Below are 57243 nucleotides of genomic sequence, written 5' to 3' on the forward strand. Positions count from 1 at the left end.
TTTATTCTGCATACCTCCACGGGCGCTTGGAGGAATTTGATTCACTGACGAAAGTCAGCTTTGGGTCGAAATCTGCCGGTCATGAAGGGCAGCAGTCGGCCCAGAGTGTGTAAAAACGCTCAAGGCCTCATCGTCTTGGATCATTGACGTTCGTGGCTGAACGATCGCATGGCAAATGCTGCGTATTGCATCAGTCGCGACCTGGAACACTTCAACGCTGTTTTTACAGCCTCTGGGATGGGCCAAAATCAGCTTTTTATGCCGATAGCGCCTTCATCAAACCGTGAGCACCGATGATTTTCATGACTCGTTTCATGTTGTAGGCGAGCACATTTAAACTCATCTCCGCGCCCACCCCGGCCAGCTTTCGCGTCAGGAAGTGCGTCGCACCCATCCATTGTTTGAGCGTCCCGAAGGGATGCTCAACCGTCCGCTTTCGGACTCGCATCATCTCCGGTGCTTTGCTCAGCCGAAGCTGCATCTCCTCCAATACGGCTTCATGCTCCCAGCGTCGAACACCGCCGGTGTGTGCTCGGTGTGCACTGCGGCTTCATTGCGCAGCCCCGGCATTTCGAACTCCAGTAACGGTGCAACGTCAGGCCTTTTTCAACGTTGGTATAGCGCCAGATCAGCGCCTCTCCAGCCGGGCAAATGTATTCGTTTTTTGCCGCGTCATAGATGAAGGCATCGTTATTGAAACGCCCGTCTGCCTTGGCTCCAGAGGTCATCGGCTTGGGCACATAGGCGGTGATACCTGCATCGTGACAAGCCAGGATTTGTTCGCTTTTGAAGTAACCTCGGTCAGCCACTACCGACAACGTATCTGACGCCATCGCCTCGCGGGCCTGCTTGGCCATTGAGCTGAGTTGATCCCGGTCGGAACCGACGTTGGTCACCTCATGTGCAACGATCAAATGGTGCTGAGTATCGACCGCTGTCTGCACGTTGTAGCCGACGATTCCTGTGCCGCGCGTCATCATGGAACGGGCGTCTGGATCGGTCAGTGAGACCTGTTTATCCGGCGATTCATTGAGCTGGATTTCGATCGCTTGAAGCTCCTTCATTTGAGTTTTGAGCTTGGCGATTTCCTCTTCCAGCCGCCCGGCACTGGGCTCGGAAGCTATGGGTTCTTGCCGCTCGGCAGCATCGAGTGCCGCTAGGTAACGGTTGATACTCGATTCAATTTCTTCCATGCGCCGCTTCAGTTTGGCGTTGGTGAAATTGCGGTCGCGGTTGTTGGCTGCTTTGAATTTACTGCCATCAATGGCGACCAGATGTTCTCCGAACAGCCCCAATTGCTGACATAGCACAACGAACTGGCGACAGACGCCTCTGATGGCCTTGCTGTTGTCTTTTCGGAAGTTGGCGATGGTCTTGAAGTCCGGCATCAAACGCCCGGTCAACCACATCAGTTCGACGTTGCGCTGGGCTTCTCGCTCCAAACGTCGGCTCGACTGGATGCGGTTGAGATAGCCGTAGATGTAGATCTTCAGCAGGATCGCGGAGTGGTAAGCCGGCCGGCCAGTATCAGCTGGAATGGCACCTTCAAAACCCAGATTGACCAGGTCGAGTTCGTCGACGAAGACGTCGACTACCCGCACCGGATTGGTATCGCTGACGTAGTCGTCGAGGCTCTCGGGAAGTAAGGTGCCTTGGCCTCGATGTTCACCTTGGATAAAGCGCTTCATGGGCGATCCCTGCGATGAAATCCTCAGAAATCATAGCAAGAGTTCGCGAAGGCGTTTTTACACACTCTGGGCCGAGACTGTGTAAAAAGGCTTCCATCGTACTTAGATCTGCAGCGTTAAATCTTCCAACCTTAATCAGTCACAGGAGCGTTCGTGGCTGGGTTTATCCTAATTATCTTGTGAGGAAAGTAATGGAGGCTCTTCAACGTGCTCCCATTCCAAATACCACTCGTATGTTTCGTTGTCAGCCTTGAATTCATGTTTAACAGTCCTGCCAAGTCTCACTAGCTTTCGAGCCATGTGAGAGGAATGTGTCTTAGTCATTCTCGGCGCTTTCATAAATGTCATCGTGTGTATGATTGCTGGAGATTTTAACGCAGGAACTGCCTGATGAAATGCTTCATTCAAGGCGAATATCGCGTCAAAGCGGACAAGATCCTGAAATGTTGGTTGTTCGATAATGCGCGTTGGAAAGTCAGCTTACTGATCGTGCCATAGGCCAGTGGAGCGTAGTCGTCTACTCTCCCTGGCCACCATCGACGGGTGTTCTGGCAGTTGAATGGCGCAGGCGTCTTCAGAACTGGTACTTGAGCCCCACCATCACGTTGCGCGGATCACCGCTGTAGTAGCTGTTGTAGAGGCCGTAGCCTGTGTAGTACTCGCGATCAAAGATGTTATTGAAATTAAGCGAGGCACTCAGGTGCTTATCGATGTCATAACGTGCCAACAAACCGACCACGGCAAAACTACCCTCCTTGGCCTCCGATTCCAGTGACTCGTTGACGAAGTATGTCTTGCCCTGCCAGATAACGTTGCCGCCAACCGTCAGGTCCTTGAGCGCACCGTTGAGCTTGTAGGTGCTTGCCAGCTTGAACTGGCGCTCAGGGCGCTGGGAGTCGATACGGTTGTGCTGCTCATCACGCGGCTGGGAATAGGTGAACCCGGTCAGTACCTGCCAGCCCGGCAATACTTCGCCGGAGGCCTGCAACTCAAAGCCCTTGGTGGTATTGGTCACACCCTCGTAAGCATCACGACCGTCGTCGGTGCTGCCTACGTACTGCGCAAAGTTGTCCTGCTTGGTCTTGAACACCGCGATGCTGGTGTTCAATGCACCGCCGTAGAACTCGGACTTGAGGCCAGCCTCGTAGTTCTTGCCGGCCATGGGTTCCAAGACTTTGCCGCTGATATCGATGTTGCTTTGCGGTTCAAAAATGTCGGTATAGCTGACATAGACCGAATGCTGCTCAGTCAGGTCATAGACCACGCCAGCGTAGGGGATGACCTTGCCGGTTTTCTTGGCATCATCATGGTCAGGGTTGGCCGGGTCAGAGTTATAACCCAGCTCGCCTTCGCGCTTGTAGTTGACGACGCGGCTACCTAGGATAACGGACAGATCGTCCGTAGGTTTGAGGCGCACCGCGCCAAAAGCGCCGACTTCCTTGATGTGATAATCCTGGGAGCTCCAGGTTACGTAGGACGTAGGGCGAGGCGCATTATTGCCCCAGTTGTCAAAGTCCACGCTCAGGCGCGCAGAGGTTGCATCGGCATTTTGCGAGAAGTAATCCGAGCGGCGGTCGCTGACATTAAGCCCCAGGATCAAGTCGTGGGTGCGACCGAGCAAGGAGAACGGCCCGGTGGAATAAGCATCCACCGAATCGGTGTTGATGACATAGGTCTTGTGGCTACGGAACAACTGGGCTTGACGGGTCGTTTGGTCTGGGTAAGGGCCCCAACCGATCAGGTTGCCTTGCAGTTGCTCGGTGTCGCCTTTCCAGTGGCTGGCTTCGACACGCAGCATCCAGTCATTGTCGAAATGATGCTCGACACCGCCAAAGTACTTGGTGCTTTCACTGTCGGCATAGGCCCATCTGGCCGCCGGGTTTTTCGAGCGGGAAAAATCGGTACGCGTGCCATCGGCGTAAAACAACGGCAACTGGCCAAAGCTGGAACCGTTGGAGTTGATCTTTTGATAGTCGATACCGCCATACACCATGGTGTTGTCGCTGATGTCGGCTTCACCGATGGCGTAGAACACGTTTTTCTTCGACGAGTAGTAATCGATGAAGGAGTTGGAGTCGTCGTACGCCGCGACGACCCGACCCCGCACTGCGCCGTTTTGCGTGAGGGGCCCGGACAGGTCCATCTCAGTGCGATAGCGATCCCAGCTACCGCCACTGCCAGACACGTACCCCTGGAATTCCGTGGTAGGACGCTTGCGCACTAAGTTGACCACGCCCGCCGGGCTGCCGACGCCGCTCATCAATCCAGTGGCGCCGCGTACGACCTCCACCCGGTCATAGATGGCCATGTCCCGCACACCCAGGCCGTTGGTGTTAGTGGTGAAATCTGAAGTAGGCACGCCGTCGTACTGGAAGCTATTCAGCGCGAAACCACGGGAATAGAAGTTGAAGCGCTCGCTGTCGTCATGCATCACCGACACACCGGGGGTCTGCCCCAATACATCAGAGATTGTGCCCAAGCTCTGATCAGTCATTTGTTGGCGGGTGATCACCGTCACTGATTGTGGTGTTTGGCGCAGGGTAAGCGGCAACTTGGTTGCCGTACTCGTCGCGCCCGTAGTGTAGGACCCGGAGTTCTCCGTCGTCACACCCAGCGCGTGCCCCTGAATCGTGGTTGCGCCTAAGTTGAGCGCGTCATCGCTGGCGGATGGGGCGATCAAATAACTGCCGTCGTCGACCTTCTGCACCTGCAGGCCGCTTTGGCCGATCAGGCTTTGCAGGGCCTGCTCCACGGTCATCTGGCTGTGCAGCGCCGGGGCTTGCCGGCCCTCGGCGATATCCGTGGCGAACAGCACATGGCTGCCGGTTTGTTGCGCCAGCGCATTGAGGGACTTATCCAGCGCTTGCGCGGGAATATCCAAGCGGTAGGTGGCGGATTGCGCATTGGCGGCCCCCGCCAGTAACAGGCTGGAAGCCAGTAATGCCAGACGTTGCACTCGCGTGTTCTTACCCATTGTGATCCCCAGTGATGAAAGTGCTCTCTATGGGCAATGGCGTATGACGCTGTAGGAATCTTGATGTCGTGTTGAAAATAATTCTTGTCTGTTAGCGAGTCTTGTTAAGAATCACGCGGCCATCGGCGGTACGTATCAGGCTCACCGGTAGAATCCGCGGCAGCATTTCGATCAGTGTCTCGACGCTTTTGCTGTCGAACTCCCCCGACAGGCGCAGTTCACCGGTGGCTGTATTGGCCACTTTAATACGCTGCTCGCGGTACTGCTGAAGGTCGCGCACGACCTCACTCAGTGGCGTACCGTCGAAGCGCAACTTACCCTGCTGCCAGGCCGTCAGCGCCTCGCGGCTTGCCGGTGCCACCGTGCCGACCCCTTCAGCGGTGGCACGCACCTGCTCGCCCGCCTTCAGCAGGCGTGGCGCGGTGTGGTCATTGTTGACCTCGACACTGCCCTCGATCACACCCACATCCACCCCACGCTCATCGCTGCGTAGATTGAATATTGTGCCTATGTCCCGCACTCGTACGCCCTGGCTACGCACAATAAACGGCGAATCGCCATGTACCACGGTGAACATCGCTTCGCCGTTCAGCAATTCCAATTGACGGCTGCGCAGGCGTTTTTCGATACGCAGATGAGCGCCGGAATTGAGCATCGCCAAGCTACCATCCTGCAAACGAACTTCCTGACGTTGGCCGATGGCGACCTGCACATCCTCCGTCTGCCAGGCCGGATCCAACTGCCACAAGCCACCTGCCAGCGCCAGGACCAACAATCCGGCACCCAGGGATTTCTGTTTGCTGCGGCGGCTTTTGGTGAAGGCTTTACCTTCGGCCAGCAAGGTTTCCTTGGACGGCACGCGCTCACGCAAAGCGTCCGCGAACGGCTGCAGCAGATCGTTTTTGGGGTCACGGGAAGGCGAGGAATTCATGGGTTTTTCCGAAGGGCTCGGCGCGCCGGCTCCCAATGCTGACCGATGGTCTTCATGGCCCGCCCGAAATGCTGGGTCACCATGTTCACCGAAATTCCCAGCTCCTCTGCGATCTCCCGTTGCGACATGTCATGGATGCGATGCAGCAGGAATACCTGCCGCTGACGCACGGGCAACGCCTGGATGATGTCTAGCAACGCCGCCAGCTGCTGCTCGAAATCCAGCGCCTGGGCGCCGTCCCAATCGTCGACGCTCAGGTACTCGGGCACATGGCCATTTAAATGAGCCTGCCGCGTACGCTCGGCGCGAATACGGTCGATGGCGCGGTTGAACGCCGTTTTACGCAGGAACGCCAAAGGCGTGGCGATGGGGTCGCGGGGTGGTTTCTCCAGCATCTGCACGCACACTTCATGCATCAAGTCGCGTGCGAAGTCTCGGCCGTGGAAGCGACGCTTGATGTAGTCAACTAGGTCGTCGTAATGGAGAGCCAGGGCGGCCATCAGGGGGTGATGTGTGGGCATTCCGAGAACTGGCGTTTATGAGAATAGATCTCATCATAAAGGGTTGAGGGGGAGATAGCGAGGGGGAGTTCAAGGCTACTGCTGACGTGCCGATAAATTTCAGATTTAACGTAGAAGCGCACACTTCAATTTTGGCGAAGCGTTTTTACACACTCTGGGCCATTAGCGGTCGATCACGCCCAGCAGCTATTGGCCGATTTCTGCCTTTCGTGACAAGCAGCAATCGGCCAATAGCGGTGCCTCCGTCCAGAACCAGTTTCCACCCTTAGCAGTCACTCAAGCCGACCACTTTTTCTTATTCGCCTTATCTCTACCTTGTAAATTTGCTCGAGTCCGAAGCTCTTTAACCTCCCGAATCACCGTGCCAAGAATGCCGATCCCTTCATGAATCTGCTGCGTTGTCAGGCCGGCATAGCCCAAAATGAGTCCTGCCGATCGCTCGTATTCTACCGACGCTGGTTCGGCAAACAGCGGCGAAAGCGGATATACGCCAACCCCGCGTTCGAGCGCTATCGCCTGCAACGTCGGCTCATCCTGAGCGCGAAGCGCGGGTAGCGTTAATACGCCGTGTAAGCCCGCCGCCATGCCGGCCAGTTGCCCATATTCCGCCAGATGCTGTTCAAAAGCCTCCAGTAATGCCCTTCGCCGCAGTTCATTTTCCCGCCGCAGGCGGCGAACGTGACGCTCATAGGTTCCACTTTCGATCAATGAGGCGAGCACGTTTTGCTCCCAGCGCGGTGAGTGTCGATCGGTCAGCCGTTTGGCTTCACGGAAAACGTGAACCAACTCGCGTGGAAGAACCAGATAACCCAACCTGAGTTGCGGTGAGAGTGCCTTGGAGAACGTTCCGACATAAATGACGCGAGCATCTGCGTCCATGGATTGCAGTGCGTCGATGGGCCGCTGGCCATAGCGAAACTCGCCGCCGTAATCGTCCTCAATGATCCACGCGCGATGTCGCCTCGCCCAACTCAGCAGTTCGAGGCGACGTGCGACAGGAAGCACCGCCCCCATGGGAAACTGGTGCGACGGAGTGACAAAGGCCAGGCGCACGCGATCACCTTCCGGCAGAGCACTGGTATCCAGTCCAGAGGCATCGACGGGTATGGGCAACGCCGTCGCGCCCGTGGCCTCAAAGCAATATCTGGCCATGCGGTAGCCAGGCTCTTCGAAGACGAATGCATCTTGCGGGTTCAGCAAAAGCCGGGCGCACAGGTCAAGTCCTTGCTGCGAGCCATGCACGACGAGTATTTGATCCGCATCGCACGCCAGACCGCGTGCGCGTCGCAGATAACCTTGCAGCGCATTGCGCAAGCGCTCTTCCCCTTCGGGGTGGCCGTAAGCGAGGCTCGGTTGACGCTTGACTAGTTCGGAACGGTAGGCGCGCTGCCAACCCAGCGCCGGAAAATCCCTGGTAGCGACTGAGCCGTACCTGAAATCGATGCGGGCTTGGGGTGACGCCATGTTGTACGGCTTCATGATGGCCACTCGTTGCCCGTAAAGGGAAAGCACTGGCGGCAGTTCCTTTTGCTGCGCCGAGTCCCCTTGGGCATGCCCGGATTGAGTGCTGATTATGCTCGCTACCGTGGCGGCCTTGCCCACTGATGTCAGGACAAAGCCTTCGGCCGCCAGTTGCTCGTAAGCCGCCGTTACAGTGGTTCGCGACACGCCGAGTTCGGCCGCGATTGCCCGCGTCGACATGAGCCTCGTGCCGGCGGCAAGCGTGCCGTCTTCTATCTGCGCGCGCAGCCTGGCATAGATCCGACGTTGCGCGCCGCGGGAAAATGCATCCGGATTGGCTGAAAACTGGCCCATGGAAAAACCTCGAAACTGGCACTTTCGATGATGCAGATCGTGGTCGACATTATGGACTCCCAACAATCCGTAGTGAAATCCCATGTACATTCCCGAACACTTCGCAGAGCACCGCCCGGAACAGTTGCACCGAATTATCCGCGACAATCCGCTGGGCATCCTCGTGACTGAGGGTGAATCCGGCATGGATGCGGACCACATTCCCTTTGAACTCGATACCGGCCACGGAACATACGGGTTGCTGACCGCTCATGTGGCCCGCGCCAATCCTGTGTGGCAACGTTGCGCCGGCGGCACGCCTGTCATGGTGATCTTCAGGGGGGCAGAAGGCTACATTTCGCCCAACTGGTATGCGTCCAAACACGAAACGCATCGCCAGGTTCCCACATGGAACTACGAGGTGGTGCATGTGCATGGCGTCATGCGCGTGATGTCGGAAGAAAAGCTCCTGCGCCGCACCCTGGCCCAGCTGACTCGCCACCAGGAGTCCAAGGAGATCAAGCCCTGGAAGATGGGCGATGCGCCGCGTGAATATCTGGACGAGATGGTGTCGAGAGTTGTCGGTATCGAGATCGAAATGCAGTGCGTTGAATGCAAGCGCAAGCTCAATCAAAACAAGTCGCACGCTGATCGCTTGTCTGCGATCGCGCACTTGCGCGAGCGCGGGCACGTTGAGCTTTCTTCGATAATGCTGGCCAACCTTGAGCAGCCGGATCAGGGGGCAGCACCGTGGACCTTGAGTTGACCACCACCACGATTCTGGTGACCTTCGCCGGAGTTTTTTTGATCTGCTTTATGAAAGGTGCCTTCGGTGGAGGCTTCTCCATTGTCGGCATTCCGCTGCTGTCGCTGGTGATGGATCCGCTCACAGCCGGCGGACTGCTAGCGCCGTTGTTTATCGCGATGGACCTGTTCGGCCTGCGTTACTGGAAGCCATCCACTTGGTCTAAACCCGACTTGGTGCTGTTGTTACCAGGTCTGATTGTCGGCATCGGTGTCGGCTATCTACTCTTTCGCGTCATGGATCACCGCGCAGTCGCGTTAGTGATGGCGGCGGTTACCCTGATTTTTGTCGGCCTCTGGTTCAAAACCGGTGGGGAAATCAGGGGCAGCCAGCGCTCATCGCTCAAGGCGGTGTCCGCAGGCGTCACCTCTGGGATCACGACTATGGTCGCGCATTCTGGTGGGCCACCATTAGCGATGTACCTGTTGCCGCTCGGTCTAAGCAAGAAAACCTATGCCGGCACCACCAGCATGTTCTTTACCGTAGGCAATCTGCTCAAGGCAGTGCCTTGGCTGCTGTTAGCCAGGCCCACCGGTAACGTGCTAAGCCTGATGGTCATCTGCCTGTTAGCAGTTCCAAGTGGTGTCTGGCTGGGCTGGCGACTGCACACCAAGCTGGATCAACGCCAGATGTACCTTGCCTGCTACTGCCTGCTCGTAGTCACGGCGGTAAAACTTCTGTGGGACGGCATAAGTGGCTATATCGTCTGAAAATGCCTCACCACTATGAGGCCCAACGTTACGGCCATTATCCGACTGGCTGCCAACGGAATGTTAGCAGTCAGAGGCCGTTCAAATGGCCTGTGACACTAGGATGCTCTGCTCGGCTAGGCGTGCTTCATCGAGCTAAAATTAGCGCTTGAGGACTTCGTCAGGGTAGTAACCGAGCATCTGAACTGGACGCAGATACTCAGACGGCGCTCCGAACAATTTAATCGAGCTGCTTAGAGTGACGAAGTTGAGATTGAGCGGCGGCGTAATATCACCGGCATTGCGTGCCGTCGCTTGAGCCTCATCGAGTGCCTCGGAGATGCTGTTGATTGCAGCTCCGGAACACTCCGAGGAAGGCATCACACAGCATTTGTGTGAACTGGCTTGCCTGCATTTTGGCTGAGCCGAATTCGGACTAAGCGGCAGTAAAACCGGTCAGGGCTTGGACAAGCTCCTGAACCCAGCTTGGCCACCCACCTTAACAACCAACCAGGCCAGCAGCACCAATCCCAAGGTTGCCCAGGGGATCGATCCCACGCCTGTCGTCTCAAGCAGTACACCGCCCACTACGGCACTGCCCGCAAACGCGAGGTTCAGCACGGTCACCAGCATCGACTGAGCCACATCGGCACCGTCGGCAGCAGCATTCGCCAAAGCTGTCTGTAGCAGGGTCGGTGCACCGCTGTAACTCAGGCCCCAGGCAGCCATCGCCAGATAAACCGCTATGGCAGGCAAGCCACCCAACGCCAATGCCAGCGATACCAGCGCAAACCCGGCCAGGCTCAACAGCACCAACCGCCGCAGCCAGCGGTCAATCAATAGCCCGGTGAGCCAGATACCCACGAGAGCCGCAATGCCGAACGCAAGCAATGCCTGCTCGACCTGTCCATCCAACCCGACCGATGCCAGGAATGCCGCAATATAGGTGTAGAGCATGTAATGAGCCATGATCCACAGCATAACTACCGTCAGCACCGGTCGCACGCCTGGCCTGGACAAAACATGGCCCAGGGACAAGCGCTGACCAGCCCGTTGCCCGGCAAAGTCAGGGACATTCAGCCGAATCCAAACCATCAGCGCCAGGCTCAACGCCGCTAGCAGCCCGAACACATTGCGCCAACCGATCTGTTCACCCAGCCAGGCACTCAGTGGTACGCCCAGCGCCAAGGCGACGGGGATACCCAGCATAGCCACTGCCATCGCGCGGCCTTGCAAGGGCGCGGCGACCATGCGTCGCGCATAACCGGCCAACAGGCTCCACGCCACACCAGTGGCGACCCCGACGATCAGGCGCGCGACCAGGGTGAGGGCAAAATACGGCGACAAGGCAGTTACCGCGTTGCACAAACAGAACACCCCCACTGTCAGTAATAGCACAAGGCGCCGTGGCCAACCTTGCAAGGCCAAGGTCAAGGGAACGGCCGCCAGCCCGGAACCGAGGGCACACGCGGTGACCCATTGCCCCGCCCATGCCTGGGAAACCTCAAACGTGTCGGAGATGTGTGGCAACAGGCCGGCGGGTACGCTCTCGTTGGCAGTGGCGATAAAACTCGCGGTGGTCAGGGCCAGTAAGCCAGTGATAGGTAGTTCTGAGGACGGCGGGGGGGTGGGTTGAATCGATTCTTCGCGGTTCATGAGCTTGCTCGAAAAACAGGTGAGGCCTGATTGTGATGAAGTGTCTGTGATTTGATAATTGGTCTAGAATTTGATGCTTAATCAAATCTGGATTGAAGATGGCCACTGATCGATTGGGGGACATGCGCTTGTTCGTTGAGGCTGCCGACCTCGGCAGTCTTTCAGCCGCTGGACGCAAGTTGGGGTTGTCGCCGGCGGCGGCCAGCGCACGGTTGCTCAAGTTGGAGGCGGCGCTGCATACCCGCTTGTTTGATCGCACAACCCGTCAACTGCGGCTGACTGATGAAGGCCGGTTCTATCTGCAGCAATGCTGGGTCGCTTTGCGCGCCATTGATGAGGCGGAGGCGGGGTTGCAGGCGAGTCAGCAGGAAGTACGCGGTAAAGTCCGTCTGTCTGCCTCTACTGACTTTGGCCGTCACCTGCTTAATGACTGGCTCGAGACCTTTTGCGCGCAGCATCCGCAGTTGAAGGTGGCGCTGACCTTGTCGGACGCTATGTCTAACCTGGTACAGGACGATGTCGACCTGGCCATTCGTTTCGGCCCACTGCGTGATAGCTCGTTGATCGCCCGGCAACTGGCACCCAACTGGCGGGTGCTTTGTGCCTCGCCGGACTACCTGGCGAGCCACGGCGAGCCGCAGACGCCGGCCGAGCTCACCGGGCATAAATTTATTCTGCTGGTGACTCCGGCGGGTCCTTTAAACACCTTTCATTTCAGGGTGGACGGCCAGACATGGAACCACAGTGTGCCATTGGAAAGCGCCTGGGAAACCAACGATGGCGCCGTGGCACGTGCTTGGGCATTGGCCGGTCATGGCATTGCACGCAAGACCATTTGGGACGCAGCAGCGGATATCCGTGCCGGGCGGTTGAAGGTGCTGCTGCCTGACTATTGCGTAGCAGAAGCTGGGGTGTTTGCGGTGCTGCATGGCAATCGGTACCGAATTGCCAGAGTGCGGGTCCTGTTGGACTTTCTGGTGGAGCGTTTCAAATGTGCCACCGAGGAACTTCTGCGCGACGTCGATGTGCCGAGGTTTTAAATGAATATGAACAGCTCTGGCTGACTTACCATTTTCGCCATAGGCGCAGCAGCTTTTTACATCTACCGTTCGCACAAGCGGAAGGTAGATTACGAATCTGTTTCAACCATCTGCCAAGCGGTACAGCGCCTGAGCATGAGACGCCGCCAGCCCAATGCGCTGCAAATTACGGCGACTCTGTGAACTTGGAAGCGCAGTTGCAGCAATCACCAGGCTGCCGTGCTTCTTTGCTTGCTCTATCCGGTGAGATATCAGCGCTCCATGATAGCCCAAGCCTCGTGCATTTTTTCGAGTGGCAGCCGTGCCCAGGTAGGCAACGCCATTGCTGGCCAGGTACATCAACGCGCCTGCAACGACTTGCCCATCAGCTTTAAGGACGTAGATTTTCAGGCGTTCATTCGACATCAGTCCTGCAAAACAAGCCTGGCTCAACTGACGATGCTCTGGCTTGGTATGAAAGCCACTCGCATGAACTGCCGCGAACTCCGGGAGAGAGTCTGAAGTGGCCTCTTCGATGTTGAATAATTGGGGGGTCAACACCGCATCCTCGATGGGGCACGCAAGCTGCAGATGCGTCCACCCCCTCAAACGCTCGAATCGCTCCTCACCCACAAAAGCGAATTGCTCCAACGTCGAGGCTTTCCCGATAAGGGGCGTTACTGTTGAATACTCCGCTGACTCCTTGAGCAAGCTCAGCAGTGAAAGGGGGTTGCCGGTGCTGTCACCGTAGATACGATTGAACATCGGGCTAGGTGTTGCCTTCACCTGAAAGCACGGAAAGGCCCCATTGAAAAACACACGAGCACCAAAAGGATTTCCACTAACCCGCGACAAGCTCTCAACGCGGGAACACAAGTACTCGCTTTCTGCGGCTTCGATGGCATGCGCCCATTCAACATCCATGTGCATCGTCTCTTTGCAAGATTTCCAGGGAAGGTAGCGGTAAATCAACCCCTACGCACCTGCGAGGGCAGTGAAATAGATTGTCAGGCCAATGGGAGAAGTTTGGGCATCTGCCACAGAAGAGACATCGCTTGGCTTGTCGATAATCGACCCGGCTGCGTACATGCTCAAAGCCAATCCGATGTGCGATGACTTGATGGAAGAGGCAAGCCGCTATGCGTTATCCGGCCCACGCTCAAAATGAACACGCCACGTCCAAATAAAGGAGCAGAAAGGGCCCGATTCATTTGATTGAAACCCGATCTGCCCGTAGCGACGCTCACGCCTGGACTAACAATCCGCGTCAGAAGCAGGGCTTGAATCAAGCACCGGCCGATGCTCCCACTCACTGATGAAACCGGCGCCCCAGCGCATCCAGCCGCACCGCAATCGGCGGTAACCGCTCACTGCTCCTGGCCAGCGTCTCCACATCCTGCGCCGTATTCTGCGCGATGCTCTGCACCGACTGCAGCCGCCCGACAATCTCCACATTCGCCGTGGATTGCTCACGGGTGGTCGACACAATCCGCCCATTCAACTGGTCGATCTGCGAAATATCATTGCCCACCGCCCGCAGCATCTCCACCGCCAATTGGCTGTCCTCCACGCAGCGCTCCACGCCCTGGCGACTGTCGTGCATGGCCTCTACCGCTTGCCGGCTGCCGTGTTGCAACCCTTCAATAATCGTCTTGATCTCCTGGGTCGACACCGCCGTGCGTTGCGCCAGGCTGCGGACCTCATCGGCGACCACGGCAAACCCGCGCCCTTGCTCACCCGCGCGGGCGGCTTCGATGGCGGCGTTGAGGGCCAGCAGGTTGGTCTGGTTGGCGATGCTGTTGATCACCTCCAGCACCGAGCCGATTTGTTCGGCCTGCACGGCCAGCCCTTCGACCGTCTCGTTAGTGTCGTGGAGGCGGGTGGCGAGCTGAGTGATTTCCAGCTGGGCACGGCCGACGCTTTCCTGGCCACGGATGATCTGCTGGCTGGCTTGCCCCGCGTGCTCGACGGCATGCTCCACGTGCACGGCGATATGGCCCATGGCATCTTCCATGCGCTGCATGGAACCGGTCATCTGGGCGATTTCCGCCAGTTGGTGGCGCGCGCCTTTTTCCAGGGTGCCGCTGGCGTGAGCCAGCTCCTGGCCGAGTTGGCCGAGGCCGTGGGAGTCGCGGGCGACGCCGTCGATCAGGCCGGTGATCTGGGTCAGAAAGTGATCGAAACGGGTGGCAAGGGAGACATGCACTTTTTCCGGACTGCCCTTGACGGCCTCACCGCTGAACTGCGTGGTGACGGCGAGCATTTTTTCGAGCATTTCCTGGCTTTCTACCGCTTCGGTCTGGCTGTGCACCGCGAGGTAGAGCAGGGCGACCGTCTCCATCACCACGTAGAACGCGTGGACGAAAATCATGCTCCAGCCGCCGTGATGCTCCATCACAAACACCGGGAAACCCTGGTGCTGCAAGGCATGAAACACCACGTGGTGCACCGCGATGGTGACGGCGGCCACCAGGATAGGCAGCCAGTCGCGGTAGAAGGTCAACACCGCCAGCAGCGCGAAGATACCGAAGTGCGATTCGATGACACCCTGGGCCTGGTTGATGTGCAACGCCGCCATCACCATCAGCCCAACGCCAAGGGCGCAACGCATCAGGCGGGTGCCGCCGATGACGCGATAGGCCAGGGTCAGCACCACGCTGGTGCCGCCGCCTATGAAGAGCGCTTGAAGCAGCGTGTCGTGCCAGAACGCCAGGCCCAGGGAGAAGAGGGTCATCAGCCAGATCAGGGCGAGCATGATGCGGTCGGCTTTGCGGTAGTGCTCGATGAAACGGGCTTGGGCAGGCATTCACTCGTACTCCATGTGGACGGGCCGGGGTGAGGCAAGCATGCGACGTGCCATACGGGCATGCGGGGAGCGAATCGGGTGTGGGGGAGCGGGGGGTGGTTGGTGGTAGGAGGTTATCGGCGGTGTTGGGTGGGGCTTTAGGGGGGATAAGCCAGAAGCTGCTTGTTACGAGGGGCTGCAATCGGCCAAAAGCAGTCTTTCAATGCTCTACAAAATTAGAGCCGATTTGCCCCATCTTAACTACCGCGCTAATTCCGCGGAGAGTGGGCATGGAAAACACGCGCTCACCCATCCGACAAAGACCGGTACGCAAAGCATGAGCTTCCAATCTGTCCGGCACCTCAAAGATGGCTGGCAAGCCAAGACCAGTGTTTACTGCCAGTCCAGAATCAAAACAGGCATTAATTCAGCTTCCTTACTGCCTTCAACAGCACTGCTACTGCTGTATATCACTGATCACAATCTGCGAACTCCCCTCGATCCTTCTGACTTCTACAGTCATGCTCCCATGCTCGCCTTTGACCAAGTAAAGGTACTGATGAAAACCTGGCTCAGTGTCACTTTTATAATATGTGAACCGCTTCAGCAATGTTAAGGAAGCGACATTGCCTACCTGAGTAGCGATCTGTTGGTTTGAGCGTAAATACTCTTGAAACGCAATATTAGCCTCATCCTTTGCCTCGTAGTACCTCAGCACAAATCCTGCGATCACGACGATCAACACTATCGCAATTAGAGGCTTGATTTTTTTGAATCTCGGGCTTTTTAAATTACGCATACCCACCCCCTAAAAATGGTTATAACTACCAAATTCTACGTTGATATTAGTACCCCAACGTCCGCCCAATTCACTGCGTTAGGATCAATAGAAAATACGACCGATGGACTGCCAAAGCGACCACCTACTTTGTTCGTGATGGCTCGCACTGTCCGCCTTCAATCGTCAATTGGCCTGGTTCCAACCGGGACGTGCTTAACCACCATTAGCCCGGTTGAACTGCCAACGCGTGGAACGACCCGCTATGCCGGCAAGTCTACCTGTATCTACTCATGGGTAAGGTACAGCGCAATGGATAAGACAATCACCGTCGATCAACTAGCGACCACCGACCTTCGATCAATCAACGAAATATGGCTTGGCGAGACGCATACCCAGCTATGCCTATGGCGTGGCGAACAGGTCTTCACCCACGAGATGATGAGCGAGGGCACCCACGATCAGAATGTCCAACGCCTGTGCTTGCAGTTGGTCAACCCTGACGATCAAACCGCCGTAGCCAGCGTCGAGGTAATTGTGCGCGAACGGCTGAAAAAAATGGGGAAGGAGGGCGAGTTTTACCCCGCAGAGGAGGCTGATACTCATCAATAAGAAGAGGGGTATCGGTCATTCAGCGGAAGTTGATCCAAAGCCTGTTGTCGCTTGGAAGCGTATCTTCCGATGATGATCCAGGAACGCTTAGGATGACTCACTCAATTCAGTAACACCACGGAGCAGCCAACAGGTTATGGATATCGAATTTCGCGGTAATGGCATGCGTGATAACCCGTCTGTAGGTACATGAATCGCCCCTGATTTCATAGGCGCGTTATGGACTCAACCGGTTTGTGTAGCCATCCAGGTCAAAAAATGATGGAGCTGAGTCGTAAATTTCTTTGGCTTGGCATCCGGGTTCCTTGCCTGGGACAAGAAAAAAGAGATCTGCATTCTCATACTCGGGTAATGCTGAACAAACTGCTCGACAAGCTCTTCCAGTGTTTGCGGCCACATCAGGTCCTGTTCAGAGCGAAGCACTTGAGTTGACCGGATGAGTTTGCGCGAAGCTTCTCGCTGCAAGCGTAGCGATTGCGTCGGTGTGGTCGCCTGGTCGATAAGGTCGGCATACCGGGTCAGCACGGATTCAAAGTCACCATTCACGGCAATGGCGATAGCGCGCGACGGCTTGAACCGGTCGAAGCGTTGGGTCAGATCATCGCCCCATAAGCAACGACAGTGATGCTTGAGCCAATACCCCCAGCTCAATCGATTGTCAGGTGCCAATACTTCAGCACGACTACCGATATCGAAATCGATCTTGGTGACTTCGGCATGCCGACTTTCCAGCGTGCGCCTTTTCGACTCCAGCATTTCCAGATCCTGCGACGTAGGTGGGCTGTGCAGAATAAGGGTTAGGTCAAGGTCAGAAACCCCCGGCACGGCGTCGCCTCTCGCGACACTGCCATAAAGATAAATCCCGTCCAGCAAAGGTTCCGGCCGCGCGAGCGTCATGCAAACGTCCGTCAGCAAAGCCTGAAACTGTGGCTGCGTCTCGACGTTGGACACGGTGAGGATATAACCGTCCGCATCAGTGCCACGAGGTTGGAGTTGTTCCATGAAGCCGTCCTTGAGTTGCGTTCAGTAAAAATCGGGGTCAAACCCCATCAAGACGTGCGCCGGCCTTCCAGGCTGGAAAACACATGCATACCCGCCAGCATCGCCACTACGAAGATGAGAATTTGCCAGTGCCCGGTAAACAGAAGGGCGACCGCAGGCCCAGGGCAGATACCCGAGAACAAACACGCTGACGGACAGCCCGATCAGTTCCTGCACAGGAGAGTCGGTGAGGGTTGTTGCTCAGCGAACCATCATAACCATCCGTGCGGGGCTGGGTCTGCGCAAGTCAGATTTTGCTGCCGCCCCCCATGGAATGGTGAAGCCCTGCTTCCAGTACTAAAGGAGGTGTCAATGCCCGCTAAAGGACCATTTCGGTCTGACGCCATAGGTTTAGGCTCAGCCTTGTGATCGTCAACGATGACAACAAGAGGCGCCGCATCACCTGCGAGATGAGTAGAAAACCTCACTGACTCCCGTGTCTCCATAATAAAAAGAGGATTTATCATGAGTAGCACCTTCTTCATTCCTTCCGTGAACATGATGGGCATTGGCAGCCTCGACGAGGCGATGCTCGCAATCCGCAAGTACGGGTTCCGCAAAGCCTTGATCGTCACCGATGCTGGCCTGGCCAAAGCCGGCGTGGCGGCCAAGGTCGCCGGCCTGTTGGCCCAGCAAGACATCGACTCCACTCTGTTTGACGGCGCCAAACCGAATCCGACCGTCAGCAACGTGGAAAAGGGCCTTGAGCTGCTGGCTCGCAGCGACTGTGATTTCATTATTTCCCTGGGCGGCGGTTCCCCCCATGACTGCGCCAAAGGCATTGCCCTGTGCGCCGCCAACGGTGGGCACATCAGCGACTACGAAGGCGTCGACCAATCCGCCAAACCACAAATGCCACTGATCGCCATCAACACCACCGCCGGCACGGCGAGTGAAATGACCCGTTTCTGCATCATCACCGACGAAGTCCGCCACGTGAAAATGGCCATCGTCGACCGCAACGTCACCCCCCTGTTATCCGTCAACGACCCTTCGCTGATGGCCGCCATGCCCAAGGGCCTGACCGCCGCCACCGGCATGGACGCACTGACCCACGCCGTCGAAGCCTACGTGTCGACGGCGGCCACGCCGATCACCGATGCCTGTGCACTCAAAGCCATCGAATTGATCTCGGCCAACCTGCGCACCGCCGTTGCCCAGGGTGACAACATGACCGCCCGGGAAAACATGGCCTACGCGCAATTCCTTGCCGGCATGGCCTTCAACAATGCTTCGCTGGGTTACGTGCACGCCATGGCGCACCAACTGGGCGGTTTCTACGACCTGCCTCACGGCGTGTGCAACGCGATCCTGCTGCCCCATGTGTCGAGCTTCAACGCCAGCGTATGTCCGGCCCGGTTTAAGGATATCGCTCATGCGATGGGGGTTGAGACTCAGCAACTGGATGCGGAGAAGGGCGCTGCGGCGGCTATCACGGCCATCCGTAAACTGTCTGCGGATGTGGGGATTCCGAGTGGGCTTGTTGAGCTGGGTGTGAAGGCTGACGATATTCCGACCCTGGCAACCAATGCCATGAAAGATGCCTGCGGCTTTACCAATCCGCGTCCTGCCAATCAGGATGAGATTGAGCAGATTTTTCATACGGCGATGTGATTGATGTGAAGTGATGCTGGAGAGAACGCCCCGCCTTTGGTTGAAGTGCGGGGTGTTTTGGTTTTGTTCACCGATAGGGTCGGAGTGGCTCACTGGCTGGCCGGCGGTCTGTCACGAGGGGGCTACTGTCGGCCAAAAGCGGACGACCGACGACAGGCATGAGTCTGATGGCGGCTCTCTTAAAATTTCGAAAACCTAATAAGATTGGAATAACCGCCCTGTTATTCACTTAAGGTATAAAAAGCCAATTGAACAGAAAATATGAATGCGGTAATGTCAATTTGGCATGAGCGTTTCGCTCATATGTTGCACTTGAGCAGAAAATCCCGAGATACCTTGCTGTGTCCTTAAATGGAAACGGCGGTGGTGCCTGATTTTAGGTATTACCAAGTGGGCTGGCGGCGGCAAGGAACCAATCCGCACCGACGATACCATCTCAATGATTAGCTCCGCTCGTAGGGTAGAGGCAAGCCAGTTTCGGGTTGCTCAAACGTACGCATCTCTGCTCTTTTCCTTCGCGAGAAGGCAGCGGACTAATACATTAAAGGATCATCAAGCAGCATGGATGAATATGCCCCCAAGAAAACCACCAATGAATCAATTTTTTCAATAGATAATTTGCTTGCGGCACTAGGCCTTAGTGAGGCCGAGTATGAGAGCATTCAAAATTTAGAAGAAAAAAATCGATACACGCCATTACATCTTAAAAAAAAGAATGGAGATGACAGGATCGTTTTCGACCCTCATCCACTCGTAAGGAAATTTCAGCGCAGAATAAAAAACAGGCTATTCAATCAAATCAGATACCCTACGTACCTTTACGGTTCAATTTCTGATCCAGAACACCCACGGGATTATATATCCTGCGCACAACAACATTGTAAAGCCAAGACGATATTAAAAATTGATATAACTTCATTTTTTGACTTTATAGATTATGATTTAGTATATAAAATTTTCAATGAGTTATTTTTTTATTCCGACGAAGTATCTGAAGCACTAGCAGATATTTGCACTAGAGAGGGAGTTGTACCACAAGGAGCGCCGACATCTAGCTTTATAGCAAACTTGTGTTTTTTTGACGTCGAAGGACAGATCGTTAAAGGACTAGAGCGGCAAAAACTAAGTTACACTCGATTAACTGATGATATCACTGTCTCATCATCGATACAGGATAAAGATTTAAATAAAGCCAAATTCACTATTGTATCAATGATTGAGCACGCAGGATTCAAAGTAAACGAAGCGAAAACAAGTATAGAGTCAATTTCAACAACCGCTTTCAAAATTCATGGACTGAGAGTTAACAAAGAAACCCCCCAGCTTCCGCGAGATGAGATCAGGGCGATCCGGGCTGCGGTCAACAACCTCAAAATTCTTTCGCGAGAACCCAATGCGAGGACGAGCTTTGACTATAGAAAACGTTATGAAAGCATATCTGGTCGAGTTAATAAGCTGGCGCGCACAGGACACCCGAGATATAAAAAACATCGACTAGAACTAAAATCCATATTGCCCCTTCCGTCCCAAAAAGATATTCGGCGCTGCCTCACTATGCTTTCTACTTTAATGAGGGACTACGACGTTTTTTGTAGTACCCCACTTTACATGAAACGATATCATCGCCTTCGGCACAGATTGATATTATTGCAGAGGGTTTATAAGCATGAAGCAAAAAAAATATGGGCGGAATTGAAAGTGCTAACTCCGACAAAAAGCAAAGCTGAACATGAACTATAAAAGATACTTTTTTTTAATAACCGTTTTTTCTGCAACGGTTTTGTGCGCAATCACACTCATATCTATATTTTTGACTCTATTAATAGCTCATAATAACTCTCTAGAATTTTGTTTCTCACCTGGATGTTTTGATTTCGCTGCAAAAGCTTTTCAAGAACCTATAAAGATCTTCAAAATCGGCGTTGAGTTTGGAACGTATGCATTCACTGCAATCGGAGCGGCAACCGCCATATTGACTTATGTAAATTCTGTAAAGGCAGAAAAAAACAACCGACATTTTCAAAAGCACTCTGAATTCAAAGCTTTTACTTCGGGGCTGGTAGCGCAACAAAACTCTGGCATAAGGCAAGAAAATTTCAACGCCAATAAATACTATGGTTTTTTATTCCCCCTATCGGCTGAGGCATATTTCATTCCCTCCGAGTCATACGATATTATTATCAACAGTATTGAAAGGCAGATCGCAGAAACTCAAGCAAACTTTATTCCCGGTGATATACGATCAATTGAAGAGCATTGCAGGAATATGTTGGCGTACTTCCACTCTTTGGGGATAGCTGTAGAAGAGCCAACTGAGGAAGTGTTGATGATGCTTGAGCCCAAAATATTTTCTTTTATAGACAGTATAAATCAACAGTTTACAAATATTGAGGTCAGCCTTAGAAGCAAATCAAGGGACTACATACGTAGCATACAATAACGCGGCTCAAATTATGCTTGTTACGGCTTTCCTCTAGGGCCCACGACCATAGCCTAGCGCTTTGCAGTCTAAACCTGGACGAATGGGGGGGCAGATCCTTGCAACCATAATCGAAGCTTTTGGTATGGGTATAGCTTTCGAGAGCCTTTTGCAGATTAGATTCTGGCCGGTGATCTTTGTTGTCTGCCGTCACCATCAGCTTCCGATCCCACCGGCGTTTTGGATTGAGTCGCTGATACTGATGTCCAAGCAGGGAAATGCGTTGGGCTCGATGCATAATGTGAAGCTAGGAAGGGATTAAATGCATATATCACGAGTGAGCATCACGAATTTTGCCAATTTCAGTTCTCTTGATGTCGATACGGGCGAGAGTATTGTCATCGTTGGGGAGAACAAAGTAGGCAAGAGCAATTTCCTTCGAGCTTTACAACTAGTTTTGGATCCTGGGCTTTCCGAGCTTGATAGACAGCTTGGACTGGAGCACTTTTGGGATGGCCTTGGTGACGAAAAATTGGGTGCTACAGTCGAAGTTTCGATTGAACTAACGGACTTCGATGATGATCCAGATTTGATTGCCGTTCTGGCCGATAGTCTGATCGATATCGGTCCGCCAACCGTCGCGCGCATTACTTACAGGTTCAGGCCCAAGGCCGCACTGAATGGAGATGCCCCACAAAGCCTTTCGGACTACGAGTATTTGATTTTTGGTGGCGACGATGAAGACAATTCAATTGGAGCGATGCAGCGGCGCCAAATGCCGCTTGATGTGCAAGCGGCCTTGCGCGACGCAGAGAAAGATCTTTCCAGCTGGAGACGCTCTCCGCTGCGGCCGTTGATTGAGGAACTGACCTCCGATCTCGATGCCGATGCTCGTGAAGAAATTCAGCAAATGGTAAGTGAGGCACAGACTGATCTTGCTGATCGTGACGAGGTAGTTCGCACCGCAGAGAGAATCGGTAAGCGATTGCTAGACATAGTGGGGAGCAAGCACACTGTCCCTATAAAATTAGGCTTAGCCCCAACGAGAGTAGATGCTTTACTCCGAAGTCTTCGTATTCTCATTGATCATGGCGTACGTACCATAGGAGATGCCAGCCTAGGCACTGCGAATTTGATTTTTATGGCTTTGAAAAGCTTGGAGCTTGACCGGTTGGTCCTCAAGGGCGAGCGAAGCCATACTTTTTTCGCTATTGAGGAGCCTGAGGCGCATCTACACCCCCATGTGCAGCGCTTGGTTTATCGCTATTTTCTCGGTGCTGAGCCGGCTGGCGATAACAAGCAAACTTTAAATCTCACTACAATTCTGACCACTCATTCACCGCATATTGCCAGCGTGGCTCCTATAAGATCAGTGGTACTTTTGCGCCACAATGCCGGCGCGACTATCGCTACATCTACCGCCAAGGCGCCCCTAAACGAATGGGATGAAGAGGATCTTCAGCGATATATCGATGTTACTCGTGGAGAGCTCTTTTTCGCCCGTGGTGTTATTTTCGTGGAGGGAGACGCAGAGCGATTTCTGATCCCGGCATTTGCCGAGGCGCTGGGTATTCATCTAGACGTCTTGGGAATCTCTATATGCTCCGTAAGCGGAACCAACTTCGCTCCGTACATAAAACTAGTTGGAGCCAGCGGGCTTGATATTCCACACGTTATTTTGACCGACCTTGATCCAATTGAAGGACAGAGCGCGCTTGCTAGGCAGCGCATCATCAGTTTGCTTGAGCTTGCAGATGATGATGGCGACCTCGACAATCTAGAGGATGACCAAGTACTTGCTTTGGCTGAGGAAGTAGGTTATTTCGTCAATAATAGTACGTTGGAAATCGAGCTATTTACCTCGGGTCTCGGTGCAGCTATGAAAGAGATATTCGAAGGTGAGTGGGAACTTCGGCAAAAGTCAAAAGCCATGTTGGATAGTTGGATTGCGAATCCCGACACCCTAGATAGTACTAGGCTGTTATCGCGGATTGAACGGATAGGTAAAGGTCGTTTTGCGCAAATGCTTGCGCCTTTCGTCACAGCCCGTTCCTGTCCCGCTTATTTTCAACGCGCACTGGAATATATTCGCAATGCCGTTGCGTAGCGTAAGCACCGCTTATCTTGCGCAGGCCAGAGAGTTGCGCGACAACGATCAGCAGTGGGCTGCCTATGAGTCTACTAGGCATTGCATTGTCTTGGCCGGGCCTGGAAGCGGTAAGACCAAGACGCTTGTACTCAAATTGGCACGCGTCCTGGCTGAGGACGTGCGAGCACCACGCGGAGTAGCCTGTATCACCTACAGTCAGGAGTGCACGCGTGAACTTACCCGACGAATGGAGTTGCTCGGCCTGCGTGAGTCGTCGCGTCTATTCATAGGTACGGTACACGGATTCTGCCTTCGCCATCTGCTAATTCCATATGGGAAGTTAGCGAACTTAGGTCTTCCCGATCCAATTACTATTTCGACCACCGATCATTGCCAACAGGTGTTCGCGAGGGTCAGGAACCGTCTATTCGGTGAAACCCGCACCTACAAAAAAATGGATATGGATAAGTACCGGCGCGTACATTTTGATCGGACAGCACCAGCATGGCGAGAGGTTGCGGAGCTTGCTGCCTTGGCCGAGGCCTACGAAGAGGCGTTGCACCATGAAGGTTTCGTCGACTTTGAGGATCTAGTTATCTACGGGGAACGGCTAGTAGCTCAGCATGACTGGGTCTTGCCGCTCGTAAGCGCGCGCTTCCCAATGCTAGCTGTTGATGAGTATCAGGATCTGGGTATAGGCCTACACCGCATCGTTAAGCGACTCGTGTTTGACGGAGGAGTTCGCTTGTTTGCAGTTGGGGATGCTGACCAGTCGGTGTATGGTTTTAATGGTGCTGACTCTAGCCTGCTACATGAGCTGGCTGAGCGACCGGATGTCGAATGTGTGAAATTGGAAGTAAACTACCGTTGCGCTGAGACCATTGTACGGGTATCTGAACGTGCCTTGGGCGAGTTGAGAGGTTATCGTTCTTACTATCCGGATAGGAAAGCGCATATTGCTATAGTTGAGTGCCCTGATGGGCTGACACAGCAAGCAAGTCGTGCGATCAAGGAAATCATTCCTGCTGCCTTGGCGAGCAAGCCGGGGCGACAAGTTGGTGACATAGCTATTCTTTATAGGAATGCGGGCATTGGGGATGTAGTCGCAAGTGCAGCTGCCGAAGCAGGATTGAGTTTTATCCGAGTCGACACTTCAGCACCTTACCGAAAATGCGCTATTACGAGCTGGATTGAGGATTGTTCAGCATGGTGTGCAGGAGGGTGGCGTGAGACGGCGCCTCTTTTACATGGGTTGATTGATCGGTGGTTGGCATTTCATCGCCTGCGCTTGTCAGACAACAATGCTCGAGTCGAACGTAAGAAGCTAACTCAGTTCCTGTGGACTCATAGACAAAACCGATCTGCTCTCTACTTTGTGAGCACCATACGCGAAGAGCTTCTTGATAACTTAATTGCGACCGATGCCAGTTTGCTTGACCAGGCTGCTCAGGTGGAAGCGATGACTCAAGCGTTCCAGGAGGGCGGCACCCTGCAAGAGCTAGATATGGCACGTCTCGGCGGGCGCGACGGTTCTCCCGACCAGCTGAATTTGTTGACACTCCATTCCGCAAAGGGGTGCGAATACGACGTGGTAATCATGCTTGGCCTGGATGAAGGTTCCTTTCACTGGACGAATGTTCAAGGTAATGATCTTCGTGAAAGCCGTCGCCTTTTCTATGTTGGGTTTACACGTGCTCGTGATGAGGTGCATATGTTGTATTCAGGCTGGAACGAGAACCGTGGCCGTCGTTACTACTCAGGCCGTTTGCGCTTTCTTGAGGAGCTTATTGCAGATTAAGCGAGATAATCTGAGTGACCACTGGCGGAAAGCGCTCCGCAGTTTTCCACACTACAGAAACTCGAAAGCTGTGCAGGATAATAAAAGTTTACTTGTCCACCAGCGTCTGCGATTGGCCGCAATGGATCGATTTCTGCCTGTCACGATGGGCCGAAATCGACTCAAATGGCCTGTCACGCGTCGATAAAACTAAGATGATTTAGCCGGTCCGGAAATGTTATCTATATGGCAACTGGGAAGAAGAAAATGATGAATGGAAGAATTAAAGTTGCCCTGCTATTTGGCCTGTTACTTTCTTCGTCAAGTGTTTTTGCTGGTTGTATAGGCTATACGGGCCCCGGTGGTCCTTGCTCAACAGGACCCGGTGGTGGTCTCTCGACTGGCCCAGGTGGAGGCCTCTCTACAGGGCCAGGTGGTGGCCTCTCAACAGGACCTGGTGGAGGTCACTCGACTGGCCCAGGTGGAGGCCTCTCTACAGGGCCAGGTGGTGACCTCTCAACAGGACCTGGTGGTGGTCTCTCAACAGGGCCTGGCGGCGGACTTTCTACTGGTCCCGGTGGCGGCCTCTCAACGGGCCCTGGCAATCATTGGCGTCCCGTACCTACTGGGCCAGGTAATAACTGGCGCCCTGTGTCCACGGACTCTGATGACTAATCAGTCCGTAATTGTTTTACGATGACAGCTTCTTGCCATTTTTGTCCGTTACCACCGGCCGCTTCTGGCCGAAAGCCGACATTCAGCATAGCCGGAGAAAAGCAAGGCCCTGGCACGTGTGCCGTCGCTGAGGTGCTGTAGATGCCTACGACGCCCCAGCGGCTAATCGATTGTGTGCACTGAACGGTAAGTGCTATTGGACTACGTCTGATTTCAGCTACACGGCACCTCCCGATCCATCAGCTTCCCCATCAACAGCACCCCCAACTCACTAAGCTGGTGAATAGCCAACGCCACATCACGGTCTTTCCCGCTCAGATCTTCCGACAGATCAAGCAGCAACGCGCTGACCGAGGCAAAGGTTTCATAGCTATTGATGATCAAACTTTCGCTGCTGGCATCAGCAGCCACACTGAACAACGCACCCGACGGCGGGGCGGTTTTGGCGGAGGAGGGATTGAGATAGTGATCCAAGGCACGGTGCGCGGCTTGGTTGAGTTTCAAATCGGGAGTTCCCGGAGGATTCGGCGTTACCTTGAACATTGTTTGGATTCTCTATGTGGGCCACCACCTTCTCGCTACTAAACGATTAGGGTGGCAGCTGTGCACAGGTTAGTAGACCGGGAATCCAAACAAAGACCGGCGCGCCCGAAGGCGCCCTGCGCACAGCCACCATCAAGCACAGACAGAGACGTCTGATTGATGAAGCTCATGCACATTGCTTGGATAATCTAGGGCTACTAAACCCGATCACTGAGTTTTCAGCGACCGAGCAACCTTAGAGACGCCAACCCAGGTGCACAAGCCGGCGGATTCTGACGCAACTGTAGGCAATGGAGCAAGGTGCCGTGCTCACTGCCTCAAGCCACGGGACTGAATTCAATCAGTCCCGCTTTCCTCGATTAAGCAGGCTGGGCCGCCAGGCTATTACTCACCTTGCGCCCCAACACCAGCACCGTCACAAACCCGGCACCCACCAACGCGGTCGCCAAACTCAACAGCACCGACGTCCCCATCTTGTCGACGATCTGCCCGCCAAAGAACGAGCCCACGGCAATGATCACCTGAAACAACGCGACGAACAGCGGCATGCCACGCTCCACATCCTTGGGCGCAACCACAAACATCCAGATGCTCGCGCAGGCCGGGAAGGCGCCAAAGGCGAAGCCCCACAGTGCGATCAGCATCACGGCGCCGCTCATGCCGGTGGCGAAGTAGGGGAACAGGGCGGTGCTGGTGCCGATCATCAGCGCGACCAGCAGCAAGGTGTGGCGCACGCTGCGGTTGGCGGCAAAGCCGGCGAAGACGTTGCCCATTACGCCGGCCACGCCGTAGAGCAGCAGCAGGGAGCCAATGGTCGGGCCGTCGAAGCCGGAGCTGTTTTTGAAGAACGGCGCGACGTAGGTGTACGCGGCAAAGTGGGCCAGGCCGATCAGCAATACGGCGATCAAGCCAACCCGTGCTTGTGGGTTGATGAACAGGGCCGGCAGGTCGGCGATGCGAATGGCTTTTTCCGGTTCGAGGCGGGGCAGCAGGAACATCTGCGCAAGCAATACCGGGATGCCCACCAGTGCGGTGACGAGGAAGGTCATGCGCCAGCCCATCAGGCCGCTCAGCCAGGTGCCGACGGGTACGCCGAGCACGGTGGCCAGGGTCACGCCCATCATGATGATCGAGGTGGCTTTCGCGACGCCCACGCCCTTGGGCGCCAGGCGGCCGCTGAGGGCGATGGCGGTGGCCCAGAAGCCGCCGATGCTGATGCCCAGCAGTACGCGGCCGAACAGCAGCAGGCTGAAGTCGCTGGCGTAGGCCACCACCATGTTGGCGATGATCATGATCAGGGTCAGGCCGATCAGCAGGTAGCGACGGTCCATGGCGCCAATGCCCACCGACAGCAACGGGGCGGCGAGGGCGGCCATGATGCCGGGCAGGGTGACCATCAGCCCGGCTTGGCCGGCGCTGATGCCGAGGTCGGCGGCGACGTCGTTGAGTACGCCTACCGGCAGGAACTCGCTGGTGACCAGGGCGAAGGCGCCCACGGCCACCGAGAGAATCGCCAGCCACTGCTGCAGGACGGTTTGTTGATTATGTTCGGGGAGGCCGCTAGGGGCCCGGCTTGCGCTTGGCATGGTGTTGGGTTCCGGGAGGAGATTTCGCCTGCGGGCAGACGGGAGGGAGAAAGTGGAGGCGATTATAGGAATGGGTTTTGGTAAGCCAATAGGCGACTGGTTCGATAGTAATCATCAGTCTCGTTGATAAGACTGCCTGCGTAGAGCGTTCTCTTCCGTGTAGACCCTCGCGATTGCCCATGGCCCGACTCCGCGCGTAATCCGGCCCGATCCCGCGCGCCAGAAAAAATCCCCCGCTGCATCCTGAGCCTCGGCATGTCGGTTTTGCTGACGTGCCGAAGCGTTTCAAGGCCGATCAAACAATAATAAAGAGGTGCTTATGCCCGTGCTTCATCGCCCTTCATCCCCGGTTGAACGCAGCGCGCTTCATGTGTTGGTGTGTGCGTCGACACTTGCGCTGTCGTTAACCGCCTGCGCGGCCACGCCGGATCCCGCGAAGCCTTATCCCCATGCACAGGAACCGATTGGCGATGTGCAAGCCATCTATGACGGCAGGCTCAGCGAGGACTTGGCGGTCACTACCTTCCGTAATACCGACCGGTTGTTCCCGACGCGCACGATCAAGGCGGGCGGCCATCCGTTCCCGTTACCCCGTAGCAGCCAGCCACTTGGGCCGGTTGCCTTTGACTACAAAGGCAAGCATTACAGCCTCGATGACTACGTGGCGATCAACCGGGTAACCGGGCTGTTGGTGCTCAAGGACGGCAAGATCGTCGATGAGCGTTATGAAAAAGGCAACACCGCCGACACCCGGTGGATGTCGATGTCGGTGGCCAAGTCCATCACCTCGACGCTAGTGGGCGCGGCGCTGCAGGACGGCGCCATCAAGAGCCTGGATGACAAGGTCACCCGTTATTTACCCGCGTTGGCCGGTAGCGGTTACGACCAGGTCACCGTGCGCCAGATCCTCTCCATGCGCTCCGGGATCAAGTGGAACGAGCAATACACGGACCCTACCTCGGACGAGCGCCACTTGATCAAACTGCGTAGTGAACAAGTGCCCGGGTCGCTCCTCAAGTTCATGGCCAGCCTGCCCACCGCCGCGCCGCCTGGCACTCGCACCAACTACAGCACCGGTGAAACTCAAGTGTTGGGGCAACTGGTGAGCGCTGCGGTGGGCAAGCCACTGACGCAATACCTGAGCGAGAAGATCTGGGCGCCTTACGGCATGCAAACCGATGCCAAGTGGTGGCTCGACGGCCTCAATGGCAATGAAGTGGGCGGCAGCGGTATCAGCGCGACGCTTGAGGATTACGGGCGTTTTGGGCAGTTCGTGCTCAGCGGCGGCAAGGCGGGAGGGCAGCAAGTGTTGCCTAAAGACTGGTTGAGTTTTGCCAGCGCGACTACGGGTTCAGATGCGGCGTACGGTGACTTTGCGTCCATGTGGTGGCCAGGTTGGACCGACGCCTCCAAAGCGGATAAAGCCTTTACGGCGGCCGGTACGTTTGGTCAGTACCTCTACATCAATCCGACCAGGAATGTGGTGATTGTGGTGTGGCAGGCGCAGACCAAACCCACGGGTGGCAAGGTGATCGACGATATGTTTGCCTTTGATGCGGTTGCCAAAGCGCTTCAATAACCGCGAAGTACCTGTGGCGAGGGAGCTTGCTCCCGCTGGGCCGCGCAGCGGCCCCAAAAAATGGGCCTGCTGCGCAGTCCAGCGGGAGCAAGCTCCCTCGCCACAGGCTGCGGGCTACTCAGGTAGTGTGTACCTCACATCGCCGCCCGCAACGAGCGCGGCGAAAGCCCGTAATGCGACTTAAACCTCACCGCAAACCGCGACGCCGACGCATACCCGCACGCACTGGAAATCTCCCCGATGGAATCCCTGGAGGTTTGCAGCTGTTGCAACGCCGCCCCCAGCCGAACATTTTCCAGGATGGCCCTGAAGCTCGCATCCTCATTGGCCAGCTGCCGACGCAACGTCGATTCCCCCAGATTCAACTGCTGCGCGACCGTGGCAACGGTCCAGTCCCTGGACAGGTTGCTGCCGATCAACCGCTGCACGCGTTCACTCAAGGGGTCGTTGCGATCCATCAGCAACGGTCCCGCCTGGCCGGCCAGGCACAGGCAGAGCAACACGGCCTCGCCATAGTGGGTGCACAGGGCCGACGGGGCGCCGGTGCTCAGTGCGGTCAGCAATTGGTCCCAGGCTTGTCGGGTCTGTTTGTCCAGGCGTACGCACAGGTCGGCATGCATGCTGCCCTTGAACTGCGCGCCATACCGGGCAACGAAGTTACGCAACACCGGCACCGGAAACGACACCACGTCGGCGATGTAGTCACCCTGGGCACCGGGAAAGTTGGTCACCCCAAGCTCGCGGCCTGCCGGCAGTAGAATCAGGTGCTGTGGGCCAGCGCGCATTTCGCGCTCATCCCACTGCATCAGTTTTTGCCCCTGGCGCACGCGGCACAGGGCGCTCATGAAGATCGGCACGCGTTGCAGGGTATGGTGTTGCCGGGCCCTGATCACGCAGCTTTCGATGATGCTTTCCCGGTGCCGCAGACCTTCGTGAACATCCATCGTGACTAGCGTCCGTAAGGGGCCGTGATTGTGGCCTTGGCCAGGCTGTTGGCATTGAGCATGTAGCCGACCAGGGCGCCGCTGGATTGATTGTCGATCGGCAGGGTGGCGACTTTCAACGCCCACACGGTGAATTGATAGCGATGCGGTTTATCACCCACGGGCGGGCAGGCGCCGCCGAAGCCGGGTTGGCCGTAGTCCGTGCGGCCTTGCACTGCCCCGGCCGGCAGGTGGGTGCCCACGTTACTCGGCAGTTGGGTGACGGAGGGGGGCAGGTTCACCACCGTCCAGTGCCACCAGCCGCTGCCGGTCGGGGCGTCGGGATCGTAGACGGTGATGGCAAAGCTTTTGGTGCCCGCCGGGGCGTTGGCCCAGGACAGGGCAGGGGAGGTGTTGCCGCCGCTGCAGCCGAAGCCGTTGAATTCCTGCAGGTGCGTCAGCGGGCGTTGGTCGGCAATGTCCGGGCTGTTGAGTGAGAAGCTGGCGGCGTGTCCGCTGGCGGCCATGATCAGGGTGATCGCGGGGGCAAGTGCTTTGAGTTTCATCGCGGTGGTGTCCAGGCGTGGTTTGAGCCTTGATCCTAAACAGCGCGTAGGCACGGCACTGCGCCGAAGCGCTCGATGATTGTGCCGAAACGCTCTGCCCACTAAGGCTGAGCCCTCAGCGTTCGGATGATGAACGCATGCAGGCTATTGACCACCTTGGACCCGCGGGACGCCCGGCTACGCAGAATCGAAACCTCCATGGGCTCAATGCTGCCCAAACCGTGCTCGTCACCGAGTACCTGAAGCGAATCCTGCACGGTGCATTGGGTGATCGCGGCAATCGCGAGCCCGCCCTCGACGGCGGCCACCTGGCCGGCAAGGCTGGAGCTGTTGTACACCACCTTGAACTCGCGGCCTTGCTGGGTGAGTGCGTTCACCGCATACCGCCGGGCGAGGCTTGCGCTTTCGTAGACGGCGATGGGGATCGGGTCGCGCCGCCACAGTTCGAACTGCGGTGAACCTACCCATACCATGGGCTCCTTGAACAGGAAGGTGCCGCTTTGGGGTGAGTCCCGAGACACCAGCGCCAGGTCAAGATCGCCGCTGCGCAACTGTGGGATCAGCGTGGTCGACTGTTCACAGGTCAGTTCGATTTCCACACCGGCGTAGCGCGGCGAATAGCGCTTGAGCAGCGGCGTGAGGTACCGGGCCGCGTAGTCTTCGGCAACGCCAAGGCGGATGCGCCCGGTCAGCTCTTCACCGTGAAATGCCGCCTGGGTTTCAGCGTGCAGGGCGAGCATGCGCCGGGCGTAGCTCAGCAGCGTCTGGCCATCGGCAGTCAGTTGCAGGTGCCTTGGGCCGCGACTCAAGAGCTGTCGTCCAAGGGCGGCTTCGAGTTTCTTCATCTGCATGCTGACGGCGGACTGCGAGCGGTTGACCTCGTGGGCGGCGCCAGACAACGAGCCGGCATCCACCACGGCCACAAAGCATTTGAGCCAATCGAGTTGCAAATCGCTGGCGGGCATCGCGCTGACCTCTATTCGTTAATCGAATGGCTAAGGCCTGAATTATGCGCTTTTCATGGGCGCTTGTTCACCCGCAACATTCTGCCTTGAACCAACACCTTCTGGATCGGATCCATGCCCTTTGATACCTGGTTGCTTTACCTGGTTACCTGCTTCGGCATCTCGGTGGTGCCAGGGCCCAATGCGTTATTGGCGCTGACCCACGGTGCGCTTCACGGCAGCCGCAAAACGCTGTTCACCATCAGCGGCGGCGTGCTCGGTTTTGCGATTGTGCTGGCGCTGTGTGCGTTGGGGTTGGGTGCGCTGATCCAGGCATCGGCCAGTTTGTTCACGGCCTTGAAGGTGGCGGGTGGGCTGTACCTGATCTGGCTGGGCTTCGGGCTGTGGCGGGCGGCACCGGTCAGCCTTGAGGCGACCGGCACTACCAGCTCGCGGAGCTGGCCGCTGTTCCGCCAGGGGCTGGTATCGGCGATCTCAAACCCCAAGGCCTTGCTGCTGTTCACCGCGTTTATTCCACCGTTCCTGGACCCGCACCGGAGCATCGTTGCGCAGACACTCACCATCGCCCTGACCTACGCCGTGGTGGAGTTCATCGTCGAGTACCTGGTGGCCAGCGCCGCGCACCGGGTACGGCCCTGGCTGGCGCGAACCGGGCGCCGATTCAATAAAGTCTGCGGCGGGTTTTTTGTGCTGTTCGGGTTGGCCCTGCCTATCCATGCCTGAGGGCACATCCCCGCGGCTTAGGGATGTTCGATCACCATCACCGCCGTGGTATCCGCCGCAAGTGCTTCGAACACATGGGGCGCATTCGCCAGGTAGCTGATGTAGTCGCCGGCGTGCAGCAGCACAGGCGCACCGGCCGGGCCGATATTCGCGCTGCCGCTGCACAGCAGCACGTGCTCGATGGTGCCGGCAGGGTGGGGCTGAGACAGGCGCGCTTCGCCCGGCTGTACCTTTAGCCGGTAGATATCGCGACGCACGCCCGCCGGGCAATCCGCAAGCAGTGTGGCCGCGTAGTGGCCGGTTTCGGTATAGGTGGTCAGGCCCTCGTTGGCGCGAATTACCCGCAGGTGTTGCTGGGGTTGTTCGAAGAACCGGGTCACCTGCAAGCCCATCGCCGTGGCCAACGACCACAGGGTCTCGATGCTGGGGTTGCCGATGCCGGACTCCAGCTGGGACAAGGTCGACTTCGCCACGCCTGCGCGTTTTGCCAGTTCAGTCAATGAAAGCCCGGCGGCCTGGCGTTCGCGCTTGATCGACAGGGCCAGCAGGTCGATTCGGCTTGGATTGAGATTGTTCGTTATGTCGGTCATTTGTTCTTCAAATCATCCATAAATGGGTTGACGCTTTGTCGCTGGGTGTTCAGCATAGCAATCATTCGTTCATTATAAAAACCGAGTGTCGAATGATCTGGTGCGTGTTCCACCTCTGCGACTATTGGCCGTGGCTGCTCTGGCGGGCGCTCTCCTACGACCTTGAAGGGTGGCGCAGCTTGCTGGTGGCGACGCAGTTGGCGCAGCAACATTGCGGGGGGCTATTCTGCGGGCCGCTATGATTCCTTTTCGCCATCCTTCGGGATCGGGCTATGATCGCCCAATCCGAACCAGACGCTCCCCAGACCTATGCCCGTTGACCTGCAAGCCCTCTATCCCAAACTGATCCACTTGATGCTGGATACGGTGTTCGTGGTCGACAGTGAAAACCAGATCGTGTTTGTGAGTGATGCCTGCGAAGCGCTGCTGGGGTACCGCGCCGAGGAACTGACCGGCACCCTGATCACCCACTACATGCACCCTGAAGACCTGGCCCGCACCCGGGCGTCGATTGTGCGGGTCATGAATGGCAAACCCCACGTCGACTTCCGCAACCGCTACATCCGCAAGGATGGCAGCGTGGTGCACATTCTGTGGGCGGCCTTCTGGTCCGAGGAAGTGGGGGCGCGGATCGGTGTTGCGCGGGACGTAACCGCCCTGACGCAGGCGGAGGAAGAGCTGCGTTTCCTCGCCCATCACGACCCGTTGACGGCCCTCACCAATCGCTCGCTGTTCAATGACCGGTTGGACGAGGCCCTGCAAGCCGCCCACCACCACAAAAGTCCTCTGGCCTTGCTGTTTCTGGACGTGAATGACTTCAAGGCCATCAATGATGTGCACGGGCATGCCGTGGGCGACCGCGTGCTTTGCGTGATTGCACGACGGTTGGAAGGGTGTGTGCGTGAGAGCGACCTGGTGGCCCGGATGGGCGGGGATGAATTCACCGTGCTGCTGACGGATATTCAGTCACCGGAAGCCGTGTCGGCCAAAGTGCAGCAGATAGTTGCGGTGATGACCCAGCCCCTGAGCGCTGAGTTTGGCGCGGTCAAGATGCCGTCCTGCAGTATCGGCGTAGCGTTTTACCCGGCGGATGGAGCAGATGCCGACAGCCTGCTCAGCCACGCGGATGGTGAGATGTACCGGGTTAAAAGGCAGCGGTTTGCAACCGATTAACGCTGCTGGAAAGCAATCTTCAGCCCCAATCCCATGAACAACGTCCCAATGATCTTCCCCTCCCAACGGCGCAGCCTTGAAAGGCCCACCATCCATTGGCTCAACGGACGAATCGCCACCGAAATCAGCGTGGTGTACACCGCACTGAGCCCCGAGAAGATCAACCCCAGCACCGCGAACTGCGCCAGGGAAGAACCGGATTCCGGGTGAATGAATTGCGGCAGGAAGGCCAGGAAGAAAATCGCGGTTTTCGGGTTCAGCACTTCGGCACCCACCGCCTGGAAATACGCCTGGGTCGAGGTCACGGTGGGCAGGTCTTTGCGCGTGGTGGCGCCAGGCTTGGCCATAAACGCACGTATGCCCAGGTAGATCAGGTAACAGGCGCCGACGATTTTGACCATGTTAAACGCCACGGCCGAGGTCATCAGGATGGCCGACAGGCCCAGCGCCGCGCACAGCGTATGGATCAGGTCGCCCGAGGCCACCCCCAGCCCGGTGGCAATCCCGACCTTGCGCCCACCCTGGAGGGTGCGGGTGATCACCAGCAGCACGGCTGGGCCGGGAATCAGGAAAAGGCCGATGACCACGGCGACATACGTCAGGATGGGGGCGAGTTCGAACATGCTGTGTTATCTCAATGCCGGATGCGTCCTACAGTAATCCTCATCCCGGGGATTAACGCAATACAGATGAACACCCGCCGGAACCGCCTGGCCTTTTACTTCGCGAACGCGTATGCGCCACCCTGTTCCAGCGCCTTGCGATACGCCGGCCGTTCCTGAAAGCGTTGCACCCACGCCGCCACATTCGGGTAGGCCTGCAGCTTGCCCTGGGCCCGGGCGATTTCGCCGATGAAGCTCATCTGGATATCCGCGCCGGTCAATTCGTCACCCACCAGGTACGGTGTGAGCCCCAGTGCGTTGTCCAGATAACCCAGGTAGTTCGCCACCTCGGATTCGATACGCGGATGCAACGGCGCACCCGCGTCACCCAGGCGCCCGACGTACAGGTTGAGCATCAGTGGCAGCATGGCCGAACCTTCGGCGAAGTGCAGCCATTGCACGTATTCGTCATAGGTTGCAGTGGCCGGATCCGGTTGCAGGCGGCCGTTACCATGGCGGCGAATCAGGTAGTCGATGATGGCGCCGGACTCGATCACCACGTGGGGACCGTCTTGAATCACCGGTGATTTGCCCAGGGCATTGATCGCCTTGAGTTCAGGGGGCGCGAGGTTGGTTTTCGGGTCGCGCTGGTAGCGCTTGAGCTCGTAGGGCAGGCCGAGTTCTTCGAGCAGCCACAGGATGCGTTGCGAACGGGAGTTGTTGAGGTGGTGGACGATGATCATGGTGGCTCCGCTGGGCGAGAATAGAGGCGTATAGGGACAGACCGCGGTGGCGCTGTGGAGTGCCGTGAATTAAATCTGCTTCGATAAAGGCATGAAAGATGGATAATCACGCCGGCAAGCACTGATTACACACCGGATAGAAAACATGAATCGTCAAAAAAAACTACAGCAGCTGTTCAAGGCCAAGGCCAAAAAGGCCAGCGCCAAATTGGCACCGGCCAAAAAGGATAAATACATCAGCAAAGCAGACCGATTGAAGCTGGCTGCCGAGTCCGGTGATGAGCCTGTTGTTACCTCTGAGAGCTGATCCAGAAGGCCTAAGCATTACCTGATAGGGAATCGACGGAAAAACCATGAACACTGCTCAACTCGCGATTCAGCACTACATACTCGCCAAGGACGGCAACCGCCCGCATTTGCTCAGCCGGGCGTTTGTTCCCGAGGCAATCCTGGACATGGTGGTGCGCACCGGGTCCATCTCGTTTCCGCCCCACGTCGAAGGGGTGGGCGGCATCGGCGATGTGCTGGTGAGGCGGTTCGGGCAGACCTTTGAAAACGTCTATACGTTTTGCCTGGGGCAGCCACCCGAAGCGGGGGCCAAAACCTATCAGTGCAAATGGCTGGTGGGGATGTCCGACAAAAACTCCGGCGAAGCCCGGGTTGGGTGTGGGGTGTATGAGTGGCAGTTCAGTGTTGAGTCGGGGCTTGTTGAAAAGCTCACCATCACTATCGAGCATATGAAGACGCTGCCCGCTGCGGATTTGGGGAGCGTCATGAAGTGGGTGTCAGGTCTGAGTTACCCATGGTGCAACTCGGAAGCAGCAGTGAGCGATGCTCCCGATATTGACGCGATGGGCGAGGTGATCCAGTACCTCACTGTCTGACGGCGACTCAATGCGCATCAACGGCACCAGCAACACGGCCACAACAAAACACACAGTGATGATCACGAGCGCGTCTTCGCTGCAGGCTTGGCGGCTGAAACGGGCTTGCCAGCCCTTGGATCAACGGGTTTTGAAGTGACAGCCAGCGCTGTTACCGGTTGTACGGTGAGTTCGACACCGATTGCGGTCATCAGCTTCCTTATGGTCTCAAATCGCGTTTTCGAGCCGGCTTTCAGCACCTTATAAAGGCTTTCACGATTGACCCCCGCATCCTTGGCGACCTTATTTACGCCTTTGGCTTTTGCGACCTCGGCCAACGCATGAATAAGGCCCTCGGTATCACCGGTTTTCAGACTTTCAGCCAAATAGGCCGCCATTGCTTCCGGGCTATCGAGAAAGCGCGAGGCTTCGTAATGAGTCGTACCCGTCGTGTCGAGGCTGAGGATTGGCATCTCCTCGGGATTGAATTTATCGCTCATATCATTTACCTCTCAGGCCAGCGAGTATTGCTTTAGCTTTTTGTATGCCCCGTTTTTGATCCGTTTTATCGCTCCCGCTGAGCATCAAGTACTCTGCGATTCCCGAGCGCACATAGTAAATTCTATAGCCCGGGCCAACAAAAACACGCATTTCGCTCATCCCATCGCCAACCGATTCGCAATCACCAAAGTTGCCCGCTCCGGCACGATCCAGTCGGGTCAGAATTGCCGCTTTTCCCTGAGTGTCCTTCATACGTTTAAGCCAGCTCTCGAACTCGGGTGTTTGGTGGATCTCGTATATTTTTTTCTTGTTGATCATAGTTCCATTTGTAGCTAGATGGCTACATCTTGTCGACGCGAGGTTGAGTACAGGTAAAGGGGTATTCAGCGCCTGGGCAACCTTAGAGAGGTGCCTCCCAGATGCACAAGCTGGCAAATTCCGACGCGACTGTAGGCAATGGAGCCGGGTGCTGTACTCACAGCCTCAAACGTTGTGACAAGTCCTCTCTAATGCGCATCCGCCGTCGGCTGCTTCGGCGGTTGCACCTTGCGCATCAACGGCACCAGCAACACGGCGACGACGAAGCACACCATGATCATCAGGAATGCGTCCGCATAGGTCAGCGTTTGCGCCTCGCGCCAGGTCAGCGCCCACAGCTGACTCAGCGCGAACTGGCTCGAATCCAGGCTGTTTTGCCCCAGCAACTGGGCATTCCCTGAAAGCTGGTCAAGCCAGACATTCATCGACTCGTTCCGGATGTTCAGGTGCTCGGCCAGGCGCAGGAAGTGCAGGTTGGTGCGGTCATTGAGCACCGTGGCGCAGGCGGCGATGCCGATGGCGCCGCCGAGGTTGCGCATCAGGTTGAACAGGCCCGAGGCGAGCTTCAGGCGGTCGGGGGCCAGTGCGCCGAGGGTCAGGGTGACCACCGGCGGCACTGCCATTTGTTGAGCAAACCCGCGTATGGCTTGGGGCAGCAGCAGCTCCTTGGCGCCCCAGTCGTGGGTGATGGGGGAGAAGTCCCACATCGACAGGGCGAATAACGACAACCCGAACATCAAAATCCAGCGCAGGTCGAAACGATTGGCCAGCAAGGCGTACACCGGGATCGCCAGCAACTGGAACACCCCCGTGGAAAACACCGCCAGGCCGATATCCAGCGAGCCGTACCCGCGCACCCGCCCGAGAAACAGCGGCGTGAGGTAGATGGTGGCGAAAATGCCGATGCCGGTGATAAATGAAAACAGGCAGCCCAGGGCGAAGTTCCTGTCCCGAAGCGCGCGCAGGTCGACGATCGGCTCCTTGATTTCCAGGCAGCGCCAGATAAACAGCCCGCCGCTGATGGCGGCTATCCAGGCCGTGGTCGAGATGGTGCTGTCGCTGAACCAGTTCCAGCGCGGGCCTTCTTCGAGGGTGTATTCCAGGCAGCCGAGAAACACCGCCATCAACGCCATGCCGATATAGTCGGCGCCCTTGAGCAATGACGGGTTGGGGCGGTCGACCTTGACCAGCATCGGCACCGCAAAGGTCACGAAGAGGCCGGGCAGCAGGTTGATGTAGAACAGCCAGTGCCAGGAGGAGATGTCGGTGATCCAACCGCCGACGGCCGGGCCCAATGTGGGGGCCAGGGACGCGATGGCGCCGATGGTGGAGGCGGCGATCACCCGCTGCTTGCCGTTGAAGTACATGAACGCGGTGGTGAATACCAACGGAATCATCGAGCCCCCCAGGAACCCCTGCAAGGCGCGAAACGCGATCATGCTCTGGATGTTCCAGGCCATCGCGCACAGCAGGCTGGTCAAGGTGAACCCGGCCGCCGACGCCGCGAACAGCCAGCGCGTGCTCATCACCCGGGAGAGCCAGCCTGACATGGGGATCACGATGATTTCCGCGATCAGGTAGGCGGTCTGCACCCACGCCGTATCGTCCGCGCCGGCAGACAACCCGCCGCCGATGTCCTTGAGGGAGGCGGAGACGATCTGGATGTCGATCAAGGCGATGAACATGCCCACGCACATGGTGGCGAAGGCCGCGACCTTTTGTGCGGTGCTGAGGGCGGGCAACGGGCTGTTCATAGCTGGGCCTTGAGGGCGCTGGCCTGGTCCTCGAACGCCTCATCGGTGTTGACCTTCGCCATCACCGACAGGCCCGGACGCAGGGCGCCGAAGTCGGCATCGTTGCTGTCGAGGCGCACGCGCACCGGCACTCGCTGCACGATCTTGGTGAAGTTGCCGGTGGCGTTTTCCGGCGGCAGCACACTGAATTGCGCCCCGGTGGCAGGGGCCAGGCTCTCGATGTGCCCGTGGAATTCACGGCCGGGGAGGATGTCGGCGCGGATGCTCACGCTTTGCCCGACCTGCAGGCGCCCCAATTGGTCTTCCTTGAAATTGGCATCCACCCACAATCCTTTCGCGGGCACCACCGAGATCAGTTGGCTGCCGGCCGCGGCGTAGGCACCGACCCGGGCGCGGCGGTTGCCCACGTAACCATCCACCGGCGCCCGCAGTTCGGTATAGCTGATGTTCAATTGCGCCTGGTCGCGTTCGGCCTGCGCCTGTTGCAACGCGGCACGTGCCTGGCCGCGCTGGGTTTCAATCACGTCGATTTGCCGGCGCGCCGCCATCAACCCGGCCTGTGCCCGGGAGTGGTCGGCGCGGGCGGTCTTCCATACGGCGCTGACCCGCTGTGCGCTTTCGACCGATACGGCCTGGCTGCGCACCAGGTTCTGGTAACGCGTTTGATCGTCGCCGGCCCGTTGTGCTTCGGCATCGGTGGCGTCGATCTGTGCCTTGGCCTGGTTGATCACCGCCAGTTGCAGTTGTTCGGTGGCGTCGAGGTTGGCGAGCGAGGCCTGTTGCGCGGCCACGGCGCCGTCGGCCTTGGCCAGGGCCGTGCGGTAGTCGCGCACATCGATGCGCGCCAGCACGTCGCCGGCCCGTACGAACTGGTTGTCCTGCACCGTCACTTCGCTGATATAGCCCGGCACTTTGGCGCTGATCACCGTCACATCCGCCCCGACATAGGCGTCGTCGGTGTCTTCGATAAACCGGCTGACCAGCCACCAGTGGCTGGCGTACCACACGCCGCCCGCCACGGCCAGGGTCAGCAGCCCCAGGCGCAAAACCTGTTTGCGCCGGGATGGTTGGGTGGGTTCGGGCACAGCGCTGACTGGAGCGTCCATGACGAAATGACCTCGTTGAGTATTAGTGGGGGAAGGGGCTGACCAACTGGTCTTTTTCGGCGTAGGCCCGGCCGGTTCGTGCGCGCCACAGGGTCAGCGGTTCGGCATCGGCGCTGACATGTACGCGGTGGCCCGCACGGGTGATGGGTTTGCCGGTGTTGGCATCCATCAACGCCAGCACCACCGGGCGCCCGGTGGCCTCATCGGCGAGAAACACCTTGGTCGAGCCCTCGGCATGCCGCGCGCCCCAGGCCATCAGCGTGAGGATGACCTGGCGCAAGTCCCGGCCCGCTTCGGTGAGGTGGTACTCATGGCGCGGCGGGTTGTCCTGGTACGGGCGCCGTTCCAGCAAGCCGCCGGCCACCAACGCATTCAGGCGGCGGGTCAGGGTGTTCGAGGCGATCCCGAGGCTCTGCAGGAACTCGTCGAAACGGCGCAGCCCGTAGAACGCATCACGCAGGATCAACAGGCTCCAACCATCACCGATGTGCTCCAGGGCACGGGCGACCGGGCAGGACATGGGTTGGAAGCTGGCTTTCTTCATGAGGGACTCCGGGATCTGTTGCTAAATATTACGCAAGTAATATTGCACAGTGGATTTCATAATGAAAGTCACTGGTTGAAATTTTTTGCAGCGATGGATGGCGGCCAGGCAGACGCAAAAAAGCCCCGGGATTCGGGGCTTTTCAGAGGGGAGGGTGTAGGGGGGCCGTTTGAGCGCGGCTGTCCTTATGCCTGCGCCGGTGCCTGGCAGATACGTGAACCTGTGCGCCGCGAACGCCAGCCGAGCCCCAGCACCATCAGCAAACCCAGGGCCGCCATGATCGCACCAGCCAGCGAAATGGCCGGGTAGCCCAGCCCTGCGTTGATCACTGCTCCCCCCAGCGCCGCGCCAATGGCGTTACCGAAGTTGAACGCACCGATGTTCATCGCCGAGGCCAGGTTGGGTGCATCCTTGGCGGCTTCCATCACGCGCATTTGCAGGGGAGGTACCAGCGCAAAGCTGGCGGCGCCCCACAGCAGGATCGACAAGGCGGCGGGCAGCGGCCATTGCATGAGCACAGAGAACGCCAGCAGCACGGCAATCAGGACCACGAGCGACGTTATCAGGGTGCGGTCCACCGAACGGTCCGCAGACTTGCCGCCCCAGACGTTGCCGAGGGTCAGGCCGATCCCGAACAGCACGAGCATTGCGGTGACGAAGTTGGTCGAGGCGTGGGTGACATCCCGCAGAATCGGCGCGATATAGGTAAACACCGTGAACATGGCGCTGGACCCCACCACGGTCAACGCCAGCGCTGCCAGCACCGGCCCGCGGCCCAGTACGCGGATTTCGGCCATCAGGCTTCCCCCTTTTGGAGCGGGCGTATTCGGTAGCGCCCACCACAGGGCCACCATCACGAACGCCCCCAGCCCGCTGATGCCCCAGAACGCCGTACGCCAGCCGAAGTTCTCGCCGAACCAGGTTGCCAGGGGCACGCCACCGATGGTCGCCAGGGTCAGCCCGAGGAACATCGCGGCGACGGCCCCCGCGCGTTTGTCGGGCGCCACCACACTCGCTGCCACGATGGAGCCGATGCCGAAGAATGCCCCGTGATTCAGCGATGTCACCAACCGGGCGACCATCAGGGTCTGGTAGTCGGTGGCCAGGGCGGACAGCAGATTACCCACGGTGAAAATGGCCATCAGGCCCACCAGCAGATAACGGCGCGCCACCCTGGCTGTCGCGAGGGTCATGATCGGGGCGCCGATCAGCACGCCCATGGCATAGGCGCTGACCAGCAGCCCGGCGGCGGGAATGGAAACACCGAGGTCGGCGGCGATCCCGGGCAACATGCCCATGGGGGCAAACTCGGTGACCCCGATGCCGAAGGCGCCGATGGACAGTGCTACAAGGGGTGGGTTGATACGCATGGGTGACTCCTCATCTTTGTGTCAAATGCTATAATCATGACTTTTCAGGCGGTAGCCCTCGGCAGGGCACTACAGCTTTGCGTGGAGATCACAAGTGGACATAGGCGGTCGGTCGGGGGAGATGGCGGTGTTCGCCAGGGTCGCGGAGCAGGGCAGCCTCTCGGGGGCGGCTCGGGTGCTGGGCCTCACGCCGTCATCCATCAGCCGCATCATCACCCGCATCGAGGGGCGCATAGGCACCCGCCTGCTGCTGCGCACCACCCGGGCGATCACGCTCACCGCCGAAGGCGAAGCGTATTTGCGCGGCGCCCGGCGGATCCTGGCGGACATGGCCGAAGTCGAGGATGCGATCACCGACCAGGGCGCGCCACGGGGGCGGCTGAGGGTCAGCGCGGCGCTCGCACACGGGCGGCTGTCGATCGTGCCGCTGGTTGCCGCGTTCAGCGCGCGCTACCCGGCCATCGTGGTTGAGTTGCGGCTGGAGGATGAGGTGGTGGATATCCTGGGCGGGCAAGCGGACGTTGCAATCCGCTTCGGTCAATTGGCCGACAGCCCCTTGACCGCTCGCCTTATCGGCTCCATCGGCGAGGTCATAGTCGCTTCCCCGGACTACCTGGCGCGTCACGGCACGCCGCGGCTGCCGCAGGATTTGCTCAACCACAACTGCCTGCGTTTCAACTTCCGCCGGGCAGCGCCAGACTGGCCGTTTCGCGTGGACGGGCGCGATTTTTCGCTGCAGGTGTCGGGTACGATCGAGGGTAACAGCGGGGAGGTATTGTCCCAGTTGGCCAAGCTGGGTGCCGGCATCGCACGCATTGGCGCATTCAGCGTGGCAGATGACCTGGCCAGCGGTGATCTGGTGCCGTTGCTTGAAGCGTACAACCCCGGAGACCAGGAGCCGATTCACGCGGTGTTCGTCGGCGGCGCGGCGATGCCTGCGCGGGTCAGGGCATTTGTCGACTTTCTGGTGGAACACCACCCGGCGTGACCGCCACTGACACCACAGGCCGCTCCCCCTGACGCAATCCTCTTGAATACTTGCCTAATCCTGCGATCTTGCCCACCCCTGCATAGCGCCTTGATGAACCAGGGTCTAAAGTCATTCCCATCGCCCGCTAGACTAGTCAAACCACGCGCGCGCGAACCAGACGGGCCATCGATGCCCAGCGGCGAGGCCCCGTCTTGCCGTCTAAAAATACTAAAAAATGCAACACCAACCGATGATCAGCGGGTGAGCCATGGAATTACGAATTAACCAGCAGACCCACCAAGTCGACGCCGAACCCGACACGCCTCTGCTTTGGGTCATCCGCGACAACCTGGGCATGACCGGCACCAAATACGGCTGCGGCCTGGCGCAATGCGGTGCGTGTTCGGTGCTTGTGGACGGCAATGTCGTGCGTTCCTGCGTCACGCCCGTTTCCGGCGTGGTCGGCCGCGAAATCACCACCATCGAAGCCATCGAGTCCGATGACGTCGGCAAGCGGGTCGTCGCCACCTGGGTCGAATACCAGGTCGCCCAATGCGGCTACTGCCAATCCGGCCAGGTAATGGCGGCCACCGCGCTGCTCAAGCACACGCCCAAGCCCAGTGATGCGCAGATCGAGGCCGCCATGGTCAACCTCTGTCGCTGTGGCACCTATAACGCCATTCATGCCGCCGTGCATGACCTTGCGCAGAAGGGAGAGGCCTGATGAACATTCGCATTGATCCCACTGCGCTGCCCTTGGTCGCGGCGCTGACTGACCCGGTGAACCTGTCCCGCCGTCGCTTCCTGGCCAGTACGGCCGTGGGCGCGCTGGTGATCGGTTTTGGCCTGCCGCTGGGGTCTGGCCGAGTGCAGGCGGCCACCGCCGCGGCCACGGCCGAACGCGGTACGCAGGTGCCGGCCTTCCTGGAGATTCGCCCGGACAACACGATTCGTTTGCTCAGCCCGTTTATCGAAGGCGGCCAGGGCACGTTCACCGCGATGGCGCAGATTGTCGGCGAGGAGTTGGACGCCGACCCGGCCACGTTCCTGGTTGAGTGTGCCCCGCCCGGTGAAGCCTTTGTGGTGATGGAGAACGGCATGCGCATCACCGGCGGCAGTATGTCGGTGCGGATGAGTTACCCCACGATGCGCCGGCTGGGTGCGCTGGCCCGGGCCATGTTGCTGGAGGCCGGGGCGCAGGCGCTGAAGGTACCGGTGAGCGAGCTGTCGACCGAGCCGGGCAAGGTGGTACACGCGGCGTCCGGGCGTTCCCTTGCGTATGGCGAGTTGGCCGGGCGGGCGATGGACCTGCCGGTACCGGATGTGGCCAGTGTGAAGTTGCGCGACCCAAGCCAGTTCCGTTGGATCGGCAAGCCGGTGAAGCGTCTCGATGCGTATGACAAGTCCACCGGCAAGGCGCTGTACAGCATTGATATGAAGGTCGACGGCATGCTCCATGCCGCCGTGCAGCATGCGCCCCGACTCGGCATGACCGTGGGCAGCCTGCGCAACGAAGACCAGGTCAAGGCCATGCCGGGCGTGCATTCGGTGCATCGCCTGCCCGGTGCGGTGGCGGTGGTGGCCGAGCGTTGGTGGCATGCCAAGCGTGCGGTGGAGTCGATTCAGGTCGACTGGCTGGAGCCGACGGCTGATTCCAAGGTGCGCGGGATGCCGAAGGACTTTTCCAGCGACGAGCATTTCAAGCGCCTGGCCGCAGAAACCGGCCCGGCCCGTGATGATGAGAACGAGGGCGACGTGGCCGGCACGCTGGCCAATGCCAAGACCAGGGTCGAGGCCACTTACCACAACCAGTACCTGCACCATGCCCAGTTGGAGCCGCCTTCGGCGCTGGCGCGCTTCAACCCTGACGGTTCGCTGGAGATCTGGCTGCCGAATCAGGCGCAGGACATGTTCCTGGCCGATATCGCCAAGCGCACCGGCCTGGCCCCGGAGCGGATTACCCTGCATTCGCCGTTGTTGGGTGGTTTTTTCGGGCGGCACTTCCTGTATGACTCGGCCAGTCCTTACCCGCAGGCCATCGAGTTGGCCAAGGCGGTGGGGCGCCCGGTGAAGTTGATCTGGAGCCGCGAAGAAGAATTCCTGCGGGATGTGCTGCGCCCGGTCGCAGCGGTGAATTTCCGTGGGGCGCTGGACAGCGACGGCTGGCCGGTGGCGATTGAAGCGGTGAGCGCCACGGAGGGACCGACCGAGGCCCTGGCGGGCAAGCAGGGCGAGAAGCTCGACCCGACGGCCCTTGAGGGACTGTCCGGCAAGTCCTATGCGATTCCCAACAAGCGTATCGCACAGATCTATGTGAAGGGCCCGGTGATGCTGGGCTACTGGCGTTCGGTGGGCAATTCGCTGAATGACTTTTTCTACGAATCTTTCCTGGATGAACTGGCCGACAAGGGGGGCAAGGACCCGTTCGAGTTGCGCCTGCATCTGTTGCGAGATAACCAGCGGCTGACCACCCTGCTGAAGGCGGTGGGCGAGTTGTCGGGTGGCTGGAAACGTGGGCCGTTTGTTGCCGAGGACGGCAGCAAGCGCGCACGCGGGGTGGCGATGGCGTCACCGTTCGGCACCCAGACGGCGGTGATTGCCGAGGTGTCGATCGAGAACGGCCAGGTCAAGGTGCATGACATCTGGCAGGCAGTCGACCCGGGCAGCATCGTCAACCCGGCGATTGTCGAGGCGCAGGTGAATGGGGCAGTGTCGCTGGGCTTGTCCCAGGTGCTGTTGGAGGAAGCGGTGTATGTGGACGGCTTGCCTCGGGCGCGTAACTACGATTTGTACCCGGTGCTGCCGCCTTCGCGGATGGCCCGGGTGCACGTGCGCGTGATCGAGAGCGGGGAAAAAATGGGCGGTATTGGCGAACCGCCGCTGCCCGCCGTGGCGCCTGCCGTGGCCAACGCCGTCGCGGCGTTGACCGGGCAGCGTGTTCGCAGCATGCCGTTAAGCCGCCACTCCTTCACCTGACCGGGGCCTGAGCACTTATGAACAACCGTCGATTCGCAAGAACCGTTGGCTGGCTGGCGCTGCCGTGCCTGGTCGCCGCAGGCCTGCTGGCCTGGTATGTCACCCGCGAGCCTGTCTCGCCGCTGGGGGCAGAGCCCGTCGCCACGGACCCGGCGCTGGTCGCCCGAGGCGAGTATGTCGCCCGGCTCAGCGACTGTGTGGCGTGCCACAGCGTGCCCAACGGCAAGCCCTTTGCCGGTGGCCTGGAAATGGCCACGCCGCTGGGGGCGATCCACGCCACCAACGTCACGCCAGACCCGGAAACCGGCATTGGCAGCTACAGCCTCGCCGACTTCGACCGCGCGGTGCGCCAGGGTGTCGCGCCGGGTGGGCGCCGCCTGTATCCGGCGATGCCGTATCCGTCCTACGCCAAGCTCAGCGACGATGATGTGCGCGCCCTGTACGCGTTCTTCATGAAGGGCGTGGCGCCGGTGCAGCAGGCCAATATCAAGAGTTCGATCCCGTGGCCATTGAATATGCGGTGGCCGATCGCGCTGTGGAATGGCGTGTTTACCGACAGCAAGCCGTATGTCGCGAAGGCCGGGAAGGATGAACTGTGGAACCGGGGCGCCTACATCGTGCAGGGCCCGGGGCATTGCGGCAGTTGTCATACGCCACGGGGCCTGGCCTTCAACGAGAAGGCACTGGATGAAAGTGGCAAGCCTTACCTGGCCGGTGGCTTGCTCGATGGCTGGTACGCACCGAGCCTGCGGGATGATCCCAACACCGGCCTGGGGCGCTGGAGCGAGCCGGAAGTGGTGCAGTTCCTCAAGACCGGTCGCAACAAACATGCGGTGGTTTATGGCTCGATGACCGAGGCGTTCAACAACTCCACGCAGTTCATGAGCGACGATGACCTGGCGGCGATTGCACGCTATCTGCGGTCATTGCCGGGCGACGAGCAGCGCGACGGTGCGGCCTGGCAGTATCAGGCGGTGTCGGCTGCGCAACGCCTGGATGCGCCGGGTGCGCATACCTATGTGACCCGCTGCGCCTCGTGCCACGGGCTGGAAGGCAAAGGGCAACCGGACTGGATGCCGCCGCTGGCCGGCGCCACCTCCGCACTGGCCAAGGAGGACGCCTCGGCGATCAACATCACCCTCAATGGCTCGCAGCGCGTAGTGGCGGCCAATGTGGCGGACGCTTATCGCATGCCGGCGTTCCGTGAGCAGTTGTCGGACCAGGAGATTGCTGAAGTGCTGACGTTTGTGCGCGGCACCTGGGGCAATCAGGGTGGGGCGGTGGATGCCAAGGCGGTGGGCAAGTTGCGTGAGCACACGGGCCCGGCGAGCAGTAGCCCGATCATTCTGCAAATGCGCTGAGGGAAATGCGCCTTGTGAGGGAGGCGCTTTGTGTAGGAACTGCTTTATGTGGGAGCGGGCTTGCTCGCGAAGGCGGTGGGTCAGTGAAGAACTTGCTGACTGACACACCGCTTTCGCGAGCAAGCCCGCTCCCACATTTTCAACCGCGTTTCGGCAGTTTCCAGTTGGGTCGGATGAAGTGGCAGGTGTAGCCATTCGGAATCCGCTCCAGGTAATCCTGATGCTCCGGCTCCGCCTCCCAGAACGGCCCCGCCGGTTCGATCTCGGTGACGACACGGCCCGGCCACAGTTTTGAGGCGTCGACGTCGGCAGCGGTGTCTTCAGCGATGTCGCGTTGCTGTTCGCTCAGGTAATAAATCGCCGAACGGTAGCTGGGGCCCAGGTCGTTGCCCTGGCGGTTGGGCGTGCTGGGGTCGTGGATCTGGAAAAAGAACTCGAGGATCTGCCGGTAAGTGATCACCGTCGGGTCGAAGACGATCTCGATGGCTTCGGCATGGTTGCCGTGGTTGCGATACGTGGCATTCGGCACATCGCCGCCGGTGTAGCCGACCCGCGTGTGCAGCACGCCGGGGTAGCGGCGCAGCAGGTCTTGCATGCCCCAGAAGCAGCCGCCGGCGAGCAGGGCGGTTTCGGTCGGGTTGGTCATGGTCTGTGCTTCCCCTTGTTGGATACCTCGCTAGTTATGGGGGCAGGTTGGACGATTCCAAGGTCGAGGGGCGCGCCTTCGATCGGCTTTGTCCGCGTTGCCCGCAGCGCCATCAACAGCGCCAACACGGGTGCCAGGGTAAACAGCGCGAACAGCCAGCGCGCGGCATGGGCGATGCCGCCATTGCCCGCCACTTCATTGATGCCCGCCATGTTCGAGATCACCCCCGCCAGCGCCGCGCCCATGGCCATGGCGAACAGTTGCAGGGTGGTGATCGACGAAGCGGCCGTGTCCTTGTCCTGTTCCGAAGCCACTTGCAGGATGCGCGTCAGCAAGTGCGGCCAACCCAGGCCGATGCCGAACCCCACCAGGAACAGCCCCAGGCAGATAGGGGCCAGCAATGTCCATTCGCCCTGGCTGGCGATGGGCGTAGTGATCGCCAGCATCATCAAGCCCGCCACGATAAACAGCGGCCCCGCGATGATGGCGCGATGTGGACCGCGGCCGGTCCAGCCGGAGCTGATGATTTCCGAGACCGTCCAGCCGGCCGCCATCAGCGCGGCCATGTAACCGGCGATCAGCGGCGACTGGCCATGCAAGTGCTGCAGAAAGTACGGCATGAAGATCTCGCTGCTCATGCCGATCACCAACAGGCAGGTGGTCGCATAAAGCGCGCAGAGCGGGGTGCTGAACTTCAATGCATCCCGGGGCAAAAGACGCACGGTGGCGCTGGACTCCTTGCGGATCAACAGCACCACCAGCACGGCGCAGATGGCGATACCCAACAGGTTCCAGCTCGGCAGCGCCGAGACGCTGCCGGCACACACTGCCAGCACCGCGCCCGCCAGCAGCACCAGTTGCGGCACCGGCAAGCGGGTGGTAGCGGCCGCCGTGGTGTCGCGTGGGGGCAGGGCGCGGCTGGTGAGTACCATGTACGCCAGGCTCACCGGCACCATCGAGCCGAAGGCCAGGCGCCACGCGTCCATCTCGGCAAACACGCCACCCACCGCCGGCCCGACGAGCGTCGCCACGCCCCACATCCCCGACACCAGTGCCATTGCGCGCGGCCACAGGCGCTCTTCGAACACCAGTTGGATCATCGAGTAACACAGGGCCAGCAAGACCCCGCCGCCCAGTCCCTGGATGGAGCGCCCGGCGAGCATCACCGGCATGTTCGGCGCCAGGGCACAGATCAGTACGCCTACTATGAACACCAGTGTGGCCAGCGCATACGCCAGCCGTGGACCGGTGCGTTGCAACAGCTTGGAGGTGAGGGCGGAACCGAGGATCGAGGCCACCACGTACAGTGTGGTGCTCCACGCATAAAGCGCCAGGCCGCCGATTTCGGCCACCACCGACGGCAGGATGGTGGTGGCGATATAGGTGTTGGTGGCATACAGCGCGATGCCGCCTGAAAGGGCAATGGAGCGCGTGGCGTTCTTGCCGCTAAGCAACTCGCCCCAACTGCTGTCTTGGGTTTGCATCAACGATTCCTTGTAATGCGTTCGCGGTATGGAAGCCGGCGAAGGGCTAAGCGTCAGGCTTGAGGTAATTAACCAAGCAATTGCTTTTAATATTGCGTTGAGGCGAATTATTTTGCAAGGAATGACTTGTCAGGTGGCTGAGTCGCTATGGCAGCCGAGGGGGGGGCGTGAGGCGCGCGGTTTCCCACGGCCGGCAGCACTTCACACCATCAGTTTCCGGCTGAACTTGGTTTCCATCACGATATGAGAAGCGGTGTGCGCCACCCCTTTGATCATGTTGATCCTGATGAGCTCGGCATTGAGTTCACTCAGGGTGGCGGTGGCCAGGTGAATGATGAAATCGGACTCCCCCGAGACCGCGTAAACGGCCTGCACCGCTTCCATCCTGCGCAGCGAGGTCATCACATCGGTGTAGCTCTTGTTGGTGCAGGAGGTCATGGTAAAGCAGGTCACCGTCTGCTGAAGCCGGTCCTGGTCGATGCGCACGCTGTAGCCGGTGATGACGCCGGCCTTTTCCAGGCGGGTAATCCGCTCCTGCACCGCAGAGCGCGAGACCCCGAGCTTGCGGGCCAATGACGCGGTGGGTTCGCGTGCGTTGGCTTGCAGCAGGCCAAGCAATTGCCTGTCCTTGTCGGTGAGGTTAAACAGTGGACCGGGATTCTGCGTATCCATGGACACGTCCTTGACCCTCGCTGGGGTTCAGTTTTTATGAGTCGCCCTGTGTTGCGAGCGCTTTTCCTGAAACATATCCATCATTTTCAGGCCGGCGTAAACCGTTTGTGCGGCCGCCGGGCCCAGGGGGCCGCCATTCCATTCCAGGCCGTAGGCATCGAACAGGCGGTAGCGATCGGTTTCGCCGCAGATCGCCTCGGCGATGACGCGTGCGCCGATCGGCGCGGTGTTCATACCATGGCCACCAAATGATGTACACGCCCACAATCCCTGCCCCAGCGGGCCAATGTGCGGCATCTTGTGCCGCGCATAACCCATCAACCCGGACCAGGCCTTGTCGATCCTGATGCCGCGCAATTGCGGATAAACGTCGAGGATATCCTGCGTCAGCAATTGCCCCAGGCGTTTCTCATCCTGCAGGTTGCGCGTGGTAATGCGGCCGCCCCAGAGCAGGCGGTCGCCCTCGACGATGCGGTAATAGTCCGAGGCCCGGCGGTTATCGCCCACGGCATCGGTGGTACAGACCGCCTCGGCCAGGCGATCGCCCAGGTGCTCGGTCAGCACCGCATAGGTCGCGATCGGCAGGAAGGCGCGGCGTAATTTGCCGAACTCAGGCCCCCCATAGCCGCCGCAGCAGTACACCACGTGGGCACAATCGACAGTGCCCTGATCGGTGATGACCCGGTGTCGCCCGTTGCGGCTTTCGACGGCGGTCATGGGCGAGCGTTCATGGATTTTGCCACCACTTTGCTCGATCAGTCGGGCCAGGCCGAGGCAATAGTTCAAGGGGTGGAAGTGAAAGCCATGGTTGTCGCGCAGCGCCTGGAAATACCGCTCGGTCTTGAGCTTTTCGCGCACCGCCTGGCGATCCAGATAGTCGAGGTGAAAGTCGAAATCCGCGGCCATTTTGTCCCGCACGCGCTGCAGGTTGTCGCCATCTTCGTAGCGCACCACACTCAGTTTCCCCGGGGTTGGCGTGCAGCCGGGCAACTGATGACCGGCGATCATGCCCCGAACAATTTCGACGCCTTCAAGCGACAGTTTGAACAGCGCGGCGGCCGTCGGTTTGCCGCAGCGTCGCTCGATGGCGGCCAACCCTTCGGACCAGCCCTGGAGCACGAAGCCACCGTTGCGCCCCGACGCTCCCCAGGCCACGCGACCGGCATCCAGCAGCACCACCGACTGCCCGCGGGAGACCAGTTCCCACGCCGTGCTCAGCCCCGCCAGCCCGGCGCCGATCACGCACACATCGGCCCGGGCGTTGCCACACAGCGCCTGGCGTTCAGTCGTGTCGCGCATCGTGGCGGTGTAGTAATTGTTGTTATAGGTGAACATGAAGTCGGCCGTCCTTTTTTTGCGGCGCAGGCATACAGCGCGCCGCGTCGAGGACGGGGCGCCTGTACGGCCTGTGGGGTTTTTTACTGAACCTGGGTGAGGTCGGCGCCGTACCATTTCTCTGACAATTGCTTGAGCGTGCCATCGGCTTTCATGTCGGCGACGATCTTGGTCAGCGCGCTGTTGAACGCCTCATCGCCCTTGTCCACGGCGATGGCCAGGGGTTCGTAGTAGGCGGGTTTGCCTTCCACCCTGACGATGGGGTAGCCATTCTTGACGGCGGCGACGATGGTGGGCAGGGCGGACAGGGTTGCGTTCAGGCGCACCCCGTCTCCCATGCGCAGGTCATCCAGCGGGCCCATGCTGTCGCCGTACGTGCGAACTTCGCCGGGGGTGACTTCGTAAGTGAACGGCGGCACATCGGCGGCGTCGATCTTCAGGCGGCGGTTGATATAGTCCTCCGAAGTCGTACCGGCTTCGACGCCGATGATCTTGCCGTTCAGGTCCGCCACTTTGGTCTCGGCCGCGTCCTTGTGCACCGCGAATACATACGGCGTGTAGTAGTAGATCGCGGGGAAGTCGAGCACCCGGGTGCGCTCGGTGGTCGGGGTCATGGAGCCGACCGACAGGTCCCAGCGGCTCGACCAGCGCCCGGCGGTGATGATCCCGTATTCGGGCGTCACGAAGTCGACTTTGCTGCCCAGGCGTTTGCCGATTTCGCTGGCGACGTCGATATCGAAGCCTTGCAGCTTATTGTCCGGGCCCAGGAACGATTGCGGTGGCCAGTTGGCCGACGTGGCCACCTTGATCACCTTGGTTTCATGGATGCGATCGAGGGTCGAGCCCGCCCAGGCCGCACCTGTGAGGCTGGTGAGGGCGGTGGCGACAGCGGCTGCGGTGAAGAAGCGAGTGAACGAGATCATGGGTAAGCCTCCAGTATCTTGAGTGCGGTGCCTGTTGTTTTTATCGGTGACTTCGCAAGGTTCGACGGTGCTGCTCAGTGGCTGAGAATCTGCGACAGGAATTCCCGGGCACGCTCGTGCTGCGGGTTGTCAAAAAACTCGGTGGGTTTGGCTTGCTCGATGATGCAGCCCTGGTCCATGAAGATGATCCGGTCGGCCACCCGCCGGGCGAATCCCATCTCGTGGGTGACGCAGACCATGGTGATGCCGTCCTGGGCCAGTTCGCCCATCACGTCCAGCACTTCCTTGACCATCTCGGGGTCAAGGGCCGACGTGGGCTCGTCGAACAGCATAATGCGCGGGCGCATGCACAAGGCCCGGGCAATGGCGACGCGCTGCTGCTGGCCGCCCGAGAGCTGGCTGGGGTATTTGTCGGCCTGGTTCCCGATGCGCACCCGATCCAGGTATTCATAGGCCAGTTCCCGGGCCTGGGGCTCGCTGAGCTTGCTCACCAGACGCGGTCCCACCATGAGGTTCTCCAGCACCGTCATGTGCGGGAACAGGTTGAACTGCTGGAACACCATGCCGACCTGGCGCCTTATGCCCGCCACGCAGGCGGCATCACGGGTCAACTCGGTGCCCTCGATGAACACGTGGCCTTTCTGGAAGTCTTCCAGCAGGTTCAGGCAGCGAATCAACGTGGACTTGCCGGAGCCCGACGGCCCGCAGACCACCACGATTTCACCGCTGGCAATGTGCAGGTCGATGCCCTTGAGCACATAAAAATCGCCATACCATTTATGCATGTCCTGGATCGATATTGCAGGGTATGGAGCAGGGACTATTGAGGGCTGATTCATCGTCATGCTCCTGGTTCAGCGATGGGCGCGGTTGAAGTGCTTTTCCAGGCGGGCCTGGACGGTTTCCAGCACGATCGACAGCAGCCAATACAGCACGGCGGCGGTGATCAGCATTTCCAGGTGCCGGAACTCGGCGCGTCCCTGGGTTCGTGCCAGGAACATCAGCTCCCAGACGCCGATCACCGACACCAGCGAACTGTCCTTGAGCATCGAGATGAACTGGTTGCCCGTTGGCGGAATGATCAAGCGCATGGACTGCGGGAGAATCACCCGGGTCATCGTCTGGAACGGGTTCAGGCCAATCGCCCGCGAGGCTTCCCACTGGCCCCGCGAGATGCTGCTGATACCGGCGCGGAAGATCTCCGTCATGTAGGCGCCATAACACAGCGAGAGCGCCAGGATCCCGGCTGGAACCGCCCCGACGACATAGCCGAGCTGGGGAATGCCCAGGTAAATCAGATAGATCTGGATCAGCAGCGGAACGCCGCGGAAAAACGAGGTGTAGAAGCTCGCAATCGCAATCGCGAAGCCGTTGGAAGACAAGCGCGCGGTGGCGCCCAGCAGCGCCAGGACGAACGCAATCGCAATCGAAATCGCCGACACGTAGACGGTGGTGAACACCCCCTGGGTGATCATGAAGCCGATTTTGGTCGCGATGAAACTGTAGGAAAGGTTGAAGGTGTCGAAGAACAACAGGAACAGCACCAGCAACTCGCACCAGACCGTGATGATCTGCGCGCGCAAGGGAAAGCGACCAAGGATGAACAGGTTCAGCACCACCGTCAGGGTGAACGTGCCGCCCACTGCAATATCTCGTGCCAGTGGTGCCTTCAGGTCGAGAACGATGGGGCCCATCAAGTGGGAGAGGCGGCCTTCACCGACGCCGCAGGCGAGCGTGATGATGAAAATCACCACGGCCACCGCGCCCATGAATACCGCGCTGTCCGTCATGCGGGTCTTGACGATATGGTCTCTGTACATGGCTTACGCGCCCCGGGGTGAGCCCCTTTATTGTTGTAAGCCCATTATGGGTTGACGAAATGCCGGGCGGCACCCTGCGGATTGTTGGGATTTGCGGTTTTCATTGGCGTATGAGGGGATGGGAGCCGTACATATGCCGGGCGGAGTCATCAAGCTTTCGCCAGCAATCATTTCGCGCCAGACTCATGGGCATTCATTGCCCCAGGGTAGCCACCATGATTTCCCATGTGTTTTTAGGTACAGGTGATTTTGATCGGGCTTTTGCTTTCTATTCGAAGGTGATGGCTGAGTTGGGCCTCAGGTTGAAATTTTGCGATGCGGATAAACCGTGGGCCGGTTGGGTGGCTGAAACCGCACCTCGTCCGATCTTCGTCATTGGGGCGCCATTTGATGGCAACCCGAGTGCACCCGGGAATGGGCAGATGGTGGGGCTACTTGCGCCCAGTCGGGAAGCGGTTAGAAGAAGTTATACAGCGGCGTTGGCGCTCGGCGGGATATGTGAAGGAGAGCCTGGATTAAGGCCTCACTACCACCCCGATTATTACGGCGCGTATTTTCGAGATACTGATGGCAACAAGCTGTGCGTGTGCTGCCATGATCCACAAGCAAATTACCCTCGGTGAGGGTGAGTTGAACGAGCAAAAGCTGAGGCTGGGAACGCTGAACAGGGCTGAGGGCGTTGGGGCGGGTTTGGAACTGGGATTGAGGTAGTGATCCATGGCGCGCTGGGCGGCCTGGTGGAGTTTTGGATCGGAAGTTCCCGGAGGATTAGGGGTAACCTTGAACATTGTCTGGATGCTCCATTTTGGCCCCCGCCTTATCGCTACTAAACGAAAGGTGGCAGCTGTGTGCAGGTTAGTAGAGCGGATATTCCAGACAAAACCGGCGCGCCCGAGGGCGCCCTGCACACAGCCACCATTAAGCACAGACAAAGACGTCTGACAGATGATGCTTATGCACATTGCCTAGAATACTTCGGGCTACTAAACCCGATCACTGAGGTTTCAGCGACCGAGCAACCTTAGAGCCCCATACCCAAGCGCACAAGCCGGCGGATTCTGACGCAACTGTAGGCAATGGAGCAAGGCACCTCACGGCTTGCTATAGGCCATGTACTCATTCTGCAAGACAATATGGTCGGCCACGTACTTCGCATCATGCCAAACCCCGTAGATAAACGAAGACGCGCGGTTCACCAGGTTCGGCAAACCCAAAAAGTAAATTCCGCTTTCCGCCGAAATCCCGCGCTTATGGAAAGGCTCACCTTTCTCGTCGAACGCATTCACTTTCAACCAACTGAAATCAAAACTGAAACCCGTGGCCCACAGAATCGTGGTCACACCGGCCTCAGCCAAATCCAGGCTCAGGATCGGATTCACCAGGCACTCCGGGTCAGCCAACAATTCCCACGCCTCAGGCTCCGGCGCAAACGGCAGGCCGTTCTGCTCGATATAGGCGTCGGCATCCCGCAGTACATCAAAGTAGGCACGGTCACCTTCAGCCACGTTAGCCGCCAGGCCGGGCTCAAACTCCATCACGCCTTCATTCCACGACCGAGTAACACCCACCAGCGTAATGCCCATGTGCGCCAGGCGGCGGAAGTCGACGGTCTTGCCGCCTTCATAGCCACTGACGGCAAACGCCACATGCTTCTTCTTCGGCTGGATTTTGACCTCGTCCCACAAGCCCAGCGCGCCCAGCCACCAGCAGTAATCACGGCCACGATACGAGCGAGGAGGGCGATAGTGTTCGCCCACCGAGAGGTACACGGTCTTGCCGGCCTTTTGCAGTTCCTCGGCAATTTGTGAACCCGATGCGCCAGCGCCCACCACCAACACAGCACCTTCGGCCAACTGGCCGGGATTCTTGTAGGCCGAGGAGTGCAGCTGTTGAACCGTGGCGTGTGCGGGCACCAGATTCGGAATGGACGGACGTTGAAACGGGCCTGTCGCCGCAACAACGTTGGTGGCCTCGATCACACCCGCCGAGGTGGTCACCTTGAACCCGGGGCGACCCACGTGGCGTTCCACTTGCTGCACTTCAACCCCGGTGCGCACCGGAGCCTTCAGCATGTTCACGTACTCTTCAAAGTAGGCCGCCATGCGCTCTTTCGGCGGGAAGCTCTCGGGGGAAATGCCTTCGAATTTCATGCCGGGAAAACGGTCGTGCCAGGCCGGGCCGTTGGCGACCAGCGAGTCCCAGCGCTCGGACCGCCAGCGCTCGGCGATGCGGTTACGCTCCAGCACGATGTGCGGCACGCCCATGAGTGACAGATGCTCGCTCATGGCGACCCCCGCCTGGCCTGCGCCCACCACCAGGGTGTTGATCTTTTCAACTGACATGTGAGCTTCCTAAAGATAAGCGACCATCGACCGGTATCAGTGTGATCAAGCAACCGCCAGCCGGAAATTATGCTTTTTGAACGTAGAGGTTAGGCAAAACCAAAGCCCTTCAATCGGCCTCCAGCAGCTCGGCCACCGCCGTCAGGGCCAGGCGGTAGCCCAGCGCGCCGAGGCCTGCGATCACGCCGGTGGCGGCTTTGGACACATAGGAGTGATGACGGAAAGCCTCGCGCTTCCAGATGTTGCTCATGTGCGCTTCGATGATCGGGCCGTCGAACGCCAGCAGCGCATCGAGAATCGGCACCGAGCTGTAGGTCAGGCCGGCGGCGTTGATGATCACCGCGTCGGCGTTGAGCCGGGCCTCCTGAATCCAGTCCACCAGCACCCCTTCATGGTTG

51 protein-coding genes and 2 pseudogenes (1 of these 53 only partly in view) are annotated in these 57243 nt (G+C 58.6%); 20 read left to right on the top strand and 33 right to left on the bottom strand.

Annotated features, from left to right (window positions below; all coding sequences use genetic code 11):
- Positions 1-256: 256 nt before the first annotated feature.
- The 5 genes and pseudogenes from HX839_RS19915 to HX839_RS19935 form a co-directional block, all read right to left on the bottom strand.
- Positions 257-1688, bottom strand: a pseudogene (locus HX839_RS19915) (IS1182 family transposase).
- Between the two features lie 574 nt (positions 1689-2262).
- Positions 2263-4662 carry a TonB-dependent receptor gene (locus HX839_RS19920; RefSeq protein WP_023658734.1) on the bottom strand — a complete coding sequence of 800 codons (2400 nt, stop codon included), beginning with the start codon at positions 4660-4662 and terminating at the stop codon, positions 2263-2265.
- A 91-nt stretch (positions 4663-4753) separates the two neighbouring features.
- Positions 4754-5593, bottom strand: a complete 840-nt coding sequence (locus HX839_RS19925) for a FecR family protein (RefSeq protein ID WP_003210519.1) — start codon at positions 5591-5593, stop codon at positions 4754-4756.
- A complete protein-coding gene (locus HX839_RS19930; RefSeq protein WP_003210521.1) occupies positions 5590-6093 on the bottom strand; it encodes an RNA polymerase sigma factor in 504 nt (167 codons plus the stop codon). The genes HX839_RS19925 and HX839_RS19930 overlap by 4 nt, the downstream gene beginning before the upstream one ends.
- Before the next feature lie 297 nt (positions 6094-6390).
- Positions 6391-8013, bottom strand: a complete 1623-nt coding sequence (locus HX839_RS19935; RefSeq protein WP_102368746.1) for a PLP-dependent aminotransferase family protein — start codon at positions 8011-8013, stop codon at positions 6391-6393.
- Here HX839_RS19935 and HX839_RS19940 point away from each other — a divergent pair.
- The gene (locus HX839_RS19940; RefSeq protein ID WP_008432591.1) at positions 8012-8674 is read left to right on the top strand and encodes an FMN-binding negative transcriptional regulator; all 663 of its coding nucleotides are present in this window, start codon (positions 8012-8014) and stop codon (positions 8672-8674) included. The genes HX839_RS19935 and HX839_RS19940 overlap by 2 nt on opposite strands.
- Positions 8659-9423, top strand: a complete 765-nt coding sequence (locus tag HX839_RS19945; protein WP_177067580.1) for a sulfite exporter TauE/SafE family protein — start codon at positions 8659-8661, stop codon at positions 9421-9423. Before HX839_RS19940 ends, HX839_RS19945 begins: the two co-directional genes overlap by 16 nt.
- A gap of 435 nt (positions 9424-9858) precedes the next feature.
- On the opposite strand, the gene HX839_RS19950 is transcribed toward HX839_RS19945, so the two are convergent.
- A complete protein-coding gene (locus tag HX839_RS19950; RefSeq protein ID WP_177028431.1) occupies positions 9859-11058 on the bottom strand; it encodes an MFS transporter in 1200 nt (399 codons plus the stop codon).
- A 98-nt stretch (positions 11059-11156) separates the two neighbouring features.
- Between HX839_RS19950 and HX839_RS19955 the strand changes: the two genes are divergently transcribed.
- Positions 11157-12098 (top strand): LysR family transcriptional regulator, encoded by a 942-nt coding sequence (locus HX839_RS19955; protein ID WP_177036102.1) that lies wholly within the window; start codon positions 11157-11159, stop codon positions 12096-12098.
- Between the two features lie 102 nt (positions 12099-12200).
- On the opposite strand, the gene HX839_RS19960 is transcribed toward HX839_RS19955, so the two are convergent.
- Together HX839_RS19960 and HX839_RS31755 are read right to left on the bottom strand one after the other, a co-directional pair.
- Positions 12201-13001 carry a GNAT family N-acetyltransferase gene (locus HX839_RS19960; RefSeq protein WP_177036103.1) on the bottom strand — a complete coding sequence of 267 codons (801 nt, stop codon included), beginning with the start codon at positions 12999-13001 and terminating at the stop codon, positions 12201-12203.
- Between the two features lie 385 nt (positions 13002-13386).
- Positions 13387-14883 carry a methyl-accepting chemotaxis protein gene (locus HX839_RS31755; RefSeq protein ID WP_177028430.1) on the bottom strand — a complete coding sequence of 499 codons (1497 nt, stop codon included), beginning with the start codon at positions 14881-14883 and terminating at the stop codon, positions 13387-13389.
- 1069 nt (positions 14884-15952) lie between these two features.
- On the opposite strand from HX839_RS31755, the gene HX839_RS19970 reads away from it, so the two are divergent.
- Positions 15953-16252 (top strand): hypothetical protein, encoded by a 300-nt coding sequence (locus tag HX839_RS19970; RefSeq protein WP_177067581.1) that lies wholly within the window; start codon positions 15953-15955, stop codon positions 16250-16252.
- Positions 16253-16477: 225 nt separating this feature from the next.
- Here HX839_RS19970 and HX839_RS19975 read toward each other — a convergent pair whose 3' ends face one another.
- Both HX839_RS19975 and HX839_RS31655 read right to left on the bottom strand, forming a co-directional pair.
- On the bottom strand, positions 16478-17254 hold the full coding sequence (locus tag HX839_RS19975; RefSeq protein ID WP_177067582.1) for a nucleotidyltransferase domain-containing protein: 777 nt from the start codon (positions 17252-17254) through the stop codon (positions 16478-16480).
- A gap of 47 nt (positions 17255-17301) precedes the next feature.
- Positions 17302-17430: pseudogene (locus HX839_RS31655) on the bottom strand (DUF6691 family protein); the annotation flags it as partial.
- 328 nt (positions 17431-17758) lie between these two features.
- On the opposite strand from HX839_RS31655, the gene yiaY reads away from it, so the two are divergent.
- The 6 genes from yiaY to HX839_RS20005 all read left to right on the top strand — a co-directional run bounded on the left by yiaY (position 17759) and on the right by HX839_RS20005 (position 25892).
- Positions 17759-18907, top strand: coding sequence for an L-threonine dehydrogenase (gene yiaY / locus HX839_RS19980; protein ID WP_076016933.1), 1149 nt, complete (start codon positions 17759-17761; stop codon positions 18905-18907).
- Positions 18908-19468: 561 nt separating this feature from the next.
- Positions 19469-20647, top strand: a complete 1179-nt coding sequence (locus HX839_RS19985; RefSeq protein ID WP_177067583.1) for a reverse transcriptase family protein — start codon at positions 19469-19471, stop codon at positions 20645-20647.
- Positions 20637-21347, top strand: a complete 711-nt coding sequence (locus HX839_RS19990; protein WP_177067584.1) for a retron Ec48 family effector membrane protein — start codon at positions 20637-20639, stop codon at positions 21345-21347. Before HX839_RS19985 ends, HX839_RS19990 begins: the two co-directional genes overlap by 11 nt.
- A 301-nt stretch (positions 21348-21648) precedes the next feature.
- Positions 21649-23433 carry an ATP-dependent endonuclease gene (locus HX839_RS19995; RefSeq protein ID WP_177067585.1) on the top strand — a complete coding sequence of 595 codons (1785 nt, stop codon included), beginning with the start codon at positions 21649-21651 and terminating at the stop codon, positions 23431-23433.
- Positions 23420-25213 carry an ATP-dependent helicase gene (locus HX839_RS20000; RefSeq protein WP_177067586.1) on the top strand — a complete coding sequence of 598 codons (1794 nt, stop codon included), beginning with the start codon at positions 23420-23422 and terminating at the stop codon, positions 25211-25213. The genes HX839_RS19995 and HX839_RS20000 overlap by 14 nt, the downstream gene beginning before the upstream one ends.
- A gap of 367 nt (positions 25214-25580) precedes the next feature.
- On the top strand, positions 25581-25892 hold the full coding sequence (locus HX839_RS20005; RefSeq protein ID WP_177067587.1) for a hypothetical protein: 312 nt from the start codon (positions 25581-25583) through the stop codon (positions 25890-25892).
- Positions 25893-26080: 188 nt separating this feature from the next.
- Here HX839_RS20005 and HX839_RS20010 read toward each other — a convergent pair whose 3' ends face one another.
- Positions 26081-26410 carry a DUF6124 family protein gene (locus tag HX839_RS20010; RefSeq protein WP_177067588.1) on the bottom strand — a complete coding sequence of 110 codons (330 nt, stop codon included), beginning with the start codon at positions 26408-26410 and terminating at the stop codon, positions 26081-26083.
- 359 nt (positions 26411-26769) lie between these two features.
- Entirely contained in the window at positions 26770-27996 is a 1227-nt protein-coding gene (locus HX839_RS20015) for an MFS transporter (protein ID WP_177067589.1), read from the bottom strand.
- Between the two features lie 319 nt (positions 27997-28315).
- Between HX839_RS20015 and HX839_RS20020 the strand changes: the two genes are divergently transcribed.
- Positions 28316-29575: a serine hydrolase gene (locus HX839_RS20020; protein WP_177067590.1), complete on the top strand. Its 1260-nt coding sequence runs from the start codon at positions 28316-28318 to the stop codon at positions 29573-29575.
- Positions 29576-29709: 134 nt separating this feature from the next.
- On the opposite strand, the gene HX839_RS20025 is transcribed toward HX839_RS20020, so the two are convergent.
- From HX839_RS20025 to HX839_RS20035, 3 genes are all read right to left on the bottom strand, one after another.
- Complete coding sequence (locus tag HX839_RS20025; RefSeq protein WP_134326305.1) at positions 29710-30519, bottom strand: AraC family transcriptional regulator; 810 nt, start codon at positions 30517-30519, stop codon at positions 29710-29712.
- 5 nt (positions 30520-30524) lie between these two features.
- The gene (locus HX839_RS20030; protein ID WP_177067591.1) at positions 30525-31064 is read right to left on the bottom strand and encodes a YbhB/YbcL family Raf kinase inhibitor-like protein; all 540 of its coding nucleotides are present in this window, start codon (positions 31062-31064) and stop codon (positions 30525-30527) included.
- Between the two features lie 101 nt (positions 31065-31165).
- Positions 31166-32029 carry a LysR family transcriptional regulator gene (locus tag HX839_RS20035; protein ID WP_177067592.1) on the bottom strand — a complete coding sequence of 288 codons (864 nt, stop codon included), beginning with the start codon at positions 32027-32029 and terminating at the stop codon, positions 31166-31168.
- A gap of 114 nt (positions 32030-32143) precedes the next feature.
- On the opposite strand from HX839_RS20035, the gene HX839_RS20040 reads away from it, so the two are divergent.
- Positions 32144-32752: a LysE family translocator gene (locus HX839_RS20040; protein WP_003215589.1), complete on the top strand. Its 609-nt coding sequence runs from the start codon at positions 32144-32146 to the stop codon at positions 32750-32752.
- A 17-nt stretch (positions 32753-32769) separates the two neighbouring features.
- Here the strand turns inward: HX839_RS20040 and HX839_RS20045 are convergent, their stop codons facing one another.
- The gene (locus HX839_RS20045; RefSeq protein WP_177067593.1) at positions 32770-33342 is read right to left on the bottom strand and encodes a helix-turn-helix domain-containing protein; all 573 of its coding nucleotides are present in this window, start codon (positions 33340-33342) and stop codon (positions 32770-32772) included.
- A 309-nt stretch (positions 33343-33651) separates the two neighbouring features.
- Between HX839_RS20045 and HX839_RS20050 the strand changes: the two genes are divergently transcribed.
- Complete coding sequence (locus HX839_RS20050; protein ID WP_008434731.1) at positions 33652-34515, top strand: sensor domain-containing diguanylate cyclase; 864 nt, start codon at positions 33652-33654, stop codon at positions 34513-34515.
- Here the strand turns inward: HX839_RS20050 and HX839_RS20055 are convergent.
- Together HX839_RS20055 and HX839_RS20060 are read right to left on the bottom strand one after the other, a co-directional pair.
- Positions 34512-35138, bottom strand: a complete 627-nt coding sequence (locus HX839_RS20055) for a LysE family translocator (RefSeq protein WP_177067594.1) — start codon at positions 35136-35138, stop codon at positions 34512-34514. The two genes, HX839_RS20050 and HX839_RS20055, sit on opposite strands and share 4 nt — an antisense overlap.
- 95 nt (positions 35139-35233) lie before the next feature.
- Entirely contained in the window at positions 35234-35860 is a 627-nt protein-coding gene (locus HX839_RS20060; RefSeq protein WP_102368774.1) for a glutathione S-transferase family protein, read from the bottom strand.
- Positions 35861-36005: 145 nt separating this feature from the next.
- On the opposite strand from HX839_RS20060, the gene HX839_RS20065 reads away from it, so the two are divergent.
- Positions 36006-36167 carry a DUF2986 domain-containing protein gene (locus HX839_RS20065; protein WP_008434728.1) on the top strand — a complete coding sequence of 54 codons (162 nt, stop codon included), beginning with the start codon at positions 36006-36008 and terminating at the stop codon, positions 36165-36167.
- Between the two features lie 46 nt (positions 36168-36213).
- Positions 36214-36744 carry a hypothetical protein gene (locus HX839_RS20070; RefSeq protein ID WP_102605919.1) on the top strand — a complete coding sequence of 177 codons (531 nt, stop codon included), beginning with the start codon at positions 36214-36216 and terminating at the stop codon, positions 36742-36744.
- Positions 36745-36806: 62 nt separating this feature from the next.
- Here HX839_RS20070 and HX839_RS20075 read toward each other — a convergent pair whose 3' ends face one another.
- The 6 genes from HX839_RS20075 to HX839_RS20100 all read right to left on the bottom strand — a co-directional run bounded on the left by HX839_RS20075 (position 36807) and on the right by HX839_RS20100 (position 42316).
- The gene (locus HX839_RS20075; protein ID WP_008434724.1) at positions 36807-37223 is read right to left on the bottom strand and encodes an addiction module antidote protein; all 417 of its coding nucleotides are present in this window, start codon (positions 37221-37223) and stop codon (positions 36807-36809) included.
- Between the two features lies 1 nt (position 37224).
- The gene (locus HX839_RS20080) at positions 37225-37542 is read right to left on the bottom strand and encodes a type II toxin-antitoxin system RelE/ParE family toxin (protein ID WP_008434722.1); all 318 of its coding nucleotides are present in this window, start codon (positions 37540-37542) and stop codon (positions 37225-37227) included.
- Between the two features lie 188 nt (positions 37543-37730).
- Entirely contained in the window at positions 37731-39296 is a 1566-nt protein-coding gene (locus tag HX839_RS20085) for a DHA2 family efflux MFS transporter permease subunit (protein ID WP_134326310.1), read from the bottom strand.
- Entirely contained in the window at positions 39293-40402 is a 1110-nt protein-coding gene (locus HX839_RS20090; RefSeq protein ID WP_008434719.1) for an HlyD family secretion protein, read from the bottom strand. Before HX839_RS20090 ends, HX839_RS20085 begins: the two co-directional genes overlap by 4 nt.
- Before the next feature lie 22 nt (positions 40403-40424).
- A complete protein-coding gene (locus HX839_RS20095; RefSeq protein WP_177067595.1) occupies positions 40425-40946 on the bottom strand; it encodes a helix-turn-helix domain-containing protein in 522 nt (173 codons plus the stop codon).
- Between the two features lie 185 nt (positions 40947-41131).
- Positions 41132-42316 (bottom strand): MFS transporter, encoded by a 1185-nt coding sequence (locus HX839_RS20100; protein ID WP_177067596.1) that lies wholly within the window; start codon positions 42314-42316, stop codon positions 41132-41134.
- Positions 42317-42410: 94 nt separating this feature from the next.
- Here HX839_RS20100 and HX839_RS20105 point away from each other — a divergent pair, with 94 nt between their 5' ends.
- The 4 genes from HX839_RS20105 (at position 42411) to HX839_RS20120 (ending at position 47623) form a co-directional block, all read left to right on the top strand.
- Positions 42411-43304 carry a LysR family transcriptional regulator gene (locus HX839_RS20105; RefSeq protein WP_177067597.1) on the top strand — a complete coding sequence of 298 codons (894 nt, stop codon included), beginning with the start codon at positions 42411-42413 and terminating at the stop codon, positions 43302-43304.
- A 250-nt stretch (positions 43305-43554) separates the two neighbouring features.
- Positions 43555-44010, top strand: coding sequence for a (2Fe-2S)-binding protein (locus HX839_RS20110; protein ID WP_003215609.1), 456 nt, complete (start codon positions 43555-43557; stop codon positions 44008-44010).
- The gene (locus tag HX839_RS20115; RefSeq protein WP_177044964.1) at positions 44010-46262 is read left to right on the top strand and encodes a molybdopterin cofactor-binding domain-containing protein; all 2253 of its coding nucleotides are present in this window, start codon (positions 44010-44012) and stop codon (positions 46260-46262) included. The genes HX839_RS20110 and HX839_RS20115 overlap by 1 nt, the downstream gene beginning before the upstream one ends.
- A 17-nt stretch (positions 46263-46279) precedes the next feature.
- The gene (locus tag HX839_RS20120; protein ID WP_003215611.1) at positions 46280-47623 is read left to right on the top strand and encodes a cytochrome c; all 1344 of its coding nucleotides are present in this window, start codon (positions 46280-46282) and stop codon (positions 47621-47623) included.
- Between the two features lie 139 nt (positions 47624-47762).
- On the opposite strand, the gene msrA is transcribed toward HX839_RS20120, so the two are convergent.
- The 7 genes from msrA to HX839_RS20155 form a co-directional block, all read right to left on the bottom strand.
- Entirely contained in the window at positions 47763-48269 is a 507-nt protein-coding gene (gene msrA / locus HX839_RS20125; protein WP_003215613.1) for a peptide-methionine (S)-S-oxide reductase MsrA, read from the bottom strand.
- Positions 48266-49753, bottom strand: coding sequence for an MFS transporter (locus tag HX839_RS20130; RefSeq protein ID WP_177067598.1), 1488 nt, complete (start codon positions 49751-49753; stop codon positions 48266-48268). The genes msrA and HX839_RS20130 overlap by 4 nt, the downstream gene beginning before the upstream one ends.
- Positions 49754-49954: 201 nt before the next feature.
- On the bottom strand, positions 49955-50425 hold the full coding sequence (locus HX839_RS20135; protein ID WP_003215617.1) for an Lrp/AsnC family transcriptional regulator: 471 nt from the start codon (positions 50423-50425) through the stop codon (positions 49955-49957).
- Between the two features lie 27 nt (positions 50426-50452).
- Complete coding sequence (locus HX839_RS20140) at positions 50453-51760, bottom strand: FAD-binding oxidoreductase (RefSeq protein WP_177067599.1); 1308 nt, start codon at positions 51758-51760, stop codon at positions 50453-50455.
- A gap of 83 nt (positions 51761-51843) precedes the next feature.
- A complete protein-coding gene (locus HX839_RS20145) occupies positions 51844-52683 on the bottom strand; it encodes a transporter substrate-binding domain-containing protein (RefSeq protein WP_003215621.1) in 840 nt (279 codons plus the stop codon).
- Between the two features lie 74 nt (positions 52684-52757).
- Complete coding sequence (locus tag HX839_RS20150; RefSeq protein ID WP_023658742.1) at positions 52758-53522, bottom strand: amino acid ABC transporter ATP-binding protein; 765 nt, start codon at positions 53520-53522, stop codon at positions 52758-52760.
- Positions 53523-53537: 15 nt separating this feature from the next.
- Positions 53538-54503, bottom strand: coding sequence for an amino acid ABC transporter permease (locus HX839_RS20155; RefSeq protein ID WP_008434702.1), 966 nt, complete (start codon positions 54501-54503; stop codon positions 53538-53540).
- Between the two features lie 215 nt (positions 54504-54718).
- On the opposite strand from HX839_RS20155, the gene HX839_RS20160 reads away from it, so the two are divergent.
- Positions 54719-55126 (top strand): VOC family protein, encoded by a 408-nt coding sequence (locus tag HX839_RS20160; protein ID WP_003215625.1) that lies wholly within the window; start codon positions 54719-54721, stop codon positions 55124-55126.
- A 468-nt stretch (positions 55127-55594) separates the two neighbouring features.
- Here the strand turns inward: HX839_RS20160 and HX839_RS20165 are convergent, their stop codons facing one another.
- Complete coding sequence (locus tag HX839_RS20165; protein ID WP_177022103.1) at positions 55595-56845, bottom strand: NAD(P)/FAD-dependent oxidoreductase; 1251 nt, start codon at positions 56843-56845, stop codon at positions 55595-55597.
- A gap of 109 nt (positions 56846-56954) precedes the next feature.
- Positions 56955-57243, bottom strand: partial view of a type II 3-dehydroquinate dehydratase gene (locus tag HX839_RS20170; RefSeq protein WP_023658744.1) — the 3' portion only. 155 nt of this gene lie beyond the right edge of the window; the window shows 289 of its 444 coding nt (coding positions 156-444); its start codon lies off the right edge, out of view; it ends in the stop codon at positions 56955-56957.

Origin of the sequence: Pseudomonas sp. I8001 (genome assembly GCF_013385345.1) — a bacterium.
Lineage (GTDB): Bacteria > Pseudomonadota > Gammaproteobacteria > Pseudomonadales > Pseudomonadaceae > Aquipseudomonas.

Excerpts from the sequence above, each read along its gene's own strand:
- HX839_RS19940 (WP_008432591.1), top strand. The coding sequence starts at position 8,012 with ATGTACATTCCCGAACACTTCGCAGAGCACCGCCCGGAACAGTTGCAC.
- HX839_RS20160 (WP_003215625.1), top strand. The coding sequence starts at position 54,719 with ATGATTTCCCATGTGTTTTTAGGTACAGGTGATTTTGATCGGGCTTTT.
- HX839_RS19920 (WP_023658734.1), bottom strand. The coding sequence starts at position 4,662 with ATGGGTAAGAACACGCGAGTGCAACGTCTGGCATTACTGGCTTCCAGC.
- HX839_RS20035 (WP_177067592.1), bottom strand. The coding sequence starts at position 32,029 with ATGCCCGCCAGCGATTTGCAACTCGATTGGCTCAAATGCTTTGTGGCC.
- HX839_RS20100 (WP_177067596.1), bottom strand. The coding sequence starts at position 42,316 with ATGCGTATCAACCCACCCCTTGTAGCACTGTCCATCGGCGCCTTCGGC.
- HX839_RS20140 (WP_177067599.1), bottom strand. The coding sequence starts at position 51,760 with ATGTTCACCTATAACAACAATTACTACACCGCCACGATGCGCGACACG.
- HX839_RS19955 (WP_177036102.1), top strand. The coding sequence starts at position 11,157 with ATGGCCACTGATCGATTGGGGGACATGCGCTTGTTCGTTGAGGCTGCC.
- HX839_RS20070 (WP_102605919.1), top strand. The coding sequence starts at position 36,214 with ATGAACACTGCTCAACTCGCGATTCAGCACTACATACTCGCCAAGGAC.
- HX839_RS20110 (WP_003215609.1), top strand. The coding sequence starts at position 43,555 with ATGGAATTACGAATTAACCAGCAGACCCACCAAGTCGACGCCGAACCC.
- HX839_RS20085 (WP_134326310.1), bottom strand. The coding sequence starts at position 39,296 with ATGAACAGCCCGTTGCCCGCCCTCAGCACCGCACAAAAGGTCGCGGCC.
- HX839_RS20025 (WP_134326305.1), bottom strand. The coding sequence starts at position 30,519 with ATGGATGTTCACGAAGGTCTGCGGCACCGGGAAAGCATCATCGAAAGC.
- HX839_RS20145 (WP_003215621.1), bottom strand. The coding sequence starts at position 52,683 with ATGATCTCGTTCACTCGCTTCTTCACCGCAGCCGCTGTCGCCACCGCC.
- HX839_RS20095 (WP_177067595.1), bottom strand. The coding sequence starts at position 40,946 with ATGAAGAAAGCCAGCTTCCAACCCATGTCCTGCCCGGTCGCCCGTGCC.
- HX839_RS19970 (WP_177067581.1), top strand. The coding sequence starts at position 15,953 with ATGGATAAGACAATCACCGTCGATCAACTAGCGACCACCGACCTTCGA.
- HX839_RS20045 (WP_177067593.1), bottom strand. The coding sequence starts at position 33,342 with ATGACCGACATAACGAACAATCTCAATCCAAGCCGAATCGACCTGCTG.
- HX839_RS20060 (WP_102368774.1), bottom strand. The coding sequence starts at position 35,860 with ATGATCATCGTCCACCACCTCAACAACTCCCGTTCGCAACGCATCCTG.
- HX839_RS20115 (WP_177044964.1), top strand. The coding sequence starts at position 44,010 with ATGAACATTCGCATTGATCCCACTGCGCTGCCCTTGGTCGCGGCGCTG.
- yiaY (WP_076016933.1), top strand. The coding sequence starts at position 17,759 with ATGAGTAGCACCTTCTTCATTCCTTCCGTGAACATGATGGGCATTGGC.
- HX839_RS20015 (WP_177067589.1), bottom strand. The coding sequence starts at position 27,996 with ATGCCAAGCGCAAGCCGGGCCCCTAGCGGCCTCCCCGAACATAATCAA.
- HX839_RS19995 (WP_177067585.1), top strand. The coding sequence starts at position 21,649 with ATGCATATATCACGAGTGAGCATCACGAATTTTGCCAATTTCAGTTCT.
- HX839_RS20065 (WP_008434728.1), top strand. The coding sequence starts at position 36,006 with ATGAATCGTCAAAAAAAACTACAGCAGCTGTTCAAGGCCAAGGCCAAA.
- HX839_RS20040 (WP_003215589.1), top strand. The coding sequence starts at position 32,144 with ATGCCCTTTGATACCTGGTTGCTTTACCTGGTTACCTGCTTCGGCATC.
- HX839_RS19950 (WP_177028431.1), bottom strand. The coding sequence starts at position 11,058 with ATGAACCGCGAAGAATCGATTCAACCCACCCCCCCGCCGTCCTCAGAA.
- HX839_RS20050 (WP_008434731.1), top strand. The coding sequence starts at position 33,652 with ATGCCCGTTGACCTGCAAGCCCTCTATCCCAAACTGATCCACTTGATG.
- HX839_RS20155 (WP_008434702.1), bottom strand. The coding sequence starts at position 54,503 with ATGTACAGAGACCATATCGTCAAGACCCGCATGACGGACAGCGCGGTA.
- HX839_RS20120 (WP_003215611.1), top strand. The coding sequence starts at position 46,280 with ATGAACAACCGTCGATTCGCAAGAACCGTTGGCTGGCTGGCGCTGCCG.
- HX839_RS20165 (WP_177022103.1), bottom strand. The coding sequence starts at position 56,845 with ATGTCAGTTGAAAAGATCAACACCCTGGTGGTGGGCGCAGGCCAGGCG.
- HX839_RS19960 (WP_177036103.1), bottom strand. The coding sequence starts at position 13,001 with ATGGATGTTGAATGGGCGCATGCCATCGAAGCCGCAGAAAGCGAGTAC.
- HX839_RS20090 (WP_008434719.1), bottom strand. The coding sequence starts at position 40,402 with ATGGACGCTCCAGTCAGCGCTGTGCCCGAACCCACCCAACCATCCCGG.
- HX839_RS19985 (WP_177067583.1), top strand. The coding sequence starts at position 19,469 with ATGGATGAATATGCCCCCAAGAAAACCACCAATGAATCAATTTTTTCA.
- HX839_RS19975 (WP_177067582.1), bottom strand. The coding sequence starts at position 17,254 with ATGGAACAACTCCAACCTCGTGGCACTGATGCGGACGGTTATATCCTC.
- HX839_RS20150 (WP_023658742.1), bottom strand. The coding sequence starts at position 53,522 with ATGAATCAGCCCTCAATAGTCCCTGCTCCATACCCTGCAATATCGATC.
- HX839_RS20055 (WP_177067594.1), bottom strand. The coding sequence starts at position 35,138 with ATGTTCGAACTCGCCCCCATCCTGACGTATGTCGCCGTGGTCATCGGC.
- HX839_RS20130 (WP_177067598.1), bottom strand. The coding sequence starts at position 49,753 with ATGCAAACCCAAGACAGCAGTTGGGGCGAGTTGCTTAGCGGCAAGAAC.
- HX839_RS20000 (WP_177067586.1), top strand. The coding sequence starts at position 23,420 with ATGCCGTTGCGTAGCGTAAGCACCGCTTATCTTGCGCAGGCCAGAGAG.
- HX839_RS19935 (WP_102368746.1), bottom strand. The coding sequence starts at position 8,013 with ATGGGATTTCACTACGGATTGTTGGGAGTCCATAATGTCGACCACGAT.
- HX839_RS20030 (WP_177067591.1), bottom strand. The coding sequence starts at position 31,064 with ATGAAACTCAAAGCACTTGCCCCCGCGATCACCCTGATCATGGCCGCC.
- HX839_RS20135 (WP_003215617.1), bottom strand. The coding sequence starts at position 50,425 with ATGGATACGCAGAATCCCGGTCCACTGTTTAACCTCACCGACAAGGAC.
- HX839_RS20080 (WP_008434722.1), bottom strand. The coding sequence starts at position 37,542 with ATGATCAACAAGAAAAAAATATACGAGATCCACCAAACACCCGAGTTC.
- msrA (WP_003215613.1), bottom strand. The coding sequence starts at position 48,269 with ATGACCAACCCGACCGAAACCGCCCTGCTCGCCGGCGGCTGCTTCTGG.
- HX839_RS19990 (WP_177067584.1), top strand. The coding sequence starts at position 20,637 with ATGAACTATAAAAGATACTTTTTTTTAATAACCGTTTTTTCTGCAACG.
- HX839_RS31755 (WP_177028430.1), bottom strand. The coding sequence starts at position 14,883 with ATGCCTGCCCAAGCCCGTTTCATCGAGCACTACCGCAAAGCCGACCGC.
- HX839_RS20020 (WP_177067590.1), top strand. The coding sequence starts at position 28,316 with ATGCCCGTGCTTCATCGCCCTTCATCCCCGGTTGAACGCAGCGCGCTT.
- HX839_RS19925 (WP_003210519.1), bottom strand. The coding sequence starts at position 5,593 with ATGAATTCCTCGCCTTCCCGTGACCCCAAAAACGATCTGCTGCAGCCG.
- HX839_RS20075 (WP_008434724.1), bottom strand. The coding sequence starts at position 37,223 with ATGAGCGATAAATTCAATCCCGAGGAGATGCCAATCCTCAGCCTCGAC.
- HX839_RS19930 (WP_003210521.1), bottom strand. The coding sequence starts at position 6,093 with ATGGCCGCCCTGGCTCTCCATTACGACGACCTAGTTGACTACATCAAG.
- HX839_RS20010 (WP_177067588.1), bottom strand. The coding sequence starts at position 26,410 with ATGTTCAAGGTAACGCCGAATCCTCCGGGAACTCCCGATTTGAAACTC.